The 46,026-nt window shown below is 65.5% G+C and carries 42 protein-coding genes; 20 read left to right on the forward strand and 22 right to left on the reverse strand.

What is annotated here, in order from left to right; all coding sequences use genetic code 11:
• The first annotated feature begins 131 nt into the window (after positions 1–131).
• From mreD to C2862_RS23160, 4 genes are read left to right on the forward strand one after another with little or no spacing between them, the layout of a single operon-like run.
• Positions 132–650 (forward strand): rod shape-determining protein MreD, encoded by a 519-nt coding sequence (gene mreD, locus C2862_RS23145; protein WP_136223110.1) that lies wholly within the window; start codon positions 132–134, stop codon positions 648–650.
• A gap of 16 nt (positions 651–666) precedes the next feature.
• Positions 667–2,700: a penicillin-binding protein 2 gene (gene mrdA, locus C2862_RS23150; RefSeq protein ID WP_136223112.1), complete on the forward strand. Its 2,034-nt coding sequence runs from the start codon at positions 667–669 to the stop codon at positions 2,698–2,700.
• Positions 2,701–2,703: 3 nt separating this feature from the next.
• The gene (gene rodA, locus C2862_RS23155; protein ID WP_136223114.1) at positions 2,704–3,819 is read left to right on the forward strand and encodes a rod shape-determining protein RodA; all 1,116 of its coding nucleotides are present in this window, start codon (positions 2,704–2,706) and stop codon (positions 3,817–3,819) included.
• Positions 3,820–3,836: 17 nt separating this feature from the next.
• Positions 3,837–4,868 (forward strand): septal ring lytic transglycosylase RlpA family protein, encoded by a 1,032-nt coding sequence (locus C2862_RS23160; protein WP_136223116.1) that lies wholly within the window; start codon positions 3,837–3,839, stop codon positions 4,866–4,868.
• Positions 4,869–4,987: 119 nt separating this feature from the next.
• Here C2862_RS23160 and C2862_RS25420 read toward each other — a convergent pair whose 3' ends face one another.
• The 7 genes from C2862_RS25420 to argS are packed head-to-tail and all read right to left on the reverse strand — an operon-like array spanning position 4,988 to position 11,181.
• On the reverse strand, positions 4,988–5,710 hold the full coding sequence (locus C2862_RS25420; RefSeq protein WP_168710152.1) for an SPOR domain-containing protein: 723 nt from the start codon (positions 5,708–5,710) through the stop codon (positions 4,988–4,990).
• Positions 5,711–5,726: 16 nt separating this feature from the next.
• Positions 5,727–6,452, reverse strand: a complete 726-nt coding sequence (locus C2862_RS23175; protein ID WP_136223122.1) for a type III pantothenate kinase — start codon at positions 6,450–6,452, stop codon at positions 5,727–5,729.
• A 1-nt stretch (position 6,453) separates the two neighbouring features.
• A complete protein-coding gene (locus tag C2862_RS23180; protein ID WP_136223124.1) occupies positions 6,454–7,224 on the reverse strand; it encodes a biotin--[acetyl-CoA-carboxylase] ligase in 771 nt (256 codons plus the stop codon).
• Positions 7,221–8,012, reverse strand: a complete 792-nt coding sequence (locus C2862_RS23185; protein WP_136223126.1) for an SDR family oxidoreductase — start codon at positions 8,010–8,012, stop codon at positions 7,221–7,223. Before C2862_RS23185 ends, C2862_RS23180 begins: the two co-directional genes overlap by 4 nt.
• On the reverse strand, positions 8,009–8,680 hold the full coding sequence (locus C2862_RS23190; RefSeq protein WP_136223128.1) for a thiol:disulfide interchange protein DsbA/DsbL: 672 nt from the start codon (positions 8,678–8,680) through the stop codon (positions 8,009–8,011). The genes C2862_RS23185 and C2862_RS23190 overlap by 4 nt, the downstream gene beginning before the upstream one ends.
• Before the next feature lie 22 nt (positions 8,681–8,702).
• Positions 8,703–9,419 (reverse strand): SPOR domain-containing protein, encoded by a 717-nt coding sequence (locus C2862_RS23195; protein WP_136223130.1) that lies wholly within the window; start codon positions 9,417–9,419, stop codon positions 8,703–8,705.
• Between the two features lie 10 nt (positions 9,420–9,429).
• On the reverse strand, positions 9,430–11,181 hold the full coding sequence (argS, locus tag C2862_RS23200) for an arginine--tRNA ligase (protein ID WP_136223132.1): 1,752 nt from the start codon (positions 11,179–11,181) through the stop codon (positions 9,430–9,432).
• A 363-nt stretch (positions 11,182–11,544) separates the two neighbouring features.
• Between argS and rsmB the strand changes: the two genes are divergently transcribed.
• From rsmB to C2862_RS23240, 8 genes are all read left to right on the forward strand, one after another.
• On the forward strand, positions 11,545–12,897 hold the full coding sequence (gene rsmB, locus C2862_RS23205; RefSeq protein WP_373888277.1) for a 16S rRNA (cytosine(967)-C(5))-methyltransferase RsmB: 1,353 nt from the start codon (positions 11,545–11,547) through the stop codon (positions 12,895–12,897).
• 46 nt (positions 12,898–12,943) lie between these two features.
• Positions 12,944–13,507 (forward strand): DUF4390 domain-containing protein, encoded by a 564-nt coding sequence (locus C2862_RS23210; RefSeq protein ID WP_136223136.1) that lies wholly within the window; start codon positions 12,944–12,946, stop codon positions 13,505–13,507.
• Positions 13,508–13,510: 3 nt separating this feature from the next.
• Positions 13,511–15,829, forward strand: a complete 2,319-nt coding sequence (locus tag C2862_RS23215; protein WP_168710153.1) for an ATP-binding protein — start codon at positions 13,511–13,513, stop codon at positions 15,827–15,829.
• Between the two features lie 61 nt (positions 15,830–15,890).
• On the forward strand, positions 15,891–16,613 hold the full coding sequence (locus C2862_RS23220) for a response regulator (RefSeq protein ID WP_136223138.1): 723 nt from the start codon (positions 15,891–15,893) through the stop codon (positions 16,611–16,613).
• Between the two features lie 54 nt (positions 16,614–16,667).
• On the forward strand, positions 16,668–17,042 hold the full coding sequence (locus tag C2862_RS23225; protein WP_136223140.1) for a GTPase: 375 nt from the start codon (positions 16,668–16,670) through the stop codon (positions 17,040–17,042).
• A 96-nt stretch (positions 17,043–17,138) separates the two neighbouring features.
• Positions 17,139–17,396 (forward strand): DUF3567 domain-containing protein, encoded by a 258-nt coding sequence (locus C2862_RS23230; RefSeq protein WP_027865841.1) that lies wholly within the window; start codon positions 17,139–17,141, stop codon positions 17,394–17,396.
• Between the two features lie 171 nt (positions 17,397–17,567).
• Positions 17,568–18,332, forward strand: a complete 765-nt coding sequence (locus C2862_RS23235) for a class II glutamine amidotransferase (RefSeq protein WP_136223142.1) — start codon at positions 17,568–17,570, stop codon at positions 18,330–18,332.
• Between the two features lie 121 nt (positions 18,333–18,453).
• Positions 18,454–19,728 (forward strand): EAL and HDOD domain-containing protein, encoded by a 1,275-nt coding sequence (locus tag C2862_RS23240; RefSeq protein ID WP_136223144.1) that lies wholly within the window; start codon positions 18,454–18,456, stop codon positions 19,726–19,728.
• A 17-nt stretch (positions 19,729–19,745) separates the two neighbouring features.
• On the opposite strand, the gene C2862_RS23245 is transcribed toward C2862_RS23240, so the two are convergent.
• From C2862_RS23245 to metH, 3 genes are all read right to left on the reverse strand, one after another.
• Positions 19,746–20,111 carry an SPW repeat protein gene (locus C2862_RS23245; RefSeq protein ID WP_136223146.1) on the reverse strand — a complete coding sequence of 122 codons (366 nt, stop codon included), beginning with the start codon at positions 20,109–20,111 and terminating at the stop codon, positions 19,746–19,748.
• 82 nt (positions 20,112–20,193) lie between these two features.
• Entirely contained in the window at positions 20,194–21,180 is a 987-nt protein-coding gene (locus C2862_RS23250) for an acyltransferase family protein (RefSeq protein ID WP_136223148.1), read from the reverse strand.
• A 226-nt stretch (positions 21,181–21,406) separates the two neighbouring features.
• The gene (gene metH, locus C2862_RS23255) at positions 21,407–25,186 is read right to left on the reverse strand and encodes a methionine synthase (protein WP_136223150.1); all 3,780 of its coding nucleotides are present in this window, start codon (positions 25,184–25,186) and stop codon (positions 21,407–21,409) included.
• A gap of 251 nt (positions 25,187–25,437) precedes the next feature.
• Between metH and C2862_RS23260 the strand changes: the two genes are divergently transcribed.
• Positions 25,438–25,668, forward strand: coding sequence for a BrnA antitoxin family protein (locus C2862_RS23260; protein ID WP_136223152.1), 231 nt, complete (start codon positions 25,438–25,440; stop codon positions 25,666–25,668).
• A 43-nt stretch (positions 25,669–25,711) separates the two neighbouring features.
• Here C2862_RS23260 and fmt read toward each other — a convergent pair whose 3' ends face one another.
• Together fmt and def are read right to left on the reverse strand one after the other, a co-directional pair.
• Positions 25,712–26,659 carry a methionyl-tRNA formyltransferase gene (gene fmt / locus C2862_RS23265; protein ID WP_136223154.1) on the reverse strand — a complete coding sequence of 316 codons (948 nt, stop codon included), beginning with the start codon at positions 26,657–26,659 and terminating at the stop codon, positions 25,712–25,714.
• Positions 26,660–26,669: 10 nt separating this feature from the next.
• Positions 26,670–27,212: a peptide deformylase gene (gene def / locus C2862_RS23270; protein ID WP_136223156.1), complete on the reverse strand. Its 543-nt coding sequence runs from the start codon at positions 27,210–27,212 to the stop codon at positions 26,670–26,672.
• Between the two features lie 283 nt (positions 27,213–27,495).
• Between def and C2862_RS23275 the strand changes: the two genes are divergently transcribed.
• The 3 genes from C2862_RS23275 (at position 27,496) to C2862_RS23285 (ending at position 30,354) form a co-directional block, all read left to right on the forward strand.
• Positions 27,496–28,593, forward strand: coding sequence for a LysM peptidoglycan-binding domain-containing protein (locus tag C2862_RS23275; RefSeq protein WP_136223158.1), 1,098 nt, complete (start codon positions 27,496–27,498; stop codon positions 28,591–28,593).
• A 7-nt stretch (positions 28,594–28,600) separates the two neighbouring features.
• The gene (gene dprA / locus C2862_RS23280; protein WP_136223160.1) at positions 28,601–29,728 is read left to right on the forward strand and encodes a DNA-processing protein DprA; all 1,128 of its coding nucleotides are present in this window, start codon (positions 28,601–28,603) and stop codon (positions 29,726–29,728) included.
• 161 nt (positions 29,729–29,889) lie between these two features.
• The gene (locus C2862_RS23285) at positions 29,890–30,354 is read left to right on the forward strand and encodes a DUF494 family protein (protein WP_136223162.1); all 465 of its coding nucleotides are present in this window, start codon (positions 29,890–29,892) and stop codon (positions 30,352–30,354) included.
• A 68-nt stretch (positions 30,355–30,422) separates the two neighbouring features.
• On the opposite strand, the gene C2862_RS23290 is transcribed toward C2862_RS23285, so the two are convergent.
• The 3 genes from C2862_RS23290 to C2862_RS23300 all read right to left on the reverse strand — a co-directional run bounded on the left by C2862_RS23290 (position 30,423) and on the right by C2862_RS23300 (position 32,000).
• Positions 30,423–30,848, reverse strand: a complete 426-nt coding sequence (locus tag C2862_RS23290) for an organic hydroperoxide resistance protein (protein ID WP_136223164.1) — start codon at positions 30,846–30,848, stop codon at positions 30,423–30,425.
• Positions 30,849–30,990: 142 nt separating this feature from the next.
• Positions 30,991–31,446: a MarR family winged helix-turn-helix transcriptional regulator gene (locus C2862_RS23295; RefSeq protein WP_136223166.1), complete on the reverse strand. Its 456-nt coding sequence runs from the start codon at positions 31,444–31,446 to the stop codon at positions 30,991–30,993.
• Positions 31,447–31,547: 101 nt separating this feature from the next.
• Positions 31,548–32,000 (reverse strand): hypothetical protein, encoded by a 453-nt coding sequence (locus C2862_RS23300; protein ID WP_136223168.1) that lies wholly within the window; start codon positions 31,998–32,000, stop codon positions 31,548–31,550.
• Between the two features lie 341 nt (positions 32,001–32,341).
• On the opposite strand from C2862_RS23300, the gene C2862_RS23305 reads away from it, so the two are divergent.
• Complete coding sequence (locus C2862_RS23305; protein ID WP_136223170.1) at positions 32,342–34,993, forward strand: DNA topoisomerase III; 2,652 nt, start codon at positions 32,342–32,344, stop codon at positions 34,991–34,993.
• A 140-nt stretch (positions 34,994–35,133) separates the two neighbouring features.
• Here C2862_RS23305 and C2862_RS23310 read toward each other — a convergent pair whose 3' ends face one another.
• The 3 genes from C2862_RS23310 to C2862_RS23320 are packed head-to-tail and all read right to left on the reverse strand — an operon-like array spanning position 35,134 to position 39,797.
• Positions 35,134–35,343, reverse strand: coding sequence for an addiction module protein (locus C2862_RS23310; RefSeq protein WP_136223172.1), 210 nt, complete (start codon positions 35,341–35,343; stop codon positions 35,134–35,136).
• 44 nt (positions 35,344–35,387) lie between these two features.
• Positions 35,388–38,900 (reverse strand): ABC transporter permease, encoded by a 3,513-nt coding sequence (locus C2862_RS23315; protein ID WP_136223174.1) that lies wholly within the window; start codon positions 38,898–38,900, stop codon positions 35,388–35,390.
• Positions 38,901–38,903: 3 nt separating this feature from the next.
• Entirely contained in the window at positions 38,904–39,797 is an 894-nt protein-coding gene (locus C2862_RS23320) for an ABC transporter ATP-binding protein (RefSeq protein ID WP_136223176.1), read from the reverse strand.
• 226 nt (positions 39,798–40,023) lie between these two features.
• Here C2862_RS23320 and coq7 point away from each other — a divergent pair, with 226 nt between their 5' ends.
• Positions 40,024–40,668, forward strand: coding sequence for a 2-polyprenyl-3-methyl-6-methoxy-1,4-benzoquinone monooxygenase (coq7, locus tag C2862_RS23325; RefSeq protein ID WP_136223178.1), 645 nt, complete (start codon positions 40,024–40,026; stop codon positions 40,666–40,668).
• Between the two features lie 139 nt (positions 40,669–40,807).
• Here coq7 and C2862_RS23330 read toward each other — a convergent pair whose 3' ends face one another.
• The 4 genes from C2862_RS23330 to C2862_RS23345 form a co-directional block, all read right to left on the reverse strand.
• The gene (locus C2862_RS23330) at positions 40,808–41,233 is read right to left on the reverse strand and encodes an OsmC family protein (RefSeq protein WP_136223180.1); all 426 of its coding nucleotides are present in this window, start codon (positions 41,231–41,233) and stop codon (positions 40,808–40,810) included.
• Between the two features lie 63 nt (positions 41,234–41,296).
• On the reverse strand, positions 41,297–42,481 hold the full coding sequence (locus tag C2862_RS23335) for an ABC transporter permease (RefSeq protein WP_136223182.1): 1,185 nt from the start codon (positions 42,479–42,481) through the stop codon (positions 41,297–41,299).
• Complete coding sequence (locus tag C2862_RS23340; protein ID WP_136223184.1) at positions 42,478–43,209, reverse strand: ATP-binding cassette domain-containing protein; 732 nt, start codon at positions 43,207–43,209, stop codon at positions 42,478–42,480. The genes C2862_RS23335 and C2862_RS23340 overlap by 4 nt, the downstream gene beginning before the upstream one ends.
• A 26-nt stretch (positions 43,210–43,235) precedes the next feature.
• Positions 43,236–44,699, reverse strand: coding sequence for an alpha/beta fold hydrolase (locus tag C2862_RS23345; protein WP_229467574.1), 1,464 nt, complete (start codon positions 44,697–44,699; stop codon positions 43,236–43,238).
• 317 nt (positions 44,700–45,016) lie between these two features.
• Here C2862_RS23345 and rplM point away from each other — a divergent pair, with 317 nt between their 5' ends.
• Complete coding sequence (gene rplM, locus C2862_RS23350; RefSeq protein ID WP_136223186.1) at positions 45,017–45,445, forward strand: 50S ribosomal protein L13; 429 nt, start codon at positions 45,017–45,019, stop codon at positions 45,443–45,445.
• A gap of 9 nt (positions 45,446–45,454) precedes the next feature.
• On the forward strand, positions 45,455–45,847 hold the full coding sequence (rpsI, locus tag C2862_RS23355) for a 30S ribosomal protein S9 (RefSeq protein WP_136223188.1): 393 nt from the start codon (positions 45,455–45,457) through the stop codon (positions 45,845–45,847).
• The last annotated feature ends 179 nt before the right edge of the window (positions 45,848–46,026 follow it).

Consider the following 46,026-nt stretch of genomic DNA (forward strand, 5'->3'; position numbering starts at 1 on the left):
GCCGCCAGTCCGCCAGCCGCCAACCCGCCGGCCGTGGGCGCACCTGCCGCAACCGGCACCGCGCGCCCGGCCGCACCGCCGTCAGCCGCCACCGCGCCGGCCCAGCCGACGATTCGCAAGGAGGGCGCGTAATGCCCGGACATCGTCCCAACTACATCCTGCTGCCGGTCAGCCCGCTGTTCATCGCGTTCAGCCTGACCTGCGCCTTCATGCTCAACCTGCTGCCCTGGGGGCAGTGGACCGGCGCGCCCGATTTCGTGGCGCTGGTGCTGGTCTTCTGGGGCATCCACCAGCCGAGAAAAGTCGGCATCGGCGTCGCCTTCGGCATGGGCCTCTTGATGGACGTGCACGACGCGACCCTGCTGGGCGAGAACGCGCTGGCCTATACGCTGCTGTCGTATGTCGCCACGATGATCCACCGCCGCGTGCTGTGGTTCCCGGTGCTGACCCAGGCCATGCATGTGTTCCCGCTGCTGCTGCTGACCCAGGCGATCCAATCGCTGGTGCACTTCTTCGCGACCGGCCGCTTCCCCGGCTGGCTGCACTTCATCGAAAGCGCGGTCGCCGTTGCCCTGTGGCCGGTGATCACCTGGTTGCTGCTGGCGCCGCAGCGCCGCGCCGTCGACCGCGACCACACGCGCCCGATCTGACACGCCCGGCAGTACGATGACCGAAATCAAAGATAGCGACCGCGAGATCCACCGCTTCCGCCTGCGCCTCACCGGGCTGGCGGTGCTGGTGTTCGTCTGCTTCGGCCTGCTGGTCGCGCGTTTCGTCTGGCTGCAGGTGATCCAGCACGAGAAATACCACGCCCAGGCCGAGGACAACCGCATCGCGCTGGTGCCGATCGTGCCCAACCGCGGCCTGATCGTCGACCGCAACGGCGTGGTCCTGGCGCGCAACTACTCGGCCTACACGCTCGAGATCACGCCCTCGAAACTGCAGGCCAGCATGGACTCGGTGATCGACGAGCTGGCCAAGCTGGTGGCGATCGAGCCGAAGGACCGCAAGCGCTTCAAGCGCCTGCTGGAAGAGTCGCGCAGCTTCGCCAGCGTGCCGCTGCGTACCCGCCTGACCGACGACGAGGTGGCGCGCTTCACGGCGCAGCGCTTCCGCTTCCCGGGCGTGGAGGTGCAGGCGCGCCTGTTCCGCCAGTACCCGCTGGGCGAGGTCGCCTCGCACGTGGTCGGCTACATCGGCCGCATCAACCAGCGCGAGGCCGAGGCCATCGGCGAGAGCGACGACGCCGCCAATTACAACGGCACCGAGCATATCGGCAAGGAAGGCCTCGAGAAGAAGTACGAGCGCCAGCTGCACGGCACCACCGGCTACGAGGAAGTCGAGCGTTCCGCCGGCGGGCGCGCGATCCGCACGCTGTCGCGCCGTCCGCCCGTCCCGGGCAGCAACCTGATCCTGTCGATCGACATCGAACTGCAGAAGGTGGTCGAGGAAGCCTTCGGCGACCAGCGCGGCGCCTTCGTCGCCATCCAGCCGGAAACGGGCGACGTGCTGGCCTATGTCTCGCGTCCGGGCTTCGACCCCAACCTGTTCGTCGACGGCATCGACAGCCAGAGCTGGAACGAGCTCAATACCTCGCTCGACAAGCCGCTGATGAACCGTCCGCTCTCGGGCACCTATCCGCCGGGTTCGACCTTCAAGCCCTTCATGTCGCTGGCCGCCCTCGAATACGGCCTGCGCCGGCCGTCGGATGCGATCCGCGATCCGGGCTTCTTCATGCTCGGCGGGCACCGCTTCAACGACGACAAGCCGGGCGGCCACGGCTACGTCGACATGTACCGCTCGATCGCCGAGTCCTGCGATACCTATTACTACCAGCTCGGCAACGAGATGGGCATCGACCGCCTGTCGGCCTTCATGCATCATTTCGGTTTCGGCGAGCCGACCGGCATCGACCTCGAGCACGAGAAGTCGGGCGTGCTGCCGTCCAAGGAATGGAAGGCGAACCGCTTCAAGCGCAACCGCGCGGCCCAGAAGTGGGTCGGCGGCGACACCATCTCGGTGTCGATCGGCCAGGGTTTTAATAACTACACGATGATCCAGCTGGCGCATGCGATCGCCAACCTGGCGAACAACGGCGTGGTCATGAAACCGCACCTGGTCAAGCTGATCGAGGACGGCGCGACGCGCCAGCGCACGCTCACCGTGCCGAAGGAAAGCCGGCGCATTCCGCTCAAGCAGGAAAACATCGACTTCATCAAGCGCGCGATGGTCGGCGTGACGCAGGAAGGCACCGGCGCGCGCGCCTTCGCCAACGCCGGCTACGTCTCGGGCGGCAAGACCGGTACCGCCCAGGTGATCGGCCTGAAGGGGCAGAAGTACAACGCCCACGCGATCGACGAGCGGCACCGCGACAACGCGCTGTACACGGCCTTCGCGCCGGCCGACAAGCCGACCATCGCGATCGCGCTGGTGGTCGAGAACGCCGGCTTCGGCGCGGCCTCGGCGGCGCCGATCGCCAGGAAGGCGCTCGACTACTACCTGCTCGGCAAGCGCCCGCCGCCGCCCAAGACGGACGATGCGGCGCCTGGCGCCAAGCCTGGCGTCCAGCCGGCCGCCGCGCCGGTCGTCACTGCGGCGCGCGCAGCCCAGGCGCCCAAGGCCGCCGCGCCCGTCGCGACGCCTGCCGTTCCAGCCGCGACAGCCTCCGCGCTGACGGCGCCGGTCCCCACCAAGGAGTAACAAATGGCCTATTACCCGGAGCGGCGTTCCCTCAGCCGCCGGCTGAAGCCGTATTTCACCGTCTTCGACTGGCCTCTCGCCATGGTCCTGTTCATGCTGCTGACCACGAGCGTGATCACGATGTCCTCGGCCGGCGCCGAATTCCCGGGCCGGGTCGAAGCGCAGATGCGCAACTTCCTGCTCGCCTTCGTCGTCATGTGGGTCGCCGCGCTGATTCCGCCGCAGACGCTGATGCGCCTGGCGGTGCCGGTCTACACCTTCGGCGTCACGCTGCTGGTCGCGGTCGCCCTGTTCGGCATCATCAAGAAGGGCGCGCGGCGCTGGCTGCACGTGGGGGTCGACATCCAGCCCTCGGAGATATTGAAGATCGCCACGCCGCTGATGCTGGCCTGGTATTTCCAGAACCGGGCCAAGGTGGGGGAATGGAAGTCCTTCCTGGTGGCGTCGATCCTGCTGCTGATCCCGTTCACGCTGATCGCCAAGCAGCCCGACCTCGGCACCGCGCTGATGGTCGGCGCCTCCGGCTTCTACGTCCTGTTCCTGGCCGGCCTGTCGTGGAAAGTGATCATCGGCCTGGCCACGCTTGGGGCGGCCGGCATGCCGATCGCCTGGTCGATGCTGCACGATTACCAGCGCGAACGCGTGATGACCCTGATCGACCCGACCTCCGACCCACTCGGCAAGGGCTTCCACATCATCCAGTCGACCATCGCGATCGGCTCGGGCGGCATCATGGGCAAGGGCTACGGCAAGGGAACCCAGGGCCAGCTCGAATTCGTACCCGAACAAACGACCGATTTCCTGTTCTCGGTCTATTCCGAAGAATTTGGACTGGTCGGCAACCTGATTCTTTTGGTAATCTATCTGCTGCTGATCGGCCGCGGCATGATGATCGCGGCGAACGCACCGAATCTGTTCTCCCGGCTGCTGGCCGGTGCGATCACGATGATTTTCTTCACGTATGCCTTTGTCAACATGGGCATGGTGAGCGGCATCCTCCCGGTGGTGGGTGTTCCGCTGCCTTTCATGAGCTATGGCGGCACCGCGTTCATTACGCTGGGCCTCGGCGCCGGCATATTGATGAGCATACAAAGACACCGGAAACTGGTGCAGACATAAAGAAGGAGGAGGCGCGCATGACCGCTCCGAGATTATTCCCAGCGGTCATCGCCCTCGCGGCCTTGATGACCGGCTGCGGATCCACTGGCGAACACAAGCCACTGATTCCGCTGCCGTGGAAGCACAAGATTACCCCTCCGAAAGGTGACATCGCACTGCCCGCGGCCGGTTCCGGCCGTGGCGGCTACTACAAGGACGACGGTCCGGGCCGCAATATCCCGCCGGGCCTGGAACTGGTGCCGGACGCCGTCGTGCGCGACGAGCCGTATTCGAAATGGGCGAACCGCCCGTATTCCGTATTCGGCCAGACCTACAATCCCATCCTGCACCAGGAACCCTTCAGCCAGCGCGGCGTGGCCAGCTGGTATGGCGTGAAATTCCACGGCCAGCGCACTTCCTCGGGCGAACCCTACGACATGTACAAGATGACGGCCGCGCACCCGACGCTGCCGATCCCGTCCTATGCCCGTATCACCAGCATCGACAGCGGCAAGTCGGTGGTCGTGCGCATCAACGACCGCGGTCCCTTCCACGCCAGCCGTATCGTCGACGTCTCGTACACGGCGGCCCTGAAGCTCGGCTTGCTGGGCAAGGGCAGCCACGAGGTCGAGATCGAACGCCTGTTCCCGAACGATCCGGCGCGCGAAGCGACCATCCGCCGCGCCGCCGTGTCGAAAACGCAGGCGCTCGACGTCACGCCGGCGCCGCCGGACATCGCGGCGATGATGCTGGAAGACCGGGGCCAGAGCGACAGCGCCGCGGTCGTCAAGCCGACGCCTGCCCAGGGCCTGAACACGGCCACCGCGGCGGCCGGTTTCTGGCTGCAGCTGGGCGCCTACAGCCGCGTCGAAAAGGCGCAGGACAAGGCGCAGGAAATGAGCCGCCAGCTGGCGGACGCGGGGGTGTCGGTTGGCAGCCTCGAGGTGGCGCCGGCGGGGGCGGTGCATCGCCTGTACGGCGGACCGTTCGAGACGCGGGCGGAGGCGCAGCAGGCGGCGAAGTCGCTGCCGTCGGGGCTGGGCCTGAAGCCGATCGTGGTGAAGCGCTAGGGTTTATTGGAGTCCGTTGACGCGTGGAGTGAGAACTCCACCCTACGAATATAGGTGTACGTAGGGTGGAGCGGGCGGCGATCCGCTCCTGACTCCACGCGTACGCGCATAGGCAGACCTCATCGGCAGATATGCAACACGGCCGCCGACATCCCGCGTCCGGCCTCGACAATCCGGTTGCGGATCGCCGCATCGATGTCCCGGAAACGGTAAGCGAAACGCTGCGACTGCGGCCCGCGCGGCAGCACGCGCACGCCCGCCACGCCAAGTTTCGTCAGGCGCGCCGCTTCGTTGCGCGCCGCCGTTTCGGTCTTGAACACCCCCAGCGAAATCGCCCATTTCAGGGGCGAGTCTCCCTGCATCACGAAGGAATTGGTCACGCCGCGCTCGCGCAGTTCCGCCGTGCGGCGGTCGGCGCCTTCCTTGCCGTTCGCGGGCGGCAGGTAGACCAGGTGGCTGGTCACTTCCTGGAAGGGTACCGTCAGGCGGGTCTGGCGCGCGCCCAGGTCCAGGCGCGCCAGGCGCGTCTCGAAACGGCGGGCGTCGCCAGCCGCGAAGGCCTCGGTTTCGACACAGGCGACGGCAGGGGAGGGCGCGGCGGCGACCGGCACGGCGGCAGGGGCCGGGGCCGGCGTTTCGCTCTCCTCTTCGGCAGGCACCGCGGCGGCGGCAACTGCCTGCGCCTGGTCGCTGGAAAGCAGCACCAGCTTGTCGGCCGCCAGCTGGTTGCGCAGACGCGCGGGCTCGTGCGTCTCGGCCTCGAAGGAGCCAAGCAAGCCGCGGCCATAGGCGAACAGCAGCGCGTTCGCGCACAGCAAAGCCCAGAATACGAATCTCAGCAAGTCCGTTCCTCCATTCTCAATCCGTCAGCGCCACCGCATGCAGGCCGACCAGCACGATATTATCGGCCAGGCGGTAGCCGCACTTGAGCGCCGGCGCGATATATGGCGCGGCGCCACCCGACAGGATGCACAGGGCGCCGCAATGGCTGGCTACCGCGCGCTCGATCGCGCCGGCCTGGGCCGACAGGCAGCCGGAGACGATCGCATCATTGGTATTGTCGGCGAACAGCGGCGGTGGCGCCGCACCAGGGCTCGCCTGCGGCAGCTGCGCCGTATTCTTCGCCAGCACGCCGGCCATCAGCGCCAGGCCGGGCAGGATCATGCCGCCCACGAAACGGCCATCCGCGGTGATGGCGTCGACCGTGGTCGCGGTGCCGCAGGTGGCCACCACCAGCGGCTGATCCGGCGCCAGCGCACGCGCGCCGATCGCGGCGGCGAAGCGGTCGCAACCCAAGCGCTGCGGCTCGCGGTAGCCGTTCACCAGGCCCGCCCGTGCGGCGCTGGAGGCGAACCACTCGGTATCGATCGAGCCGAGCAGGGCGGCGAGGCGCTCGCGCAGGGCGGCGCCGGCCACGTTCGATACGAGCGCCCGGGTGACGCCGCGGCCTTGCCAGGCGGCGGCAGCGGCGTCGAGGTCGGCATGCAGGGCCGCGCCCAGCTCGAGCCATTCGCCGGCGGCAGCGCCGGGCGCCGCCAGCGCCCACTTGACCCGGGTATTGCCGGCATCGATCAGCAGCAGCATCTTATTCCAGACCTTTCACGCGCAGCGACACGTCGCCGGCCAGCACCGTGATGCGGCCCTCCGCCGTGTCCAGCAGCAGGCGGCCGGCATCGTCCACGCCGGCGGCGCTGCCTTCATGCAGCACGCTGCCGCGGTCGAGCACTCTTACCGTCTCGCCCTGCCAGGCATGGCGCAGGTTCCAGCGCGCGGCAAAGGCGGCGAAACCGGCGCGTTCGAATTCGCGCAGCGCGCCGGCCAGGCCGTCGAGCAGGGCGGCCATGAGCGAGTCGCGGTCCATGCGCGCCAGCCAGGGCAGCGAGGCGACGCTGCGCCCGATCCGCGCTTCGAGTTCGTCGGGCATGAGCAGGTTCAGGCCGATGCCGATCACGACCCAGACGCCGCCCTGGGGCGCCGCTTGCGTCTCGACCAGGATGCCGGCCAGCTTGTCGCCGTCGCGCAGCACGTCGTTCGGCCATTTGAGGCCGACCTGCACGCCGAGGCGCTCCAGGGTTTCGGCCAGCGCCACGCCGATCGCCAGCGGCAGTCCGGTCAGGCGCGGCAGACCGCCCTCGACGCGCCAGGCCAGCGAGAAGGTCAGCGAGCCTTCGCTCGAGGACAGCCAGCTGCGCCCGGCGCGGCCGCGGCCGGCGGTCTGGTGTCTAGCGACGAGCAGCAGCGGCGCCTGCAGGCTGGCGGCGCGCGCCAGCAGGTCGGCATTGGTCGAGCCGGTCTCTTCGACCACTTCGACGGCAACGCCCGATTGCGACAGTGCGGCAATGGCGGCGGCGTTCATACGGCCTCCTTGCGATGCTTGGTCGGCGCATGCGCGAACACGCGGTCGAAGAGGGCGTTCGGCAGGGCACGCAGCAGCTTGGCTGCGACACCCATCTGCCAGGGCAGGACGCGGTAGCTGTCGCCGCGCGCGATGGCGCGCACGGCCTGGGCCGCGAAACGCTCGGCCGGCATCAGGAAGGGCATGGGAAAGCGGTTGTTGCGGGTCATGGGGGTATCGATATAACCGGGGGCGATGGTCACCACCCGGATGTTGGTCGCGTGCAGTTCGAGGCGCAGCGATTCGCAGTAGGCGTGCACCGCGGCCTTCGAGGCGCAATAGGCGCCGGCGCCGCGCATGCCGCGCACGCCCGCCACGCTGCCGATCGCCACCAGGCGGCAGGGCGTGCCCTGCGTTTTCATGGCCGCTACAAAAGGTGCGAACGTGGCGACGGTGGCCGTCACGTTCGTGGCGAACACGGACGCGAACACGGGCAGGTCTTCAGGCCGCTCGGTGAGCGTGCCGTGCGAAATGCCGGCGCTGGCGATGACGACGTCGGCGCCGCCATTTGCCGCCATGAAGTCGGCGGCGGCCGCTGCCAGCGCGGCGTGGTCGAGGACGTCCAGCGCGTAGCTGCGGTGGCGCTGCGCATGAGGGAGGGATGCGACCAGTGCGCTGAGCGCGTCGCCGCGCCGTGCGGCCAGGCCGAGGGTGGCGCCGCGCGCGGCATATTCGCGCGCCAGGGCCGCGCCGATGCCGCTCGAAGCGCCGGTGATGAAGACCCGGCCGGCTTCGGCCGCTGCGGTCATTTCTTGTCCGCTTTGGCTTTTTCCACCAGGGCGTCCATCACCTGCAGCGCGACCTTCTGCTGCTCGATTTCGGTCTGCGCCGGCGAGTCTTCCGGGTTCGCCATCGACGGCGAGGTAATGAAGCGGCCGTCGATCGCGACCATCGGCCAGTGGTCGACGCGGTACTCGTTCATCATGGCGCCGGCGCGGCGTGCCTTGGCCTGCACGCCGAAGGAGTTGTAGGCGTCGGTGAAGCGGGCGCGGTCGATGCCGGACTTGGCGGCCCAGTCGATGACTTCCTGGTCGTTGGCGAAGCGTACGCCCTGCTCGTGCATGGCGGCGAAGGCCCTGGTGTGGTACTGGCCGACCAGGCCGAGCGCGTCGAGCGCGTAGAACAGGCGCTGCTGCGGCAGCACGCGTGCGCCGCCGGCCACGTGCACGCGCTTGAAGACGATGTTGTTGCCCTGCTTTTTCACCCAGTCGGCCAGCAGCGGCTCGAACACGTTGCAGTGCGGGCAGTAATAAGCGAAGAACTCGATGACCTCCACCGGCTTGCCGGCCGGGGTTTCCAGCTTTTGCGGCAGCACGTTGTAGTGCACGCCTTCCTTCGGTGTGACGGGAGCGGCGGAAGCGACACCGCCCAGGGTCAGCAGGGCGGCGGTGCACAGCAGGCGGCGGAGCATGTTCATCAAGCGTTTTCCTTTTCGTTGCTTATCGTTGATTACGGACGATCGCGACATCGATGCCGCTGTCGAGGAGTTTGGCGCGCGCCTTGTTCACGGCCTCGACCTGGTTGAACGGACCCAGGCGCACGCGGTGGAGGGTGCCGCTGTCGCTGGCGCGGTCGCTGATCGCGGCTTCGAAGCCGAGCAGCGCCAGCTTGGCACGGGTGGCCTCGGCGTCCGACATGTCGCGGAAGGCGCCGGCCTGCAGGTAGTAGATGTACTTGTCGTCGCCGCCGGCAGCGGCAGCTGGCGCCGCCGGTGCGCCTGCAGGAGCCGCGGCCGGCGCTGCCGCCGCCGGTGCCCTGGCCGGTTTCGGCTCGCTGGCCGCCGTCATGCCGGCGATCGCCTGGCCGAGCGGATCGGATTCGGTCGCGGCGGCCGGCGCAGGGGCTGGCGCCGGGGCCGGGGCCGGAGCGGCCGCTGCCGCTTCGTTCTTCTTGGCTTCGCGCTCGGCCAGCTGCTTGGCCGCCTCGCGCGCGGCGTCGCGGTTGCCGTACATCGGCTTGTTCGGATCGTTGGCCTGGCTCGGCTCGAGGTCGGCCGGACGGCCCATCTTGTTCGAGCGGTCGGTGAAGGGCGAGGCGCCCTTGGTGATCATCAGCGCGACCGCCACCGCGATACCCAGGCCGATGATCAGGCCGATGATGATGCCGGTCAGGGTGCTGCCGCGCTGGCGGGAAGGGAAACGAAGGGTGGCGGTCATGATCGCTTGCTTATGCTTGTGGTTCGTCTTGTGCGTCCGCTGGGGCGCGTTCCATCTTGTTCGGCGCTGAGACGCCGATCAGGGCCAGGCCGTTGCGCAGGACCTGGCGGGTGGCCGTGGCCAGGGCCAGGCGTGCCAGCTTGAGCGGCTCGTTATCGTCGAGCAGCCACTTGTGTGCGAAGTAGTAGCTGTGCAGTTCGCCGGCCAGTTCGCGCAGGTAGAAGGCGACCTGGTGCGGGCCGAGTTCGGCCTGGGCGCGCTGCAGCATTTCCGGATACGCGGCCAGCTTCGACAGCAGGCCCGCTTCGTGCGGCGTGGTCAAGGGCGACAGGTCGACCTTGGCCAGGGTGGATTCGTCGCCGCCCCAGTTGGCCAGCGCCGAGCAGATGCGCGCGTGGGCGTACTGCACGTAGTAGACCGGGTTTTCGTCCGAGGTCTTCAGGGCGACGTCGACGTCGAACACGAATTCGGTGTCGGCCTTGCGCGAGATGAGGAAGAAGCGCACGGCGTCGCGGCCGCGCGTGATGTCGCCGTTGCCCGACCATTCGATCAGGTCGCGCACCGTCACGTAGGAACCGGCACGCTTCGAAATCTTGACTTCTTCGCCGTCCTTCATGACGGTGACCATCTTGTGCAGCACGTAGTCGGGATAGCCCTGCGGGATGCCGATGTTCACGGCCTGCAGGCCGGCGCGCACGCGCGCGATGGTGCCGTGGTGGTCGCTGCCCTGGATGTTGATCGCCTGGTCGAAGCCGCGGCGGAATTTCTGGATGTGGTAAGCGACGTCGGGCACGAAATAAGTGTAGGTGCCGTCGGACTTGCGCATCACGCGGTCCTTGTCGTCGCCGTAGTCGGTTGTCTTGAGCCACAGGGCGCCATCCTGCTCGTAGGTGACGCCGGCGTCGATCAGGCTTTGCACGGCCTGTTCCACCTTGCCGTCGGCATAGAGCGAGGACTCGAGGTAGTAATTGTCGAACTTGACGCCGAAGGCTTGCAGGTCCTGGTCCTGCTCGTTGCGCAGGTAGGCGACCGCGAAGCGGCGGATCGATTCGATGTCGTCGGCGTTGCCGCTACCGGTGGCCGGCTCGCCATCGCTGGCCGAAACGGTTTTACCCGCCAGGAAGTCGGCGGCGATGTCGGCGATATAGTCGCCGTTGTAGGCCGACTCGGGCCATTCGGCGTCGCCCGGCTTGAAGCCGCGGGCGCGTGCCTGCACCGAATTGGCCAGCGTGGCGATCTGCACGCCGGCGTCGTTGTAGTAGAACTCGCGCGTGACCTGGTGGCCTTGCGCTTCGAACAGGGACGAGAGGGCGTCGCCCAGCGCCGCCTGGCGGCCGTGGCCGACGTGCAGCGGGCCGGTCGGGTTGGCCGAGACGAATTCGATGATCGCGTGGTGGCCTTCGCCCGAGGTGCCGCGACCGAAGGCCTCGCCTTGTTCCAGGACGGAGCGCACCACCGACTGCTTGGCGCTAGCGGCCACGCGCAGGTTGATGAAGCCGGGGCCGGCGATCTCGAGCGATTCGACGATGTTCGCGGCCTTCGGGTCGGCTTGCAGGGCGGCGACCAGGCGCGTGGCCAGTTCGCGCGGGTTGGTTTTGAGGGGCTTGGCCAGCTGCATGGCGATGTTGCAGGCGACGTCGCCGTGGCTTGGATCGCGCGGGCGTTCCAGAACGATGTTCGGGGTCAGATCGGTGCCGGCGACGATCGGCGCAAGGGCGGCCTGGAAGAGGGCAACGATCTCTTGTTTTTGTTGGGCGAGCATAATTAGTCGATAAGTTCGGTAAGGCGGTGGCGCGGCCACGGCAGACGGGTTTCATTATACTGGTTTGCTGCAACGCCGAATACGGGCCCTGCCGCCACAGTCCGCGGCGGCGCAGTTGCCATTTAAGGCCGACCAAAGGCGGAGCCGGTACAATGCGGGTCTTTCCCGTATTGACCCGCCATCATGACCGACAAGCGCCCGACGCTCACCATCAAGCCCAAGGCCGCCAGCGGCAAGCCTGCAGCCAAGCCCGCCAATCCGGCCGCGCAGTATGCCCGGCCGAAGACGGCGAGCCAGCCGGCGCCAAGGCCCGAAAAGCGGCCGGAAGCGAAGCCGGCGGCGCCGCGCAAACCGGAAGCGGCCATGCGCCCGAGCTACGAGATAAAACCCCAGTTCCAGCAGGCCTACCGGCCGGACCTGCCGGCCGATTCGCTCGCGCTGGCCATGCTGGGCGCGGCCAGCGCCGTCGCCCAGGTGCGCGACGGCACCGCGCTGCCGCAGGCGCTGGCGAACGTGTTCACGGCTTATGAGGCCACGCCCCAGGGCCGCGGCGCGATCCAGGACCTGGCCTACCGCAGCATGCGCGGCCTCGGGCGTGCCGAAACCCTGCTCGGCCTGATGACGACCAAGGCGCCGGACGTGCCGATGCTGGTCGGCCTGATCGAATGCGCGCTGGTGCTGCTCGATCCGCCGCCGGGCGAACAGGCCGCCTACGAGCCGTTCACGGTGGTCGACCAGGCCGTGACGGCGGCCAGCCGCCACCCCGATTTGGCCCACGCCAAGGCGATGGTGAACGCCGTGCTGCGCCGTTTCCTGCGCGAGCGCGAGGAGCTCGTCGCTGCGGCAGTGAAGCATCCGCTGGCGCGCTGGAATTATCCGCAGTGGTGGATCGACGCCACCAAGGCGGCTTATCCGCGCGACTGGGAAGCGATCCTCGAGGCCGGCAACCGCCATCCGCCGCTGACCCTGCGCGTCAATACGCGCAAGACTTCGCTGGAAGACTACCTGCGCCGCCTGGAAGAGGCGGGCCTGGCAGCCGACCGCATCGGCCCGAGCGCGCTGCGCCTGAAGCAGGCGACCAACGTGTCGCAGATCCCCGGCTTCCACGACGGCCTGGTCTCGGTGCAGGACGCCGGCGCCCAGCTCGCCGCGCCCCTGCTGGGCCTGGAGCCGGGCATGCGCGTGCTTGACGCCTGCGCGGCGCCGGGCGGCAAGAGCGGCCATATCCTGGAGCTGGCGGACGTGGAACTGACGGCGGTCGACGCCGACCCGCAGCGCCTGGCGCGCGTGCGCGACAACCTGGGCCGGCTGGGCTTATCAGGCACCCTGGTGGCGGCCGAAGCGCAGACGCAGGACTGGTGGGATGGCCGTCAATACGACCGCATCCTGGCCGACGTGCCGTGCACGGCCTCGGGCATCGTGCGGCGCCACCCGGATATCCGCTGGCTGCGCCGCAAGACCGACACGCGCCAACTTACAACACTTTCCAGTGAGATACTCGACAATCTTTGGCAGATGCTGCGGGCCGATGGTAAATTGCTGTTTGTGACATGTTCGCTCTGGCCCCAGGAATCGGAGGCGCAGGCAGCCGCGTTTGCGGCACGCCATGCTGACGCCGTCCGCCTCGATGCGCCAGGGCAGCTGCTTCCCTCGAGCGGCGCCGGGCTCGATCATGACGGACTGTTCTACGCCCTGTTCGAGAAAAGAGTGGCGTAACGGTTTTTTCACGCTCTAGCTCAACTTGATTAGGTTCCGGCCCTCTGTGACTTTACGATTCTTTCGCCTCCTCGCCTGCCAGCTCCTGCTGGTCTTCGCGTGCGCAACGGCGCAGGCGGCCGACGGGATCGACATCACGCTGGCGAAGATCGAGGCATCCGACGAAGGCTACCGTCTCGCCGCCAACTATTCGTTCGACCTGAACCGCGACCTGGAAGACGCCCTGCAGCACGGCGTCAAACTGTACTTCACCACCGAGATCGAACTGACGCGCCCGCGCTGGTACTGGCGCGACGACCGCGCCGTCTCGACCAAGCGCACGGTGAGCATTTCCTACGACGTGCTGCTGCGGCAGTACTATGTGTCGATGGGCGGCAGCGTCCAGCAAACGTACCAGACCCTGGACGAAGCGATGTTCCAGATCCGGCGCCCCGCGCGCTGGCTGATCGCGCCCAAAGGGGCGCTCAAGCACGGCGAGACCTATGAAGTCACGCTGCGCATGTACATGAACCGCGACCTGCTGCAAAAGCCGCTGCAGGTGAACGCGTTCAGCAATTCGGACTGGCACCTGGCCTCGAACCGGAAGACCTTCAATTACCGTGCGGAGTAAGGCGTGAACCAGGCCATGCGCTATGCGCTGGTAGTCGGCGGGGCGGTCGTCTCGATCCTGCTGTTCCTGCTTGCCTCGGCCTCGGACAACTCCGGCTTCTTCGACCGTTATTACTCCTGGCTGCTCGGCCTGAACGCGACGATCGCGTTCCTGCTGCTGATCCTCGTCGTCGTCGCCCTCGGCCGCCTGTATTCGCGCTATAAGGCGGGCCGCTTCGGCTCGCGCCTGATGGCGCGGCTGGTGCTGCTGTTCGCCGGTATCGGCATCCTGCCCGGCCTGATCATCTTCATGGTGTCGGTGCAGTTCGTCTCGCATTCGATCGAGTCCTGGTTCGACGTCAAGATCGAGGCCGCGCTGCAGTCCGGCCTGAACCTGGGCCACGCCGCGCTCGACGAGTCGCTGGCCGAACTGACAGCCAAGGGCCAGACCGTGGCCGCGACCCTGTCCGGCCAGGACGACACCGGCGCCCAGATGACCCTGTCGCAGCTGGTGTCCGATACCGAAGGGATGCAGAGCGCGCTCCTGCTCGACGCCAACGGCAAGCTGGTCGCCAGCGCCAGCGAAGACCGGCGCGCCGATCTCACCGCCGACCTGCCGAACACGCAGATGGTGCGCCAGGCCGCCATGCCGGGCGGTTATGCGCGCGCCGAGGGCGGGATCGAACTCGACTTCCGCGAGAATGCGGCCAACGGCGCGAACGAGTCCAACGCGCTCGATGCCGCCACCAGCCTGCGCCTGCGCGCGGTGCTGGCCGTGCCCGAGCCGCCGGGCGCGGCGCCGCGCTACCTGCAGCTGATGCAGACGGTGCCGGTCAACCTGGCCTCGAATGCCGAGGTGCTGCGCAGCGCGTTTTCCGAATACCAGCAGCGCTCGGTGGCGCGCGACGGCCTGCGCCGCATGTATATCGAGACCCTGACCTTGACCCTGCTGCTGGCGATCTTCGGCGCCATCGGCAGCGCGGTCCTGATCGCGGGGAACCTGGCCCAGCCGCTGCTGGTGCTGGCCGAGGGCACGCAGGCGGTGGCCGAAGGCGACCTCTCTCCGCGTCCGATCGTCGAGACCAGCGACGAACTGGGCACGCTGACCCAGTCCTTCAATGCCATGACCGGCCAGCTGTTCGAGGCCAGAAGCGCCGTCGAGCGCAACCGCGCGGCCCTGCAAAGCGCCAAGGCCCACCTGGAGTCGGTGCTGGCCAACATGTCGGCCGGCGTGCTGGTGCTGGACGCCGAGGGTACCGTGGTGAATTCGAACGAGGCCGCCTGCCGCATCCTGCAGATGGAGCAGTGCCATTTGAACGGGCCGCTCTCGAAGATCGAGGGCCTCGAGACCTTCGCCGCCGCCATCACGCGCGCCTTCTCGGCCCAGAGCGCGCAGTCGGCCGCGGGCACCGCGCGCCAGCGCACCCACTGGCAGCAGCAGATCGAAATCCCGCGCCGCAGTAGCAGCAGCGGCGGCAGCGGCAGCGGCGCGGCCGAAGACCACGACACCACCTTGCTGGCGCGCGGCTCGCGCCTGCCGGTCGGCGTCGGCAGCGGCTTCATCGTCGTGTTCGACGATATCTCGGACGTGATCTCGGCCCAGCGCTCGGTGGCCTGGGGCGAGGTCGCACGGCGCCTGGCGCACGAGATCAAGAACCCGCTGACCCCGATCCAGCTGTCGGCCGAACGCCTGCAGATGAAGCTGGAAGACAAGCTGGAAGCGCCCGATGCCGCGCTGCTGGCACGCGCCACGACCACCATCGTCAACCAGGTCGACGCCATGAAGCGCATGGTCGACGACTTCCGCGACTATGCGCGCACGCCGCCGGCGGTGCTCGAGCCGCTCGACCTGAATGCCCTGATCGAAGAAATCCTGACCTTGTACCTGGCCGAGGACGCGTCCGACATCATCCACGCCAGCCTGGCGCCGAACCTGCCGAAGGTGATGGGCGACCCGACCCAGCTGCGCCAGGTGATCCACAACCTGCTGCAGAACGCCCAGGATGCGCTGTCCGACCGCGGAACCGAGGCGTCCGCGCCGCGCATCGACGTCGCCACCGAGATCATCCGCTACACCGGCGCCGACGGTACGGCGGGGGAGGCGGTGCGCCTGGCGATCCTCGACAACGGCCCCGGCTTCGCGCCGAAGATCCTGGCACGGGCCTTCGAACCCTATGTCACCTCGAAGGCGCGCGGCACCGGCCTCGGCCTGCCGATGGTGAAAAAGATCATCGACGAGCACGGTGGTCGCATTGATGTTCAGAACCGTCCGGACGGAAGTGGCGCGTCAGTATTCATTTTGCTGTTAAAGTTAGCACAAGAGGCGAACTTGGCCGAAGTGTAAAACGGGAATAGAATCACGACTCGAATACAACTGTTAACTCGGGTGGAGACGGAAGGCAACGATGGCGAACATACTCGTAGTTGATGATGAAATGGGCATCCGCGAGCTGCTCTCGGAAATCCTGGGAGACGAAGGCCACGCAATCACGCTGGCCGAAAACGCGCAGCAAGCGCGCGAAGCGCGTGCCGCCGGCGCGCCCGACCTGGTCCTGCTCGATATCTGGATGCCCGATACCGACGGCGTCACCCTGCTCAAGGAGTGGCAGCGCGACGGCCTGCTGTCCATGCCCGTCATCATGATGTCGGGCCACGCCACCATCGATACCGCCGTCGAGGCCACCCGCATCGGCGCCCTGAATTTCCTGGAAAAGCCGATCGCCCTGCAGAAACTGCTGAAAGCGGTGCAGCAAGGCCTGACCCGGGCCCAGGAAGTGGCGCGCGCCCCGGTGCCGCCGCCGCGTCCCGTCATGCCGGCCCCGGTCGCCGAGGCGCCGCCGGTGAGCAATCCGATGTTCGCGGCCCAGCCTGCACCGGCGCCGCTGAACGGCGCACGCGTGGGCGTGGTCGGACATGGCGAAACGCAGGGCTACACGCTCTCCTTCGACCTGCCGCTGCGCGAAGCGCGCGATGCCTTTGAGCGCATGTACTTCGAACACCATCTCGGCCGCGAAGGCGGCAGCATGACGCGCGTGGCCGAAAAGACCGGTCTCGAGCGCACCCACCTGTACCGCAAGCTGAAGCAGCTCGGCGTCGAGCCGGGCAAGCTCGGCAAGCGCGGCGGATAAGCTGTTTCCGGCCGGCGCATTCGTCGCCGGCCATCCTTCTCATCAGGCTCTTCTTTGCGTCATCCGATTCCTACGGTGCTGGTCACGGGTCCCTCGGCGAGGGCGCGCGAAACGGCCATTGCCCAGGCCCTGCAAGACCCCTCTACGCCCCGTAGCGAGCTGTCCGCCGTGATCCTGGAAGGCCTTTCCGATGGCAATCCGGTCCTCGAAATTTCCGAGAAACTCCTGATCTCGCGCATCGCGCCCGGTTGCCTGTGCTGCGCGGGAAATCTCGTCATGCGTGTTACATTAAATCGTCTGCTGCGCCAGCGGCCGGCGCGCCTGTTCATCGGCGTGGCCGACACGGCGCACCTGGACCAGTTGCGATCATGGTTGAGCAGCGCACCATACGATCAGCTGTTGGCCCTCACGCCCGACCTGCACTCTTGAAATTGCTTGGGCGAGCCCCACCTCTTCACTGAAGTCGAAGCCAGTCGCCCGCCGCCGCGCGGCTGCTCAGACACTTGATCGAGAGAAGGAGTCATCATGAACATGATCTATAACAGCGAACAGTACAGCGTGGTCGAATTTGGCGTCGATCGCGACCTCGAAGCCCTGCGCTTCGGCGGTTACGAGATCGTCGACAAGGCCGGCCGTCGCGAAGCGTTCATTGGCGGCAAACTGGCACAATCGTTCCGCCGCGACGTCAACAACCTCATCGCGAGCGAGCCGACCATGGAAGAAATCGACGACTTCCTCGGCTCCTACGACACGCTGATGAGCCAGCCCGTCGTTCTGCACTAAGCAGTCCGCCGCATCGCTGGAGGACATCTACAGACGGCCAGGGACATAACTGAATGCAGGCGCCGGTATCGGCCGGCGCCGTGTTCGCCCTGCGCCTCGTCGACTCTCCCACCACATCTTGTAACAATCGGCCATCACGGCCTGTCCGGGCGACATGGTAAGCTCTTCCCCATGTGCCAACTCCTCGCAATGAACTGCAATGTCCCTACCGACATTGTGTTTTCCTTCACCGGCTTCGCCCATCGCGGCGGCCGCACCGACACCCACCACGACGGCTGGGGCATCGCCTTCTTCGAAGGCGCCGGCGTGCGCCATTTCGTCGATCACCAGGCAGCCATCGCTTCGCCGATCGCCGAACTGATCAAGCGTTACCCGATCAAGTCGACCAACGTCATCGCCCATATCCGCAAGGCCACGCAAGGGCAGGTCGCGCTCGAGAACTGCCATCCTTTCGTGCGCGAGCTGTGGGGCCGCTACTGGGTATTCGCCCACAACGGCGATCTCAAGGAATTCCATCCCCATCTCGACGGCGCCTTCCGCCCGGTTGGCACCACCGACAGCGAGCGCGCCTTCTGCTTCCTGCTGCAGGAATTGCGGCGCCGCTTCGGCGATACGCCGCCCACGCTGCCGGCCTTGCGCGCAGTGCTGGGCGAACTGGTACGGACTGTCTCGGATCACGGTACCTTCAACATGATGCTGTCGGACGGCACGGCCCTGTTCGCGCACTGTTCGACCAAGCTCAGCTACGTTGTGCGCCAGTATCCTTTCGTCACCGCCTGCCTGTCCGACGAAGATTTATCCGTCGACTTTTCCCAGGTCACCACGCCCAACGACCGGGTCGCCATCATCGTCACCGAACCGCTGACGACCAACGAAACCTGGACCGCGTTCACGCCGGGCGAGTTGCTGGTCTTCGTTGACGGCGTACCAATTTGATTCGATTTATGGGATAAAGTTATCTTTTCTGTATCATTTTTTAATAAAAATAATGCCGAAAATCCACTAATTCCTGAGAATGCGGTAGAGTGAACAGCTTGAACCTGACCACGCGACCGCGATGACCGATACCGCCAGCCTCGACCAGGCATCCCAGCCTTTGCAGCTGCGACATTTCTACCTTGCGCGCCAGCCGCTGTTGGACCGTAACCAGGCCCTGTTCGGTTACGAACTGCTATTCCGGAGCACCCCGAACAACAGCGCCGACATCGATACCGGCTTGTCGGCGACGGCCGACGTGCTGGCGCACGCAGCCCAGCTCGGCCTGCCACGCGCGGTGGGCGACGCGACCGCCTTCCTGAACCTCGACACCGAAGCCTTGATGAGCGATATCTTCGCCTTCCTGCCGCGCGAGCGCACGGTGCTCGAGCTGGTGGGCTCGGTGGAGGCCACCGAGCCTGTCTTGTGGCGCCTGGCCGAACTTGCCGGCCACGGCTTCAAGTTCGCCGCCGAGGCCAGCGCCCACGGCAGCCGCCTGGGCCGTTTGCTGCCTCTGCTCGATTACGTGAAGGTCAACCTGCGCGCGATGCCGGTGGTGACCATGCTGTCGCTGGTGCCGCGCCTGCGCGGAACGGGGAAGCGCCTGATCGCCGAGAAGGTCGAGAGCCAAGCCGAATACCGCACCTGCCTCGACCTCGGCTTCGATTACTTCCAGGGCTTTTATTTCGCCCGTCCCTCGGTGATCGCCGGGCGCAAGCTGTCGCCTTCGCAGCTGGCCGTGCTGGACCTGATGAACCTGGTCGTGTCGGACGCCGACAATGCCGTGATCGAACGCGCGATCAAGCGCGACGTGACCTTGTCCATCAACCTGCTGCGCATCGTGAACACGCCGGCGGCCGGCCTGCGCCAGCGCATCGATTCGCTCGGCCAGGCCCTGGTCGTCCTCGGCCGCCGCCAGCTGCAGCGCTGGCTCCAGATCATGCTGTACGCCGAACCGGGCACCCGCGGCCACACGCAGACGCCGCTCTTGATGCTGGCCAGCACCCGTGCGCGCCTGATGGAGCTGCTGGCCGAACGCCTGCGTCCGGGCCAGCGCCACGTCGCCGACATGGCCTTCACAGTCGGCATCATGTCACTGATGGACACGCTGTTCTGCGTGCCGATGGCCGACCTGGTCGAGCAGATCCCGGTGAGCGATGAAGTGGCGAACGCCCTGTTGAAGCGCAGCGGCTTCTTCGGCGAACTGCTGCGCCTGGCCGAATCCTTCGAAAAGATGGAAGAGGGCGAAGACGTGATGCCGGCCCTGAGCCAGCTGGCCGACAGCGGCGACGACCTGGTCGAACTCGAGATGGCGGCCTTCGAATGGTCCGGCCAGGTCGTGCGCAGCGCCCTCTAAGCACTGCGTGAAAGGCGCTAGGTACCTGCCCACTGCTGGTGCAGCTCAGGGTCGGTCCGCAGTTCCCACATGCCGAGCACGATCGTGGCGAGGCCGACCAGCAGCATGCTGGCGCTCATTGCCGTGTCGCGCATGACGTTCACCAGCCAGGGCGAGACGGCGACCCAGATACCGAGGATGATGTTCAGGAATACCGCCCAAGCATAGGTTTTATACAGGTCGAAGGCGGCGAGGGCGGCCATGATGGCGCCCGCGATGGTGGCGTTGACGGCCGGTTGGGAATCGCTCGGGTAAGCCATCACCCAGGGCGAGACGATGAGCCAGATGGCGAGCAGCAGGATGCCCTGGTCCTGCCAGCGCCGGGTCGAGAGATGCATTGCCATGACTTTCTCCTTGCGGGACGGAGCCGCATTAGCTTAGGCAATGACTCGAACAGGAAGTTCGGCTGGGCAGATCAGTGCCAGCTCAGGCGGCGCCTGCCATCGCATCGTCGTCTTCCCGCTGTGTCTGCACCGGTACCGGCGCGGCGCGAGGCGCGAAGATCCGGGCGACCAGGCGGTTGCCGGCATGGTTCAGCACGATGGCGGCGGCCACGATCAGCACCAGGCTGAGCGCGAAGTCAACGAGCGTATGGCCGGTCGGGCGCACGAACAGGTAGGAGTGGATCAGGTAGATTTCGAGTAGGAAGGCTTCCAGCGCGACCAGCGGACGCAGCCAGGTCAGCGGCGTGCCCGGGATCGTCAGGCGCAGCGACAGCGCCAGGGCGAAAAGGCCCAGCAGCGGTACATTCAGCGCTTTCAGGCCGAAGCCGGAGTTGCAAGCCACCAGTAGCAGCGGTGCCGCCACTAGCAGCGCATCGACGGCGCGTGGCTGCAGGCGCAGGCGATTTACGCCGGCATGGATCCCGAGGATAAAGCCGAGCATGGTCAGCCATAGCGAGAAGCCAAGCGCCACCCATTCGTTCAGCAGCAGCAGGGCAATGGCCGTGAGCGCCAGCGTCACGCTGGTTCGGTTCGACGCACGCAAGGCCTTGGCCAGCATCGGATACAAGGCATAGAAGAACAGGAGCAGTGTGAAGAACCACAAGCCGCGTCCGAGCGCGCTCTCGCTCGCACCAATTAGGTTCAGGACGCCTGACAGGCCGGCGATGTGCACCAGTGTATGCCAGTGGAAGACGTCGCGGCCTTGGATCAGCAGCAGCGCTCCGAGCACCATCAGGATCAGCCAGTAGCGCACGCCCAGACGCTGCACTTTCTTTTTCCAGAACGCACCCACATCGACTTCGCTGCCGTAGATACGGCCGGTAAAGAAGGATGAGGAGAAGCCGAACAGGAACAGGGCGATGGTCGCCAGCGGCCACAAAGGAATGTCCTTGAACCAGTGGCTGGCCACGACGGTGAAGATGGCGATGACCTTTGCTACCGAAAAGTTAAGGCTGACGGTGTTGTCCATACTAAGAGGGCTTTCCACGCAGTGACGAAGAGAACGACGCGCATCGATCGGGAATGTGGTGAATCTGACATTCTCTCATCGGCAACTGAATAAAAAAACTAAAACAATAATTGCTGGCAATAAATGTATTTTATGCACAACGCATTATTTCATGTGCACGAGCGGCAGACACAAAAATGCCCGGAAGACATTACGTCTTCCGGGCATTGGAAGGGGATGTACGGTATCAGGACAGGTTCGGCGCCAAGTGCCGTTCGACTTCGGCCTTCTCCATCCCACGGCGCGCGGCCATGTCGCTCACCTGGTCGTCGCCGATCTTCCCGACCACGAAGTACTTCGAGTCCGGGTGCGCGAAATAAAAGCCCGACACCGCGGCGCCCGGATACATCGCGAACGACTCGGTCAGCTGCATGCCGATCTCCTCGGCCTGCAGGGTCTCGAACAGCTCCTTCTTGACCGTGTGCTCCGGGCAGGCCGGGTAGCCCGGCGCCGGGCGGATGCCGACGTACTGCTCGGCGATCAGTTCCGGATTGCTCAGGTCCTCGTTGGATGCATAGCCCCACAGGTCGGTACGCACGCGCTCGTGCAGGTATTCGGCGAAGGCTTCGGCCAGGCGGTCGGCCAGCGCCTTCAGCATGATCGAGGAGTAGTCGTCGTGCGCGGCTTCGAAACGCTGTTCGTATTTTTCGATGCCGAGGCCGGCGGTGACCGCGAACATGCCGATGTAGTCGGCCACGCCCGAGTCCTTCGGTGCGATGAAGTCGGCCAGGCACTGGTTCGGGCGCTGTACGCCGTCGACCACAGGCTTCACACCCTGCTGGCGCAGGCCGTGCCAGGTGAAGACAACTTTGTCGCGCGATTCGTCCGTGTAGATCTCGATGTCGTCGTCGCGTACGCTATTGGCCGGCAGCAGGGCGATGGCGCCATTCGCGGTGAGCCAGCGTCCTTCGATGATCTTCTTCAGCATCGCCTGGCCTTCCTCGAAGACCTTCGAGGCCGCCTCGCCGACGACTTCGTCGGTCAGGATGGCGGGGAAGGGGCCGGCCAGGTCCCAGGTCTGGAAGAACGGACCCCAGTCGATGTAGCGCGCCAGCGTCGACAGTTCGACGTTCTTGAACACGCGACGGCCGATAAACTTCGGCTTCACCGGCGCGAAGTCGAGCCTGGCCTTGTTGGCGCGCGCATCCGCCAGCGACAGCATCGGCAGCGCTTTCTTGTTGGCGTGCTGCTCGCGGATGCGTTCATAGTCCGCCTTGATCTCGGCCATGTAGGCATGGCGCGATTCTTCGGTCAGCAGCGACTGGCCCACCGAGACCGAACGCGAGGCGTCCGGCACGTAGACCACCGGGCCGTCGTAGTGCGGCGCGATCTTGACGGCCGTGTGGGCGCGGCTGGTGGTGGCGCCGCCGATCAAGAGCGGGATCTGGCGCTCGCGGAACCACGGGTCGCGCTGCATCTCGCGCGCGACGTGGGCCATCTCTTCCAGCGAAGGCGTGATCAGGCCGGACAGGCCGACGATGTCCGCGTTCTCTTCCTTGGCTTTCGCCAGGATGTCGGAGCAGGGCACCATCACGCCCATGTTCACGATTTCGAAGTTATTACACTGCAGGACCACCGAGACGATGTTCTTGCCGATGTCGTGCACGTCGCCCTTGACGGTCGCGATCACGATCTTGCCCTTCGGTTTCGCCACGATACCGGTGCGCTCTTCTTCGCGCGCCTTTTCCTCTTCGATGAAGGGGATCAGGTGGGCCACGGCCTGCTTCATCACGCGTGCCGATTTCACGACCTGCGGCAGGAACATCTTGCCCTGGCCGAAGAGGTCGCCGACGATGTTCATGCCGTCCATCAGCGGGCCTTCGATCACGTGGATCGGGCGGCCGTCGGCGGCAGCAACCGCCTGGCGCGCTTCCTCGGTGTCCTCGACGATCCATTGCGTGATGCCGTGCACCAGCGCGTGGGCCAGGCGCTTTTCGACCGGGCCGTTGCGCCATTCCAGGTTCTGTTCCTGCTTGCCGCCGCCGGCTTTGAGTGAGCCGGCGAATTCGATCATGCGCTCGGTCGCGTCTTCGCGGCGGTTGAGCACCACGTCTTCGACACGCTCGCGTAGCTCGACCGGCAGGTCGTCATACACGCCGACCATACCGGCGTTCACGATACCCATGGTCATGCCGGCCTGGATTGCGTGGTACAGGAAGACGGTGTGGATCGCCTCGCGCGCCGGGTCGTTGCCGCGGAAGGAGAAGGAGACGTTCGAGACACCGCCCGAGACCTTGGCATGCGGCAGGTTCTGGCGGATCCAGCGCGTCGCGTTAATAAAATCGACAGCGTAGTTGTTGTGCTCTTCGATGCCGGTGGCAATCGCAAAGATGTTCGGGTCGAAGATGATGTCTTCCGGCGGGAAGCCGACTTGTTCCGTCAGCACCTTGTAGGCGCGTTCGCAAATCTCGATCTTGCGTTCGAAGGTGTCGGCCTGGCCCTGCTCGTCGAAGGCCATGACGATGACGGCCGCGCCGTAGCGGCGGCACAGGGCGGCCTGGCGGATGAACTCCGCTTCGCCTTCCTTCATCGAGATGGAGTTGACGATGGCCTTGCCTTGCACGCACTTCAGGCCGGCCTCGATGACCGACCATTTCGAGGAGTCGATCATGATCGGCACGCGCGAGATGTCCGGCTCGGACGCGATCAGGTTCAGGAAGCGCGTCATGGCCGCCTGCGAGTCCAGCATCGCTTCGTCCATGTTGATGTCGATGACCTGGGCACCGTTCTCGACCTGCTGGCGCGCGACGGACAAGGCCTCGTCGAACTGCTCGTTCAGGATCATCCGCGCGAAGGCTTTCGAGCCGGTGACGTTGGTGCGCTCGCCGACGTTCACGAACAGAGAGTTTTCGTCGACCGTGAACGGCTCCAGGCCCGACAGGCGCAGCGCCGTCGGGATCTCCGGCACGGCGCGCGGCTTGGCGGTCGAGAGCAGTTCGGAGATGGCCGCAATGTGCTCGGGCGTGGTGCCGCAGCAGCCGCCGGCGATGTTGACAAAACCTGCGTCGGCGAATTCGCGCAGCAGGGCGGACGTATCGCTAGGGAGCTCGTCGAAGCCGGTGTCGCTCATCGGGTTGGGCAGGCCGGCGTTCGGGTAGATGCAGACAAAGGTATCGGCGATCTGCGACAGCTCTTCGGCGTAGGGACGCATCAGCGCCGCGCCCAGCGCGCAGTTCAGGCCGATGGTCAGCGGCTTCGCGTGGCGCACCGAATTCCAGAAGGCGGGCACGGTCTGGCCCGACAGGATGCGGCCCGAGGCGTCGGTGACGGTACCCGAGATCATGATCGGTTTGCGCACCTGCTCCGGATGTTCGTCGAAATACTGGTCGATCGCGAACAGGGCGGCCTTGCAGTTCAGGGTATCGAAGATGGTCTCGACCAGCAGCACGTCGACGCCGCCGTCGACCAGGCCGCGTACCTGCTCGTGGTAGCTGGCGACGAGTTGATCGAAGGTGACGTTACGCGCCGCCGGGTCGTTGACGTCGGGCGAGATCGAGGCCGTCTTCGGCGTCGGGCCGAGGGCGCCGGCGACGAAACGTGGCTTGTCGGCCGAGCTGTACTTGTCGCAGGCGGCGCGCGCCAGCTTGGCGGCTTCGACGTTCATCTCATAGGCCAGGTGGCCCATGTGGTAGTCGTCCTGGGCGACGCTGGTGGCGCCGAAGGTATTCGTTTCGATCAGGTCGGCGCCGGCGGCCAGGTAGCGCTCGTGGATTTCCTGGATCACCTGCGGCTGGGTCAGCGTCAGCAGTTCGTTATTGCCCTTCACAAAAAGTTCGCGCGTGCCGCTGTCTTGCGGCGCGGTGAAGTCGGCGAAACGGCCGTTCGGGCCGCCGCGGTAGGCGGCTTCATCGAGCTTGTACTGCTGGATGATCGTGCCCATCGCGCCATCCAGGATCATGATGCGGCGCGACAGGATGGCTCGCAGCTGGGTTTCGATCGGGGATAGGGACGTTTTCGGGGCAGTCATCGTTCACTTTCAAGAGACGTGCAGAGCTGGCCTGCACGGGAAGGGCGGTCTGAAATTATACGTCAATGCCGAGTCTTCCCGCCGGCGCCGGACCGGTCGGCGCAGATTGTATCGTTATGTGTTTATGCATCCACTTGTTACACGACGTTACAAAACCCGGCGATTTTGCAATTTCATGGATACATACAGGGACGACAATATAAATATGCGCCGTGAAGACCCACGGCACGTATTAACACGGGATGGATAGCATGAACAAAGAGTACGAACCCGATTGGGACCAGCCTTCGCTGCAGAGCCACATGCCAGCGGTAGAGCAGAAAGCAGCGCCAACCGGCGCCAAGCAGATCGTGACGATCCGCCTCGACGTCGACATGCTGGACTGGTTCAAGGCAGCCGGTCCAGGTTACCAGACCCGCATCAACCAGGTCTTGCGTGAGCACATGGATGCCCAGCGCGCCCTGGAGTCCGGCGGTAACTGAATAGCGTCAACGCTTGCAACGCGCCCAACGGGCGCGTTTTTATTTATGCGAAGCGCATTCCCTGCAGCGGGAAACTGTTGAGGAATTCCCCTGCCGCCAGGCGCTTGCCGCCCGGCTTCTGCAACTGCAGCACACGCAGCGCACCCTCACCGCAGGCAATCACGATGCCGCCCGCGTCGGCCGCCAGGACTTGTCCCGGTTCGCCTTTTCCTTGCGCCAACTCGGCGTTCCAGAACTTGATTGCCGTGCCGTTGACGATGCCTTGCGCCCCGGGGAAGGGGTTGAAGGCGCGCAGCTTGCGCCACAGTTGGACTGCGGGCAGGCTGAAATCGAGCTTCGCCTCGTCCTTGCTGATCTTGGCCGCATAGGTCACGCCTGCTTCCGGCTGCGGCGTGGCCGGCAATTCGCCGCGTTCCATGCGCCGCAAGGCCTCGACGATCATCGACGCGCCCAGCGCGGCCAGCTTGTCGTGCAAGCTGCCGGTGGTGTCGGCGTCCTCGATGGCGATGCGCTCGATCAGCATCATCGGTCCGGTATCCAGGCCTTCTTCCATGCCCATGATGGTCACGCCGGTTTCTACATCTCCGCTTTCGATCGCGCGGTGGATCGGCGCGGCGCCGCGCCAGCGCGGCAGCAGCGAACCGTGGATGTTGATGCAGGGCGCGATGTCGAGCGTGCTGCGCGGCAGGATCAGGCCATAGGCGGCCACCACCATCACGTCGTAGTCGAGCGATACCAGGCGCTCATGGGCCGCCTGTGCTTCCTGCGCGCGCTGCGGGTCCTTGGCATCCATGCGCAGCGAGAGCGGCTGCAGCACCTCGATGCCGTGTTCCAGCGCCACCTGTTTGACTGCGGAGGCCTGCAGCTGCATGCCGCGTCCGGCCGGGCGGTCGGGTTGCGTGAGCACGAGCGGAATCGTGAAACCGGCATCGATCAGGGCGCGCAGGGCGCAGGCGGCAAACTCCGGCGTGCCGGCGAAGACGACTTTCATCGGCGCCGCCTTAGTAGCGGCGGTTGGCGGCTTTCAGGGCCGCCTCGCGTTCCATGCCGCGCTCTTCCTTCTGCAGCTTGGCCTTGATGCGGTTGCGCTTCAGCGGCGACAGGTATTCCACAAAAACCTTGCCCATCAGGTGATCCATCTCGTGCTGGATGCAGACCGCCAGCAAGCCGTCGCATTCGATCTCGAAGGTGTCGCCTTTTGCATCCTGGGCGCGCACTTTCACGCGCGCAGGGCGCTCGACACCGTCGTAGATGCCGGGCACCGACAGGCAGCCTTCGTCGTAGACCTGCTTTTCCTCGCTGGCCCAGGTGATTTCCGGATTGACGAAGACCAGCAGATTGTCGTGCGTTTCGGTCACGTCGATCACGACCACGCGCTCGTGCACGTCGACCTGGGTCGCGGCCAGGCCGACACCGGGGGCGTCGTACATGGTCTCGGCCATGTCGGCGACCAGCTTGGCCAGGCGCTCACCGAATTCGGTAACGGGCGCGGCAATCTTGTGCAGGCGTGGATCGGGATAGCGCAGGATCTTCAGGAGGGCCATATCAGCGTGTTCAGTAATAGTAGTTTTATAAGGGGGATGGTTAGACAGCCGGCAGATCGGGGCGCAGGGGCAGGAATGCAACACATCGCCGGGGGAGCAGGACGCGGTTTGTCTTGCTAGTTCAAGGATTTGTGTGCAGAATTTGATTCAGTTGGGCAACTCTTTTCAGATCCGCCGGTGCGGTTCGGGAGTGCGAGCCTTCTGTCTCTTGCGCCGTGGCTGGCCGAGCGATTGGCGCAGCCAGCAATTCCGTTGTCAATGCCGCATTTTACGGACGTCTTCAATGAAAAATTTTAGCACAGTCGTGACCCGCGCTGCAGCCGCAGCGCTCGTCGCGTGTGCCTTCGCCGGCCCTGTCCAGGCTGCCGAATGCCGCTTCAAACCGAACGCGCCGGACCAGCACCGCGTCGTCAAGGGCGATACCCTGTGGGATATTTCGGGCGCCTTCCTCGAGCATCCCTGGTGCTGGCCCCAGGTTTGGGGCATGAACCGTGAAGAAATCCGCAACCCGCACTGGATCTATCCGGGCCAGATCGTCTACTTCGACCGCGCACGCGGCCGCCTCTCGCTAAACAAGCCGGGCAGCGGCGACGACGGCAGCGATGCGCCCCTGCTGCGCCTGTCGCCGCAGGTACGCAGCGAAGGCCTGGAGCGCGGCGCGATCGACGCGATTCCCGCCGGCGCGATCGAACCTTATCTCACCCAGCCGCTCGTGATCGAAAAGGATGCATTGGCCAGCGCGCCGCGCATCGCCGCCTCGCAGGAAGGCCACCTCTACCTCGGCACGGGCGACCGCGTCTACGTGCGCGGCGACCTGCAGGGCGCCACCGAATTCCAGGTGTTCCGTCCGGGCACCGCCTTGAAGGATCCGCAGACCGGCGCCGTACTGGCGCACGAGGCCGCCTATGTCGGCACCGTGAAACTGGTGAAAGCGGCCGTGCCCGGCGTCGACGTGCACACGATGACGGTCTCGAGCTCGGTCAGCGAGATGGGCGTCGGCGACCGCCTGATCCCGGCGCCGCCGCCGGCCGTGCGCAACTACGTGCCGCATGCGCCGCAAACCAACATCGACGCGCGCGTGATGTCGATCTATTCCGGCGTCACCTACGCCGGGCAGAGCCAGGTCGTCACTGTCAACCGTGGTTCGATTGACGGACTCGATGTCGGCTCGGTTTTGCAGCTCTATCATTTCGGGAAGGTGGTCGCCGATCCGGAAGGCAGCAAGGGATTCTTCGGATTGAAGCGGGCCACGATGAAGCTTCCCGATGAACAATATGGCAGCCTGTTCATCTTCCGAGTGTTCGGGCGCGTTTCCTACGGCCTGATCATGCAAGTGACGGCGCCGGTCGAAGTCGGCGACGTGGCGAAATCACCGGAGTAAATCCACCGTGCAGGACACGGACCCCATCCCCGCCAGCCGTATTGCATTGCTCACCGACTGGCTGCGCCTGGACGGCGCACGCGGGGTGGGGCTGCGGACTGCGCACCAGCTGCTCGAGGCCTTCGGTACGCCGCGGGCCATTTTTCAGGCCGGCCACGCCGCGCTGGCTGCGTACGTAGGACCGGCGCTGGCGAGCACGCTGTGCGCGCCGCCTTCAAGCGCCACGCGCACATTGATCGACACCACGCTCGCCTGGCTCGCGGCGCCGATGCACGATGTGCTGGTACTGGGCGACGCGGCTTACCCGCAAGCACTCGCCAACATTCCCGATCCACCGCTGCTGCTCTATATAAGAGGGCGCATCGAGCTGCTCGCGCGTCCGGCGCTGGCCATCGTCGGCAGCCGCAATGCCACCGCGCAGGGCAGGGCGAATGCGGGCGCCTTCGCGGGGGCGCTATCCGATGCGGGTGTCTGCGTCGTGTCCGGCCTGGCGCTGGGCATCGATGCCGCGGCGCACGAAGGCGCATTGCGCGGCACCGGCTCCACGATCGCCGTGGTCGGCACCGGCGCCGACCTGTTCTATCCGACGCGCAATCGCGCACTCGCCGAACGCATTGCCAATGAGGGCTGCATCGTCAGCGAGTACGCACTCGGCACGCCGCCCACCAGCGGTAACTTCCCGCGCCGCAATCGCATCATCAGCGGCTTGTCTTCCGGCGTGCTCGTGATCGAGGCCGCTGCGCAATCGGGTTCGCTCATTACCGCGCGCGTGGCCGCCGAACAGGGCAGGGAGGTGTTCGCCTTGCCAGGCTCGATTCATGCGCCGCTGGCCAAGGGTTGCCATCAACTGATACGCGACGGCGCCCGTCTCGTGGAGACCGTGAACGAAGTGCTCGAAGCAATACAGATGTCGCCGCTTGCAAGCACTACGCCTTCCGGCACGCAGGCTTTGCCGACCGAATCCAATTGCACGGAATTGCTTGCGCAACTCGGACACGAAGCACTCGATGTCGACGCCTTATTGGAACGACTCGATACGACCATCGGTCAATTAAGCATGGGTTTATTGGCGCTCGAAATGGCCGGCATGATCGAACGTCTGCCAGGCGGAAAAGTGCAAAGAGTAATCGTTTAATGCGCCCCGAATAGAATATTAAAAAGACGCATGTTTTCGATAATTACTCACAAGCCTATATGAACCGATAAGGCCGAAAAACGACGAAATTTCTTCCAGGGATGCGCACACACGCAGCAAGCTTGTACCTGTACGAGCTTAGCTGCTACAGTAGCGTCACTATGTTCGACATCCTGGTCTATCTCTACGAGACGTACTATCGTCCCGAAGCCTGCCCCGAGCCGGCGGCACTGGCACGCAAACTCTCCGCCGTCGGTTTCGACGACTTCGAGATTTGCGAAGCCATCGATTGGCTTACGGGTCTTACTGAAATGGCGGGCGAAGAGCTGGCCGACGTCGTCGCCTCCACCGGCACGCGCTACTATGTGGACGAGGAATACAACGAGCTCGGCAGCGCCGCGATCGGTTTCATCCAGTTCCTCGAAAGCGCCAAGCTGCTCACGCCGCTGCAGCGCGAAATCGTCATCGAGCGCGCGCTCGCGGTGGACGAATCGCCTGTCACCCTGAGCAAGCTGAAGATCATCGTGCTGATGATGATGTGGAGCCAGAACAAGGAACCGGATGCGCTGATCTTCGACGATCTGTTCGGTTCCGATGATGAACAGATTCCGCGCCAGTTGCACTGAGCGATGGTGACGAGTTAAGAATCGATAAAAAAAACTCCCGCACGGCGGGAGTTTTTTTTGCGCCTCGATCAGACGATATTCAGCGTCACATCGATATTGCCGCGCGTCGCGTTCGAATAAGGGCAGACCACGTGCGCCTTCTGCACCAGCGCGTCGGCCTGCTCGCGCGCCATGCCGGGAACTGAGACGTTCAGTGTCACTTCGATACCGAAGCCGGTCGGCAGCGGGCCGATGCCGACGTCGGCTGCGATCGAGGTATCGGCCGGTAATGCCACCTTTTCTTTTGCCGCCACGAATTTCAGCGCGCCGATGAAGCAGGCCGCATAGCCGGCTGCGAACAGCTGTTCCGGATTGGTGCCGGCGCCGCCCGCGCCGCCCAGCTCGCGTGGCGTGGACAGGGAGACGTTGAGTTGCTCGTCGGACGACACGGCGCGGCCGTCGCGGCCCCCGGTGGCGGTTGCGTGGGCGACATACAAGGTTTTTTCGAGGGACATGTTGTTCTCCAAAAGCGTGGTCATGAAAAGGCAGCGCCGCACCACGAGGCGGATCGCTGTCGATTAAATCGCGCACTACTTAAATGCGCGCAGGTGTACTGCACAATCCGGCCCTGCCGCCAGAGGCAGGGCCGCAAGCCGCTTAACTGTGTTGCGCCAGGCTGGCGCGCAACTGTTCCAGGTCGCGCCGGATCGCCTGCAATTCCTCGGGCTTGCAACCGGATGCGCAAAACGCGCCTTCCGGTACCGCGCGCGCCTTGCTGCGCAGCGCGCGTCCCGCGTCCGTCAGGCTGACCAGCACCTGGCGCTCGTCTTCGAGGCCGCGCTCGCGCACCACCAGCCCGGCAGCCTGCAGGCGCTTGAGCAGCGGCGTCAGCGTGGCCGAATCCAGGAACAGGCGCTCGCCCAGGCTGGAAACGGTGACGCCGTCGCCTTCCCACAGCACCAGCATCACCAGGTATTGCGGATAGGTCAGGCCCAGGTCGGCCAGCAGGCGCCGGTACACCTTGGTCATGGCCAGGTTGGCCGAGTACAGGGCGAAACAGAGCTGGCTGTCGAGGCGCAACAGCGCGTCGTTCTTGGCGGATTTGCTTGTCATGCATGCAGTTTAGATCGCGCGCGATCTAATTGCAAGCGATTTAATTGGCAACATCATGTCCCTGGCCGGCTGTCGTGCCAGCCAGGGAAGCCACGGACGACTCAGCGCTTCTTGTCCGTGCCCGCCAGCCCGGCGCCGTAGTCCGAACCCGGCTGCTCCGGATGGCCGCGTCCGCCCGATCCGGCGCCGGCCGATTGCTGCGATCCCGCACCCAGGCCAGATTCCTGGGAACCGGCATGCTGGCGCTGCTCGAGGCCGCCGGCGCCCGACTGCTGCGACATGCCGAGCCGGTCCGCTTCCGCCTGGGCCTGCATTCGTTGCCCCTGCTGGCGTGCGCTGCGGCCGCCGCTCTGCGAGCCCGGCCCGCCGCGCGAACCGGCGTCGGTCGCCTGCATCTTGCCGGCCTGCGAACCGAGCCCCACATCCGACTGGCGGTTGCCCGCACCGGAACCGGGCGATTTGCCCTGCTGGCTTTCGGGCGCCACCGGCACCATCTTTTCGCGCCGGACACTGCGACCGTGCTCGTTTACCATGCCCTTGTGTTTGTCGCTCATGGTCGATCCTCCTGAAACGGCGCGTGGGCGCCAACAGGGCCGATCATGCGCGCCGACCCGGTCTGCTTGTATCGGAATGCCGGATGCGAGGCTGTAGGAAAGCGCCCACCATTAAGATATATGCTCGCGTTGCGGGCGCGCCACGGCCGTGCACCCAATGGCGCGCTGCACAAGGAAGGTGCAGAGCCTACTTGCGAACAGCGCGATAACGCGCTTATCATTGGCCGCTCATTTAAGACTGTTACTACTAAGACATTAGATCGTGTCGCGTTGCTGACCGTTTCGCTAAAGCATGTATGATGCGCAGGCCAAACAATATATATAAGTAAGACGAGAACCCTATGACCAAAACCCTCATCATCGCCGAGAAGCCATCTGTCGCGAACGACATCGCGAAGACGCTGGGCGGCTTCACGAAGCACGATGAGTATTTCGAAAACGACGAATACATCCTGTCGTCCGCCGTCGGCCACCTGCTGGAAATCGCGGTGCCCGAGGAATACGACGTCAAGCGCGGCAAATGGAGCTTTACTCACCTGCCAATGATTCCGCCTTACTTCGCGCTGAATCCGATCGCCAAGACGGAATCGCGCCTCAAGGTGCTGAACAAGCTCATCAAACGCAAGGATGTCTCCACCCTGATCAACGCATGCGACGCGGGCCGTGAAGGTGAATTGATCTTCCGCCTGATCGCGCAGAACGCGAAGGCCAAGCAGCCTGTCAAGCGCCTGTGGCTGCAGTCGATGACGCCGACCGCGATCCGCGAAGGCTTCCGCAACCTGCGCAGCGACGAGGAAATGCTGCCGCTGGCCGATGCCGCGCGCTGCCGTTCGGAAGCGGACTGGCTGATCGGCATTAACGGCACCCGCGCCATGACCGCCTTCAACTCGAAGGAGGGCGGCTTCTACCTGACGACCGTGGGCCGCGTGCAGACGCCGACCCTGTCGATCGTGGTCGAGCGCGAGGAAAAGATCAAGAAATTCGTTCCGCGCGATTACTGGGAAGTGCGCGCGGAATTCGTGTGCGCCGCCGGCGTCTACGAAGGGCGCTGGCTCGACCAGAATTTCAAGAAGGACGAGAACGATCCGGAAAAGCGCGCCGAGCGCCTGTGGAGCAAGACGGCCGCCGATTCGATCGCCGCCGCCTGCCGCGGCAAGCAGGGCGTCGTCACCGAGGAATCGAAGCCGACCACTTCGATGGCGCCGGCCCTGTTCGACCTGACCTCGCTGCAGCGCGAGGCCAACGGCCGCTTCGGCTTCTCGGCCAAGAACACCCTGGGCCTGGCCCAGGCGCTGTACGAAAAGCACAAGGTGCTGACCTATCCGCGTACCGATTCGCGCCACCTGCCGGAGGACTACATCGGCACCGTGAAGTCGACCATGGAATCGCTGGCCGAGAACCATAATTACCACCAGTTCGCCAAGCAGATCAGCAAGAACGGCTGGGTCAAGCCGAACAAGCGCATCTTCGACAACACCAAGATCTCGGACCACTTCGCGATCATCCCGACCGGTGTCGCGCCGAAGAACCTGACCGAGCCGGAACAAAAGCTGTACGACCTCGTTACGCGCCGCTTCATGGCCGTCTTCTTCCCGCCGGCCGAGTTCCTGGTCACGACCCGCTTCACCGAAGTCTCGGGCCACCAGTTCAAGACCGAGGGCAAGGTCATGACCAACCCCGGTTGGCTGGCCATCTACGGCAAGGACACCACGGGCGACGACAAGGACGGCGCCACGCTGGTGCCGGTGGCGAAAGGCGAGAAGGTCCTGACCGACAAGATCACCGCCAACGGCCTGGTCACGAAACCGCCTGCGCGCTATAGCGAAGCGACGCTGCTGTCGGCAATGGAAGGCGCCGGCAAGCTGGTCGACTCCGATGAACTGCGCGACGCGATGGCCGGCAAGGGCCTCGGTACGCCGGCGACGCGCGCGGCCATCATCGAAGGCCTGCTGACCGAGAAATACCTGATCCGCGAAGGACGCGAACTGATCCCGACGGCGAAAGCGTCGCAGCTGATGACCTTGTTGCGCGGCCTGGGCGTCAACGAACTGACGGCGCCGGAACTGACCGGCGAGTGGGAATACAAGCTGTCGCAGATGGAGAAGGGCAAGATTTCGCGCGAAGAGTTCATGCGCGAGATCGCGCAGATGACGCAAATCATCGTCAAGCGCGCCAAGGAATACGACAACGACACGATTCCCGGCGAGTACGCCACCCTGAAGACGCCGTGCCCGAACTGCGCCGGCGTGGTCAAGGAAAACTACCGCCGCTTCGCCTGCACCAAGTGCGACTTCTCGATGAGCAAGACGCCGGGCAGCCGCCAGTTCGAGATCGAGGAAGTCGAAGAGCTGCTGGAGAAGCGCACCATCGGTCCGCTGCAGGGCTTCCGTTCGAAGATGGGGCGTCCGTTCGCGGCCATCCTGCGCATCGTGCGCGACGAGGAAATCGGCAACTTCAAGCTGGAATTCGACTTCGGCCAGGACCAGGCCGAGGGCGAAGAGGGCGAAGGCGTCGACTTCACCGGCCAGACCGCGCTGGGACCGTGCCCGAAATGCTTCGGCGGCGTCTACGAGATGGGCCTGGCCTATGTCTGCGAGAAGAGCGTGACCAAGCCGAAGACCTGCGATTTCCGCAGCGGCCGCATCATCCTGCAGCAGGAAATCCTGCCCGAGCAGATGGCCAAGCTCCTCAACGAGGGCAAGACCGACCTGTTGCCGGGCTTCGTTTCGCAGCGTACGCGCCGCCCGTTCAAGGCTTACCTGACGCGCGCCAAGGACGGCAAGATCAGCTTCGAGTTCGAGGAACGCAAGGGCAAGCCGGCAGCCAAGGGCAAGGCCGCAGCGGCGAACGATGCCGAGGGTGGTGAAGGCGAGGGCGCAGCCGCCGCGGTCAAGGCGGCGAAGAAGCCGGCGGCTAAAGCTGCCGCCAAGCCGGCTGCGAAGAAAGCCGCCGCCAAGCCGGCTGCCAAGCGCGCCGCCGCTTCCAAGAAGTAATCCCTGCAAGGGGACATAAAAAAACCGCGATCCTCGGATCGCGGTTTTTTTGTTCGGTGTTATTCGGTATTCTGTTTATACCGTTACCCGATTCGGATAAGACCAGGTCGCGCGCATCGCGGCGTCCCTGGCCGAAGGGCTCACTCCTGCCAATCCTGCAGCGCGCGGATCGCGGCTTCGCCATTGCGGATCGCCTTCACGCGCCGCACGACTTCGTCGCGCCACGCTTCGTCGGCATCCTGGTCGGCGGGGCCATCGATGTCTTGCAACAGGATGCGCAGCACCTCATGCTTTTCGTCGGCATTCAGGAGCTGGATTTTTTCGCACACTTCGGCAAGCATGGTCGACATCGGTAAACCTCACAAGAATAGTGAGTTCGATATTAACGCGAGTTTTACTCGTTGTCGACAACAACCATATTATCCGTTGGCTTCTTGTCTATCAGCTTGTGGTCCGGGTCGATGCCGGCCCGTCCCGGACGGCCTGTCACGACAAAGCTCAAAGTCTGGTTCTTGCTTGTGACCAGGCGCCGTTCGCGCAGCAGCGGATTGCCTGCACGGTCGTCGACGCCGAATTCGATATAGTCGGCCAGCGGCAGATCCTGTTCGCCCGAGGCGCCGGCGCGCAGCTTGGCGGCGCTGGCGCGCAGCGTGACTTCGAAGCGGCCGTCGGCCAGCGGGCGGGCGACAGCGCTATCGGCGCGGTTCTCGTACAGAACGATGTCCTCGAACAGGTCGCGCACCAGGTAGGCCTTGTCCGGCGGCGCCACCGCGCGCAAGGCCGCCGCCAGCGTCGCCATGTCGGACGGCTTGGGACCGGTGCGCGCCGCCAGGTTGCGCAGCACGCCGTTCACCCGTTCTTCGCCCAGCACGTCCTGCAGCAGGTAGAGCGCCAGTCCGCCCTTGCTGCGGCGTAGCCAGGTCTCGTCCACGTAGTCGAGCAGGGGCCGTTCGCGACTGGCGGACAGTGCGCGGCCGACCAGGTAGGAGCGCATGTCCTCGCGCAGGTAGCGCCGCATCGCCGCGCTACCGGCCGTGCGGCGCACCGCCATCAGCGCCGTGTATTCGGCCAGGGTATCGGCCAGCAGGGCGCCGCCCGGCTGGCGCGCCCACCATTGGTGCGCGGTGGTGTAGGCCGCCGTGTAGAGAGGGTAATCGATGCTGCCGCCGCTCTTGCCGTCGGCACGCGCAATGAAGGCGCCGTGCTCCGGCAGGGCCAGCATGCCGGGGAAGGCCTGCGCCCGCCCGCTCTGGCGCGGCGTCTCGACCAGGCGCAGGTCGTGCTGGCCGTAGGGGCCGAACTGGCGCGTGCCGTAGTCGAGGGCGGCGCTGGCGCCGCGCAGCAGGCGTTCGACGTTGGCCTCGTGGCCGGGCGTGAAATAGGCGTCGATGGCGACGTCCTGCCAGCGCTCGTGGCGTACCGCATAGCGCGCCGAGGCGATCGCGTATTCGATGGGCATGGCGCCGTCGGAGCGGTAGTGGAAGTAGCGCCGCTCGCTGGCGATCCACTCGCGTTCCAGGGTGCCGGGCGCCACCGCCACCTGGTCGACGGCGGTGCCGATGACGGCGCTGAAGGCGATCTGTCCGGCCGGCGCCGCAACCGGCGCGGTCCTGCGCGGCAGGCCATGGCGGCGGCGGTCGCGCGGATCGATCAGTTCGGCCGCGGCCTGGTAACCGATGCGCGGCAGCGCCTCGCTGGTGAGATAGCTGCCGTTCGCGCTCACCGGCGTATCGCTGCCGATGCCGAGCAGGCCGCCCGGTGCCGCGCTCAGTTCGAAGGCCAGCGCCATGCGTGCACCCGGCGCCAGCGGCCGCGCCAGGCGGTAGTGGAAGAAGCCGCGTTCGCGGTCGCTGGTAATGAGCCTGGCCGGCTGCGACAGGCGGCTTGCGATGTCCATGCCCGGCTGCTGGTACAGGATCAGGTCGGACAGCGGCGCGCCGCTGCGGTTCTCAAACTGGTAATGGCCCTGCACCGCCAGGGTGCGGCTGCGCGGATACAGGTCGACGCGCAGGTCGACGGTGGTCAGTTGCGGCTGCGGCAGCCGGGCGTAGCGGCGATACAGGGTTTCGTAGGCGGCGCTGCGCGCTTCCAGCGCACGCGCCGTGCGGTAGTTGCCGGCCACGTCCAGCTCGTACCAGAGCAGGGCGCCGGTCGCGGCGAACACCAGCAGGCCGGTGCCGAAGGCGGCGAGGATGGGCAGAGTCAGGCTCTGGCGCGCCAGGCGCAGGCGGCTGCGCAGTTCGGCGTTCACGCCGCGCGGCCACAGCACCACGGCGGCGACCAGCAGCATCAGGGCGGCACCGCCCCAGTACAGCAGCAGCATGCGTTCGCGCAGCAGCTGGTAGCCGTAGCCGTTCATGGTCGAGTAGTCGAGCTGCGGGAAGCTGGCGTAGACCAGCAGCGGATGGTCGTAGCCGCGTCCCTGCAGCGCGATGGCCGCCACCACCAGGACCACGAGCAGGGCGTAGCCGAGGTATTTGCGGCCGCACAGCGCCTGCACCGCGACCGCCAGCACGGCCAATAACACGTATTGCGGCAGCAGGATCGTGAACAGGGTCTGCAGGTACAGGCCCGGCTCCAGCCCGAAATAACCGCGCAGCAGCTGGCACAGCATCGCGGTAAGCATCGCGCCGAACAGCAGCAGCGCCTGGATCGCCACCAGGGCCAGGGTTTTTGCCAGCGGCGCCAGCCAGCCCGGCACCGGCAGCACGTCGAACAGCTGGCCGGTTCCCGCATCGCGTTCGCGCCACACCAGCTGGCCCGCATACAGGGCGGTGACGACCAGGATGTAGGTCGAGAACACGGCGCCGACCAGTTCGAGCATCTGCCAGGTGACGGGATAGGTGCGCGCGCCGTGCAGGTGGCCGAGGTCGAAGCTGCCGACCGCGATCAGGGCCATGCCGGCCAGCGCGATCAGTGCGAAGGGAAGCGTCGCCACCGACTGGCGCAGGTGCAGCGCCGCTTCCTGCGCCAGCAGCCGGGTGAGGCTGCGCCGCGCGAAGTCGGGCCGTTCGCGCGTATTCACCGCGGCCTGCGACAGGACCGGTGCGGCGTCGCTCGGGCCGCGCGGCTCGAAGCCGCGCGACTCCAGCAGCCCCACCAGGTGGAAGCGCCAGTAGCCGAGCAGCAGGACGACGAGACCGAAGCCGCACCAGATCAGGCGGTTGGCCAGGTACACGCCCTCGAGCAGGACCGGACGCGCGTTGCGTTCGGCGGTCGGCCAGTATTCGGTCAGGCGCAGCAGCGACGTGGTGGCGAAGGGATCGATCAGCGCGGCCAGGGTTTTATAGTCGAAGTCGCGCGCCAGAGAAGGCGCGATCGTGTAGCCGACCATCAGGACGATGCTGGCGACGTAGACCGGCAGCATGCGCCGCGTCAGCGCCGCCAGCACGTAGAAGATCGCGCCGAAGATGAACAGGTTGGGCAACAGCGTGAGCAGCCAGGGCAGGACGTAGGCCTGCACGCTGGCGGCGCCGACACGTTCGGCGTCGATGCCCGGCAACAGGCTGCCGAGCCAGGCGCCGAACGGGATCGCGGCGAACAGGAAGGCCAGCGCCAGCCAGGCGCCGAGGAAGCGCCCGAACACATAGGCCGCTTTCGAAATCGGCGCACTGAAGAAGAAGTGGTGCATGCCGTGCTCGAAGTCCTGCTGGACCGAGCGTCCCATGATGGCCGCCATCACGACGACGGCCGGACAGCCGAGGAAGGCGACCGACAGCGCCACCTGGCGTGGCCCGTCGATCAGCACCCGGGTGCCGAAGGCGACGACGTTATCCTTGAAGACACCGCCGGCGGCGGCCGTCCACAGCATCGCCAGGGCGATGAAGGCAAACAAGATGAGCCAGGTCGAAACCTGCCTGAAGCGCCCGCGCAGTTCGAAGCGGACGATGGAAAGCAGCGCGGCCATCGTTCAGCAGTTCCCGGCCTGGAACTCGTGGCGGCCGGCGATGGTGGCGAAATACACATCCTCGAGGCTGGCCTGGGTTTCCTCGAAGCCCATGCCCGGATCGTTTTCGGCATACACGTGGATCAGGGTGCGGCCGGTGCGCAGGCGCGTCGAGATCACCGTGTGCTGCTTCTGGAACAGCGGCAGGTCCGCCTTGTCGACGAAGCGCGCCCAGATGTGCGGCTCGATGTCGTCGATCAGGCGCGCCGGCTCGCCGCACAGCAGCACGCGGCCCTTGTTGATGATCGCCATGTTGGCGCACAAATCCGCCACGTCGGACACGATGTGGGTCGACAGCAGCACCGTCTTGTCGGCGCCGATGTCGGACAGCAGGTTATGGAAGCGCACCCTTTCCTGCGGATCGAGGCCGGCGGTGGGCTCGTCGACGATGATCAGTTGCGGGTCGCCGATCAGGGCTTGCGCGACGCCGAAGCGCTGGCGCATGCCGCCCGAGAAGGTGCCCAGCTTCTGGTGGCGCACTTCGAACAAATTGGTCTGCTGGAGCAGGCCGTCCACCACTTCGCGCCGCCGCCCCTTGCTGGCGATGCCTTTCAATTGGGCGAAATGGTCGAGCAGCTCGTAGGCGGTGACCTTCGGGTAGACGCCGAAATCCTGCGGCAGGTAGCCGAGCATGCGGCGCACTTCGTCCTTTTCGTCGAGGACGTCGATATCGTCGAGGAAGACCGAGCCGGCATCGCATTCCTGCAGCGTGGCGAGGATGCGCATCAGGGTCGACTTGCCGGCGCCGTTCGGCCCCAGCAGGCCGAACATCCCCGGCGGGATGTTCAGCGTGACCTTGTCCAGGGCGACCACGCCGTTGGCGTAGGTCTTGGACAAATTGCGGATGCGTAATTCCATGCGGACTCCAGGTGAACTTTTGCATGGCGCATTTTTCGTTTCCGCCAAGCCTTTTTTGACGCCTGCATTGTATGCCCTAATGGCTGACTCGGGCGGACCCGTGCGACGCACGGTGCGAACGGCCGGCCAGAGTGCAGAAAAGCGGGAGCAGGCGTCCAGTCCCAGCTGCGCGGCAGAGGGCAAGCACGGCGCATATAATGTGGTTTTCCCGCGACGAAAGAACTTTATGCGAGCCCATCCTTTCATCAGTCCACTCGACGACCTGATCGTCGGCTTCGACAAGGCCTTGCGCGTCGTCGGCGGCGTGGCCTCGGCGTCGCGCGCCAACCCGGCAGCCAATACCGTCGATTGCGAACTCGACGAGCGCGAGCAGCGCCACAGCGCCGGCCTGATGCGCGTGAACCACGTCGGCGAAGTCTGCGCCCAGGCGCTCTACGATTCGCAGGCGCGCCACGCGCAGAGCCCGGGCATGCGCGCCCAGTTCGAGCAGGCCGGGCGCGAAGAAGAAGACCACCTGGCCTGGACCGCCCAGCGCCTGTCCGAACTCGGCTCGCAGCCGAGCGTATTGAATCCGCTCTGGTATGCCGGCGCCTACGCGATGGGCACGATCGCCGCCAAGCTGGGCGACGCGCGCAGCCTCGGCTTCGTGGTCGAGACCGAGCGCCAGGTCGAAGCCCACCTGAACAGCCACCTCGAGACGCTGCCTGCCGGCGACGCCAAGTCGCGCGCGATCGTGGAACAGATGCGCCAGGATGAAGTCGCCCACGGCGACGCCGCCCAATCGTTGGGCGCGGCCGAGATGCCGGTGCCGGTCAAGCTGGCGATGCGGGCGATGGCCAAGGTCATGACGACCACGGCGTATTATTTATAAGTAAAAGCAGCGGCCAACGCGATGCAAACATCCGCGCGGGCATGCCCGCCCTACGGTGCGCAACAGTCCGTGGCCGTCGCGTAACGTAGGGCGGGCATGCCCGCGCGTTCGTGCCGGTGCATACCCGGGCGTCTCATTACTACGCGGTTTCGACGATCTCGACCGAATGCGTGATTTCCACCGTCGCCGCCAGCATGATGGAAGCCGAGCAGTACTTCTCGTGCGACAGTTTTACAGCACGCTCCACGGCCGCCGGTTTCAGGTTCTTTCCCGTCACCACGAAGTGGAAGTTAATCTTGGTGAATACCTTCGGGTCCGTCTCGGCCCGTTCGGCCTGCAGGGTGACGTCGCAGCCGAGCACGTTCTCGCGGCCGCGCTTCAAGATCAGGACCACGTCGTAGGCGGTGCAGCCGCCGGTGCCGACCAACACCATCTCCATCGGCCGCGGAGCCAGGTTGTGGCCGCCGCCTTCGGGCGCGCCATCCATCGCCACCATGTGGCCCGATCCGGTCTGGGCGCGAAAACTCATGCCCGAGGGGCCGTTCCAGCTGACTTTGACTTCCATGTACGTTCTCCGCGCTAAAAGGCTTATTGTAGGACAGCCCCGGCCGGTGTGCCGGGCAGGCCCTTATACCGCCAGCACGTAGCGCTCGCTCTTCATGCGCCAGCTGGCAAAAGCAACGATGGCCAGCGTCGGCAGTGCCGCGCTGAGGAAGGTCAGCACATAGGGCAAGGTACCGACGTCGACGCCCTTCGACACTTCGCGCAGCAGCGTCTGGTTCGACAGCATCGGCACCGCGTACATCCAAAGCGAGGTTTTCAGTTCCATCATCGAGACCACGACGCCCGGCAGCATCGGCAGCAGCAGCACGAAGCTCAGGGTGCTCTGCGCTTCCTTGAACGACTTGGCGTTCATGGCCAGCGCAATCTGCAGCGCCGCCGCGAGCAGCGCCAGCGGCAGCCCGACCACGCAGATCAGGGTGATGTCGAGCCAGTTCAGGCTCCACGACATGCCCAGTTCTTCCAGCGGCAACCAGCCCAGGACCACGTGCGCGAGCAGCAGTTCGAGCGTGAGGCCGGCCAGGGCCAGGGTGCCGGCCATCAGCCACTTGCCGGTGACGATTTCCCAGGCCCGCGCCGGCTGCGCCATCAGCACTTCCATCGAGCGCCGTTCGCGCTCGCCGGCGGTGCTGTCCACGGCCGCCGACATGCCGCAGAAGAAGGCCGGGAAGAACAGCATGCTGAGCATGCCGCCGATCAGGCCCGCCGAGCGCGAGGCATTGGTGCCGGTGTCGTAGCGCTGCACCTGGATCGGCGCCAGCGTCGCCGGCGACACGCCGTGCGCCAGCAGGCGCGCGCTGGCCACGTTGCTGCCATAGGCCTCGAGCACGTCCTCGACTTCGCGCCGCTGCCCGTTCTTTTCGGCGGCCGAGTCGTACCACAGCTCGATGCGCGCGGGCCGCATTGCCGCGTAGTTCTCGGTGAATTTGTCGGACAGGCGCAGCACGCCCACGACCTTGCCCTTCTGGAGCAGGGCTTCGATGGCCGGCTCGTCCAGCGGGGCGCTCTCGCGCACCGTGATGTTCTTCTGCTTGAGCTGGGCCATCAGGGTCGGGGCCTGGCTGGCGCCGATCACCGCCAGCTCGATGCCTTCGCGTTCGGAGCGGGTGGCGCGGTCGATCAGCTGCTGCATCAGGATGCCGAACATCACCGGATACATTACCGTGAACAGCACCAGCAGGCCGACGGTGCGTTTTTCGCGCAGGGTCTCGCGCATCTCCTTGAGGAAGACGATCAGGAAGGCCGGCTTCATGCTGCGATCCCTTCTTCGCCGACCAGGCTGACGAAGGCGTCTTCCAGGTTCTGGATGCCGGTGCGCCGGCACAGCTCGTGCGGCGTGCCCTGGGCTACCGTGTGGCCCTTGGCGATCACGATCACGTCGTCGCACAGGTGCGTCACTTCCTGCATCACGTGGGTGGCCATGATGACGCAGCAGCCGTCTTCGCGCAGGCTTGACAAGGCGCGCCGCAGCGCGCGCGTGCTCATTACGTCGAGGCCGCGGCTCGGTTCGTCGAGCAGCAGGTTGCGCGGGCGGTGCAGCAGAGTGCGCGCCAGCGCCACCTTGATGCGCTGTCCTTGCGAGAAGCCCTTGGTGCGGCGCTCGAGGATGTCGTCCATCGACAGCAGGTCCGAGACTTCGTCGATGCGGCTTTTGAGCGCCGCGCCGCCCATGCCGTTCAGTTCCCCGAAATAGCTCAGGTATTCGCGCGTGGACAGGCGCTCGTAGAGGCCGAACTGGTCGGTCAGGAAACCGATGTTGCGGCGCACCGCGAGCGGATCGCGTTCCGGGTCGACGCCGTCGATGGCGATGGTCCCGTGGTCGCGCTTGAGCAGGCCGACCAGGGTGCGCAGCAGCGTCGTCTTGCCGGCGCCGTTGGGGCCGAGCAGGGCCGTGATCTGGCCGTCGCGCGCGCTGAAGCTGACGCCGCCGAGGGCCTGGACGTCGCCGAACTGCTTACGTACATCGTGAACATTAATCATCTTAAACTCGTCATAAGAGACTCGATTCAGGGTTGCGGCCCGGCGCTGCCGAGCTGGAAGGTCGGAGGCGGGATCTCGGACAGGCATTTGGCGTCCAGCGCGGCGCCCGGCTTGTCGAGGAATTCGCGGAGCAGGCGCGGCGCGCAGCCGAGCTGCGAGACGCCGTGGCCGACATTCGGCACCACCACCTGGCGCGCGCTGCGCATGTAACGGGCGGCGGCTTCGGCGCGGCGCGGCGCCGTGACCGGATCGAGTGCGCCCGAGAGCAGCAGGGCGGGCGCCTCGATCATGCTGGGCGGAGCGTAGGGCACCGGCGGCACGTTCATCGACTTGCACATGGCCGGCATGCGTCCGGCCCAGGGGCGCGTGATCAGCGCATCCTCGTCCTTCATCAGGCTTGCCGTCATGCGCGGCACGTCCTCGGCGCAGACCACGGCCAGGTGCAGCAGGAAGGCCATGCCGCCCTCGTCGCCGGCGAAGTCGCCCATCAGGTTCTGGCGCGCGACGAAGGGTTCCCAGCGGCCCTGGTACGCGCTGTGGATCAGGAAGGGCAGGCGCCGGGCGTCGGCCGGGGAATACAGGATGCTGTGGACGGTGCTGGCAAAGCGCGATCCCGACATCGTGATATTGACCGGCTTCGCGGTGCGCGGATCGCTCAGCGAAAGCTTGATGCCGGCATCGGCGCGCGCGGCCAGGCTCTCGAACTCGGCGCGCAGGTTCGGATAGGCCTTGTGGCAGCCGGCATCCTTGGCGCAGTGCTCGAACAATTTGTCGAGCGCGGCCTGGCCGTCGCGTCCGCCGGCCGGGATGACCTGGTCGGGCGCGGCGACGCCGTCGAGGATCAGCGCGCGCACGCTGGCGGGATAGGCACGGGCATAGGCCTGGCCGAGGCGGGTGCCGTAGGAGCCGCCCCAGACGTTGACTTTCTGGTAGCCGAGCGCGCGCCGGACCTGCTCGAGGTCGCGCGCTGCGTTCAGCGTGGTGTAGGCGGCGAACGGGATGCGGCTGTTCTTGATGCAGCGGTGGATCTCGGCTTCCTGTTCGGCGTCGCTCATCGTCTCGTGTTCGGGACGGCTTTCGCAATCGAGCTTGCCCGACAGGCCGGTGCCGCGCTGGTCGATGAAGACGATGTCGCGCGTCGCGCGCACGCGCCGGAAGGCGGCATTCAGGGTCACGATGACGTCGCTGCCGGCCTGGCCGGGGCCGCCGGCCAGCACGAACAGCGGGTCGGGCCGGGCGCCTTCACGGAAGGCTGGCGCGACGGTGACGTGGATCTTCAGCTTGGCGTCGGCCGGTTTGGCGTAATCGAGCGGCACGGAGATGGCGAAGCAGCGCAGTGCATCTTCGCTGCCGGGCAGGTGGCAGCCGCGGGCCGCCGGTGCGCCTGGCGCCGCCGGGCGTGCCGGCTCGGGAGCGGCCGCTGCGCCAGCCGCCGTGCCGGCCGCGCACAGCAGGGCCAGCAGGGAGGACAGGATAAAACGTGGGTTCACGAAGACTCCTCAGATAGTTGATCAATAGTAATTTGCTATCGTTTCTATCGTCAACAAGTTGTTTCGCCTGGGAATGGTTGAGCTGAGTCTAGCCAGCTACGCAAGGGTTTGCTTGTTGAATGTCATCCTATGGTCCGGAATCGGCAGGGAAGGAGGCCGGGATGCCACAGGCGCCATGGCGCTGTCTTGACCGAGAGTAGTCAGTTGAGGTATCATCGCTGGCTTTCCATTTGCTCTGGAAAAGATAATAAGGAAGAGTCCGCAGCAACAATTGCGGAACCGCCATTTGAGCAATTTACCTATATTAGGAAGTCAACATGAAAACTTTTTCCGCTAAGGGCCATGAAGTCCAGCGCGACTGGTTCGTGATTGACGCGACGGACTTGGTCCTCGGACGTGTTGCCAGCGAAGTGGCACTCCGACTGCGCGGCAAACACAAGCCAGAATTCACTCCGCACGTCGATACCGGTGACTACATCGTCGTCGTCAACGCAGGCAAGCTGCGCGTGACCGGCACGAAAGCCACCCAGAAGACCTACTACCGTCACTCGGGCTACCCGGGCGGTATCTACGAAACCAACTTCCTGAAAATGCAACAGCGCTTCCCGGGCCGCGCCCTGGAAAAGGCTGTCAAAGGCATGCTGCCTAAGGGCCCACTGGGCTACGCCATGATCAAGAAGCTGAAAGTGTACGCGGAAGGTACCCACCCGCACGCAGCACAGCAACCACAAGCACTGACCCTCTAAGGAACTGACATGATCGGTAACTACAACTACGGCACCGGCCGTCGCAAGAGTGCAGTCGCTCGCGTGTTCATCAAAGCTGGCACCGGCCAGATCATCGTGAACGGCAAGCCTGCTGCTGATTACTTCTCGCGCGAAACCGGCCTGATGGTGATCCGTCAGCCGCTGGAACTGACCGGCAACGTCGAGCGTTTCGACATCAAGGTCAACGTGCACGGCGGTGGCGAATCGGGCCAGGCTGGCGCCGTCCGTCACGGCATCACCCGCGCTCTGATCGACTACGACGCAGGCCTCAAGGGCGACCTGGCACGTGCCGGTTTCGTCACCCGTGACGCCCGTGAAGTCGAGCGTAAGAAAGTCGGCCTGCGTAAAGCACGTCGCGCCAAGCAGTTCTCGAAGCGTTAATCGCTTGCAGCCATTTGGCTGCATCTGCTGGGAAAGAAAGCCGCCTTCGGGCTAATGCCAGTCACTTAAGGCATTGATCTCTGCGCCGCAAGAGCTAAAACGGATTCATGTTCAATCATGAATCCGTTTTTTATTATGGCTCTTCAACTTAACTTGGACTATGCGGCCGAGCTGGCGCC

The organism is Massilia sp. Mn16-1_5, assembly GCF_004798585.1.
GTDB lineage: Bacteria > Pseudomonadota > Gammaproteobacteria > Burkholderiales > Burkholderiaceae_D > Telluria.

Bases quoted from the DNA above. Each gene is read 5' to 3' on its own strand.
- mreD (WP_136223110.1), top strand. From the start codon at position 132: ATGCCCGGACATCGTCCCAACTACATCCTGCTGCCGGTCAGCCCGCTG.
- mrdA (WP_136223112.1), top strand. From the start codon at position 667: ATGACCGAAATCAAAGATAGCGACCGCGAGATCCACCGCTTCCGCCTG.
- rodA (WP_136223114.1), top strand. From the start codon at position 2,704: ATGGCCTATTACCCGGAGCGGCGTTCCCTCAGCCGCCGGCTGAAGCCG.
- C2862_RS23160 (WP_136223116.1), top strand. From the start codon at position 3,837: ATGACCGCTCCGAGATTATTCCCAGCGGTCATCGCCCTCGCGGCCTTG.
- C2862_RS23175 (WP_136223122.1), bottom strand. From the start codon at position 6,452: ATGCTGCTGCTGATCGATGCCGGCAATACCCGGGTCAAGTGGGCGCTG.
- C2862_RS23180 (WP_136223124.1), bottom strand. From the start codon at position 7,224: ATGAACGCCGCCGCCATTGCCGCACTGTCGCAATCGGGCGTTGCCGTC.
- C2862_RS23185 (WP_136223126.1), bottom strand. From the start codon at position 8,012: ATGACCGCAGCGGCCGAAGCCGGCCGGGTCTTCATCACCGGCGCTTCG.
- C2862_RS23190 (WP_136223128.1), bottom strand. From the start codon at position 8,680: ATGAACATGCTCCGCCGCCTGCTGTGCACCGCCGCCCTGCTGACCCTG.
- C2862_RS23195 (WP_136223130.1), bottom strand. From the start codon at position 9,419: ATGACCGCCACCCTTCGTTTCCCTTCCCGCCAGCGCGGCAGCACCCTG.
- argS (WP_136223132.1), bottom strand. From the start codon at position 11,181: ATGCTCGCCCAACAAAAACAAGAGATCGTTGCCCTCTTCCAGGCCGCC.
- rsmB (WP_373888277.1), top strand. From the start codon at position 11,545: ATGCGCCCGAGCTACGAGATAAAACCCCAGTTCCAGCAGGCCTACCGG.
- C2862_RS23220 (WP_136223138.1), top strand. From the start codon at position 15,891: ATGGCGAACATACTCGTAGTTGATGATGAAATGGGCATCCGCGAGCTG.
- C2862_RS23230 (WP_027865841.1), top strand. From the start codon at position 17,139: ATGAACATGATCTATAACAGCGAACAGTACAGCGTGGTCGAATTTGGC.
- C2862_RS23235 (WP_136223142.1), top strand. From the start codon at position 17,568: ATGTGCCAACTCCTCGCAATGAACTGCAATGTCCCTACCGACATTGTG.
- C2862_RS23240 (WP_136223144.1), top strand. From the start codon at position 18,454: ATGACCGATACCGCCAGCCTCGACCAGGCATCCCAGCCTTTGCAGCTG.
- C2862_RS23245 (WP_136223146.1), bottom strand. From the start codon at position 20,111: ATGGCAATGCATCTCTCGACCCGGCGCTGGCAGGACCAGGGCATCCTG.
- C2862_RS23250 (WP_136223148.1), bottom strand. From the start codon at position 21,180: ATGGACAACACCGTCAGCCTTAACTTTTCGGTAGCAAAGGTCATCGCC.
- metH (WP_136223150.1), bottom strand. From the start codon at position 25,186: ATGACTGCCCCGAAAACGTCCCTATCCCCGATCGAAACCCAGCTGCGA.
- C2862_RS23260 (WP_136223152.1), top strand. From the start codon at position 25,438: ATGAACAAAGAGTACGAACCCGATTGGGACCAGCCTTCGCTGCAGAGC.
- fmt (WP_136223154.1), bottom strand. From the start codon at position 26,659: ATGAAAGTCGTCTTCGCCGGCACGCCGGAGTTTGCCGCCTGCGCCCTG.
- def (WP_136223156.1), bottom strand. From the start codon at position 27,212: ATGGCCCTCCTGAAGATCCTGCGCTATCCCGATCCACGCCTGCACAAG.
- C2862_RS23275 (WP_136223158.1), top strand. From the start codon at position 27,496: ATGAAAAATTTTAGCACAGTCGTGACCCGCGCTGCAGCCGCAGCGCTC.
- C2862_RS23285 (WP_136223162.1), top strand. From the start codon at position 29,890: ATGTTCGACATCCTGGTCTATCTCTACGAGACGTACTATCGTCCCGAA.
- C2862_RS23290 (WP_136223164.1), bottom strand. From the start codon at position 30,848: ATGTCCCTCGAAAAAACCTTGTATGTCGCCCACGCAACCGCCACCGGG.
- C2862_RS23295 (WP_136223166.1), bottom strand. From the start codon at position 31,446: ATGACAAGCAAATCCGCCAAGAACGACGCGCTGTTGCGCCTCGACAGC.
- C2862_RS23300 (WP_136223168.1), bottom strand. From the start codon at position 32,000: ATGAGCGACAAACACAAGGGCATGGTAAACGAGCACGGTCGCAGTGTC.
- C2862_RS23305 (WP_136223170.1), top strand. From the start codon at position 32,342: ATGACCAAAACCCTCATCATCGCCGAGAAGCCATCTGTCGCGAACGAC.
- C2862_RS23310 (WP_136223172.1), bottom strand. From the start codon at position 35,343: ATGTCGACCATGCTTGCCGAAGTGTGCGAAAAAATCCAGCTCCTGAAT.
- C2862_RS23315 (WP_136223174.1), bottom strand. From the start codon at position 38,900: ATGGCCGCGCTGCTTTCCATCGTCCGCTTCGAACTGCGCGGGCGCTTC.
- C2862_RS23320 (WP_136223176.1), bottom strand. From the start codon at position 39,797: ATGGAATTACGCATCCGCAATTTGTCCAAGACCTACGCCAACGGCGTG.
- coq7 (WP_136223178.1), top strand. From the start codon at position 40,024: ATGCGAGCCCATCCTTTCATCAGTCCACTCGACGACCTGATCGTCGGC.
- C2862_RS23330 (WP_136223180.1), bottom strand. From the start codon at position 41,233: ATGGAAGTCAAAGTCAGCTGGAACGGCCCCTCGGGCATGAGTTTTCGC.
- C2862_RS23335 (WP_136223182.1), bottom strand. From the start codon at position 42,481: ATGAAGCCGGCCTTCCTGATCGTCTTCCTCAAGGAGATGCGCGAGACC.
- C2862_RS23340 (WP_136223184.1), bottom strand. From the start codon at position 43,209: ATGATTAATGTTCACGATGTACGTAAGCAGTTCGGCGACGTCCAGGCC.
- rplM (WP_136223186.1), top strand. From the start codon at position 45,017: ATGAAAACTTTTTCCGCTAAGGGCCATGAAGTCCAGCGCGACTGGTTC.
- rpsI (WP_136223188.1), top strand. From the start codon at position 45,455: ATGATCGGTAACTACAACTACGGCACCGGCCGTCGCAAGAGTGCAGTC.